Annotated in this window: 48 protein-coding genes (1 of these 48 cut by a window edge); 16 read left to right on the forward strand and 32 right to left on the reverse strand. The window is 51.4% G+C overall.

The window, feature by feature from the left end:
• The first annotated feature begins 202 nt into the window (after window positions 1–202).
• Window positions 203–388 (forward strand): hypothetical protein, encoded by a 186-nt coding sequence (locus tag MJO52_RS12220; protein WP_252081939.1) that lies wholly within the window; start codon window positions 203–205, stop codon window positions 386–388.
• Window positions 389–484: 96 nt separating this feature from the next.
• On the opposite strand, the gene MJO52_RS12225 is transcribed toward MJO52_RS12220, so the two are convergent.
• The 5 genes from MJO52_RS12225 to MJO52_RS12245 form a co-directional block, all read right to left on the reverse strand.
• Window positions 485–835, reverse strand: coding sequence for a hypothetical protein (locus MJO52_RS12225; protein ID WP_252081940.1), 351 nt, complete (start codon window positions 833–835; stop codon window positions 485–487).
• 453 nt (window positions 836–1,288) lie between these two features.
• On the reverse strand, window positions 1,289–1,714 hold the full coding sequence (locus MJO52_RS12230; protein WP_252081941.1) for a hypothetical protein: 426 nt from the start codon (window positions 1,712–1,714) through the stop codon (window positions 1,289–1,291).
• Between the two features lie 71 nt (window positions 1,715–1,785).
• Window positions 1,786–2,145, reverse strand: coding sequence for a hypothetical protein (locus MJO52_RS12235; protein ID WP_252081942.1), 360 nt, complete (start codon window positions 2,143–2,145; stop codon window positions 1,786–1,788).
• A 247-nt stretch (window positions 2,146–2,392) separates the two neighbouring features.
• Window positions 2,393–2,692 carry a hypothetical protein gene (locus tag MJO52_RS12240; RefSeq protein WP_252081943.1) on the reverse strand — a complete coding sequence of 100 codons (300 nt, stop codon included), beginning with the start codon at window positions 2,690–2,692 and terminating at the stop codon, window positions 2,393–2,395.
• Window positions 2,693–2,765: 73 nt separating this feature from the next.
• Window positions 2,766–3,101 (reverse strand): hypothetical protein, encoded by a 336-nt coding sequence (locus tag MJO52_RS12245; protein WP_252081944.1) that lies wholly within the window; start codon window positions 3,099–3,101, stop codon window positions 2,766–2,768.
• A gap of 1,103 nt (window positions 3,102–4,204) precedes the next feature.
• Here MJO52_RS12245 and MJO52_RS12250 point away from each other — a divergent pair.
• Window positions 4,205–5,185: an integron integrase gene (locus tag MJO52_RS12250; protein ID WP_252081945.1), complete on the forward strand. Its 981-nt coding sequence runs from the start codon at window positions 4,205–4,207 to the stop codon at window positions 5,183–5,185.
• Between the two features lie 80 nt (window positions 5,186–5,265).
• On the opposite strand, the gene MJO52_RS12255 is transcribed toward MJO52_RS12250, so the two are convergent.
• The 12 genes from MJO52_RS12255 to MJO52_RS12310 all read right to left on the reverse strand — a co-directional run bounded on the left by MJO52_RS12255 (window position 5,266) and on the right by MJO52_RS12310 (window position 16,799).
• Window positions 5,266–5,673 carry a GNAT family N-acetyltransferase gene (locus MJO52_RS12255; RefSeq protein ID WP_252081946.1) on the reverse strand — a complete coding sequence of 136 codons (408 nt, stop codon included), beginning with the start codon at window positions 5,671–5,673 and terminating at the stop codon, window positions 5,266–5,268.
• Between the two features lie 120 nt (window positions 5,674–5,793).
• Window positions 5,794–6,258: a thioesterase family protein gene (locus tag MJO52_RS12260; RefSeq protein ID WP_252081947.1), complete on the reverse strand. Its 465-nt coding sequence runs from the start codon at window positions 6,256–6,258 to the stop codon at window positions 5,794–5,796.
• A complete protein-coding gene (sthA, locus tag MJO52_RS12265; RefSeq protein ID WP_252081948.1) occupies window positions 6,255–7,652 on the reverse strand; it encodes a Si-specific NAD(P)(+) transhydrogenase in 1,398 nt (465 codons plus the stop codon). The genes MJO52_RS12260 and sthA overlap by 4 nt, the downstream gene beginning before the upstream one ends.
• Window positions 7,653–7,788: 136 nt before the next feature.
• Entirely contained in the window at window positions 7,789–8,031 is a 243-nt protein-coding gene (nqrM, locus tag MJO52_RS12270) for a (Na+)-NQR maturation NqrM (protein ID WP_252081949.1), read from the reverse strand.
• Window positions 8,031–9,089, reverse strand: coding sequence for an FAD:protein FMN transferase (locus MJO52_RS12275; protein ID WP_252081950.1), 1,059 nt, complete (start codon window positions 9,087–9,089; stop codon window positions 8,031–8,033). Before MJO52_RS12275 ends, nqrM begins: the two co-directional genes overlap by 1 nt.
• 14 nt (window positions 9,090–9,103) lie before the next feature.
• Window positions 9,104–10,327, reverse strand: a complete 1,224-nt coding sequence (gene nqrF / locus MJO52_RS12280; RefSeq protein WP_252081951.1) for an NADH:ubiquinone reductase (Na(+)-transporting) subunit F — start codon at window positions 10,325–10,327, stop codon at window positions 9,104–9,106.
• A 17-nt stretch (window positions 10,328–10,344) separates the two neighbouring features.
• The gene (nqrE, locus tag MJO52_RS12285) at window positions 10,345–10,953 is read right to left on the reverse strand and encodes an NADH:ubiquinone reductase (Na(+)-transporting) subunit E (protein WP_020413086.1); all 609 of its coding nucleotides are present in this window, start codon (window positions 10,951–10,953) and stop codon (window positions 10,345–10,347) included.
• A gap of 3 nt (window positions 10,954–10,956) precedes the next feature.
• The gene (locus MJO52_RS12290) at window positions 10,957–11,613 is read right to left on the reverse strand and encodes an NADH:ubiquinone reductase (Na(+)-transporting) subunit D (RefSeq protein ID WP_252081952.1); all 657 of its coding nucleotides are present in this window, start codon (window positions 11,611–11,613) and stop codon (window positions 10,957–10,959) included.
• 2 nt (window positions 11,614–11,615) lie between these two features.
• A complete protein-coding gene (locus MJO52_RS12295; RefSeq protein ID WP_252081953.1) occupies window positions 11,616–12,398 on the reverse strand; it encodes a Na(+)-translocating NADH-quinone reductase subunit C in 783 nt (260 codons plus the stop codon).
• Complete coding sequence (locus tag MJO52_RS12300; RefSeq protein ID WP_252081954.1) at window positions 12,391–13,602, reverse strand: NADH:ubiquinone reductase (Na(+)-transporting) subunit B; 1,212 nt, start codon at window positions 13,600–13,602, stop codon at window positions 12,391–12,393. Before MJO52_RS12300 ends, MJO52_RS12295 begins: the two co-directional genes overlap by 8 nt.
• 2 nt (window positions 13,603–13,604) lie before the next feature.
• Window positions 13,605–14,945, reverse strand: coding sequence for a Na(+)-translocating NADH-quinone reductase subunit A (locus tag MJO52_RS12305; protein ID WP_252081955.1), 1,341 nt, complete (start codon window positions 14,943–14,945; stop codon window positions 13,605–13,607).
• Between the two features lie 393 nt (window positions 14,946–15,338).
• Window positions 15,339–16,799, reverse strand: a complete 1,461-nt coding sequence (locus MJO52_RS12310; RefSeq protein ID WP_435583645.1) for a glyceraldehyde-3-phosphate dehydrogenase — start codon at window positions 16,797–16,799, stop codon at window positions 15,339–15,341.
• A gap of 306 nt (window positions 16,800–17,105) precedes the next feature.
• Between MJO52_RS12310 and mfd the strand changes: the two genes are divergently transcribed.
• On the forward strand, window positions 17,106–20,585 hold the full coding sequence (gene mfd / locus MJO52_RS12315; protein ID WP_252081956.1) for a transcription-repair coupling factor: 3,480 nt from the start codon (window positions 17,106–17,108) through the stop codon (window positions 20,583–20,585).
• 137 nt (window positions 20,586–20,722) lie between these two features.
• Entirely contained in the window at window positions 20,723–21,682 is a 960-nt protein-coding gene (locus MJO52_RS12320) for a CsiV family protein (protein WP_252081957.1), read from the forward strand.
• 661 nt (window positions 21,683–22,343) lie between these two features.
• Here MJO52_RS12320 and MJO52_RS12325 read toward each other — a convergent pair.
• The 5 genes from MJO52_RS12325 to MJO52_RS12345 all read right to left on the reverse strand — a co-directional run bounded on the left by MJO52_RS12325 (window position 22,344) and on the right by MJO52_RS12345 (window position 26,759).
• Complete coding sequence (locus MJO52_RS12325) at window positions 22,344–22,559, reverse strand: cold-shock protein (protein WP_020413094.1); 216 nt, start codon at window positions 22,557–22,559, stop codon at window positions 22,344–22,346.
• A 299-nt stretch (window positions 22,560–22,858) separates the two neighbouring features.
• Window positions 22,859–23,965, reverse strand: a complete 1,107-nt coding sequence (locus MJO52_RS12330; protein WP_252081958.1) for a mechanosensitive ion channel family protein — start codon at window positions 23,963–23,965, stop codon at window positions 22,859–22,861.
• 79 nt (window positions 23,966–24,044) lie between these two features.
• Window positions 24,045–25,061 carry a beta-N-acetylhexosaminidase gene (gene nagZ, locus MJO52_RS12335; RefSeq protein WP_252081959.1) on the reverse strand — a complete coding sequence of 339 codons (1,017 nt, stop codon included), beginning with the start codon at window positions 25,059–25,061 and terminating at the stop codon, window positions 24,045–24,047.
• 34 nt (window positions 25,062–25,095) lie between these two features.
• Complete coding sequence (locus tag MJO52_RS12340) at window positions 25,096–25,728, reverse strand: TetR/AcrR family transcriptional regulator (protein WP_252081960.1); 633 nt, start codon at window positions 25,726–25,728, stop codon at window positions 25,096–25,098.
• A 392-nt stretch (window positions 25,729–26,120) separates the two neighbouring features.
• Complete coding sequence (locus MJO52_RS12345; RefSeq protein WP_252081961.1) at window positions 26,121–26,759, reverse strand: TIGR00730 family Rossman fold protein; 639 nt, start codon at window positions 26,757–26,759, stop codon at window positions 26,121–26,123.
• A 164-nt stretch (window positions 26,760–26,923) separates the two neighbouring features.
• On the opposite strand from MJO52_RS12345, the gene lexA reads away from it, so the two are divergent.
• Window positions 26,924–27,529 carry a transcriptional repressor LexA gene (gene lexA, locus MJO52_RS12350; protein WP_252081962.1) on the forward strand — a complete coding sequence of 202 codons (606 nt, stop codon included), beginning with the start codon at window positions 26,924–26,926 and terminating at the stop codon, window positions 27,527–27,529.
• Window positions 27,530–27,615: 86 nt separating this feature from the next.
• Here the strand turns inward: lexA and MJO52_RS12355 are convergent, their stop codons facing one another.
• The 4 genes from MJO52_RS12355 to MJO52_RS12370 form a co-directional block, all read right to left on the reverse strand.
• On the reverse strand, window positions 27,616–27,870 hold the full coding sequence (locus tag MJO52_RS12355; protein WP_252081963.1) for a hypothetical protein: 255 nt from the start codon (window positions 27,868–27,870) through the stop codon (window positions 27,616–27,618).
• 103 nt (window positions 27,871–27,973) lie between these two features.
• The gene (locus tag MJO52_RS12360) at window positions 27,974–28,462 is read right to left on the reverse strand and encodes a DUF6586 family protein (protein WP_252081964.1); all 489 of its coding nucleotides are present in this window, start codon (window positions 28,460–28,462) and stop codon (window positions 27,974–27,976) included.
• Window positions 28,463–31,132, reverse strand: a complete 2,670-nt coding sequence (topA, locus tag MJO52_RS12365; protein ID WP_252081965.1) for a type I DNA topoisomerase — start codon at window positions 31,130–31,132, stop codon at window positions 28,463–28,465. It abuts the gene before it with no gap.
• 214 nt (window positions 31,133–31,346) lie between these two features.
• Window positions 31,347–31,871, reverse strand: coding sequence for a hypothetical protein (locus MJO52_RS12370; protein WP_252081966.1), 525 nt, complete (start codon window positions 31,869–31,871; stop codon window positions 31,347–31,349).
• Between the two features lie 146 nt (window positions 31,872–32,017).
• Here MJO52_RS12370 and MJO52_RS12375 point away from each other — a divergent pair, with 146 nt between their 5' ends.
• A complete protein-coding gene (locus MJO52_RS12375; protein WP_252081967.1) occupies window positions 32,018–32,461 on the forward strand; it encodes a universal stress protein in 444 nt (147 codons plus the stop codon).
• A 59-nt stretch (window positions 32,462–32,520) separates the two neighbouring features.
• Here MJO52_RS12375 and MJO52_RS12380 read toward each other — a convergent pair whose 3' ends face one another.
• A complete protein-coding gene (locus MJO52_RS12380; RefSeq protein WP_252081968.1) occupies window positions 32,521–34,386 on the reverse strand; it encodes an ATP-binding cassette domain-containing protein in 1,866 nt (621 codons plus the stop codon).
• A 163-nt stretch (window positions 34,387–34,549) separates the two neighbouring features.
• Between MJO52_RS12380 and MJO52_RS12385 the strand changes: the two genes are divergently transcribed.
• Window positions 34,550–36,553 carry a transglycosylase SLT domain-containing protein gene (locus MJO52_RS12385; RefSeq protein WP_252081969.1) on the forward strand — a complete coding sequence of 668 codons (2,004 nt, stop codon included), beginning with the start codon at window positions 34,550–34,552 and terminating at the stop codon, window positions 36,551–36,553.
• Window positions 36,554–36,682: 129 nt separating this feature from the next.
• On the opposite strand, the gene MJO52_RS12390 is transcribed toward MJO52_RS12385, so the two are convergent.
• Both MJO52_RS12390 and MJO52_RS12395 read right to left on the reverse strand, forming a co-directional pair.
• Complete coding sequence (locus MJO52_RS12390) at window positions 36,683–36,940, reverse strand: glutaredoxin family protein (protein WP_252081970.1); 258 nt, start codon at window positions 36,938–36,940, stop codon at window positions 36,683–36,685.
• Window positions 36,937–37,818 carry an FHA domain-containing protein gene (locus MJO52_RS12395; protein WP_252081971.1) on the reverse strand — a complete coding sequence of 294 codons (882 nt, stop codon included), beginning with the start codon at window positions 37,816–37,818 and terminating at the stop codon, window positions 36,937–36,939. The genes MJO52_RS12390 and MJO52_RS12395 overlap by 4 nt, the downstream gene beginning before the upstream one ends.
• Window positions 37,819–38,147: 329 nt before the next feature.
• On the opposite strand from MJO52_RS12395, the gene MJO52_RS12400 reads away from it, so the two are divergent.
• Window positions 38,148–39,080 (forward strand): PP2C family protein-serine/threonine phosphatase, encoded by a 933-nt coding sequence (locus MJO52_RS12400; protein ID WP_252081972.1) that lies wholly within the window; start codon window positions 38,148–38,150, stop codon window positions 39,078–39,080.
• 17 nt (window positions 39,081–39,097) lie between these two features.
• Window positions 39,098–41,443 (forward strand): bifunctional serine/threonine-protein kinase/formylglycine-generating enzyme family protein, encoded by a 2,346-nt coding sequence (locus MJO52_RS12405; RefSeq protein ID WP_252081973.1) that lies wholly within the window; start codon window positions 39,098–39,100, stop codon window positions 41,441–41,443.
• Window positions 41,444–41,644: 201 nt separating this feature from the next.
• On the opposite strand, the gene rlmKL is transcribed toward MJO52_RS12405, so the two are convergent.
• On the reverse strand, window positions 41,645–43,828 hold the full coding sequence (rlmKL, locus tag MJO52_RS12410; RefSeq protein ID WP_252085999.1) for a bifunctional 23S rRNA (guanine(2069)-N(7))-methyltransferase RlmK/23S rRNA (guanine(2445)-N(2))-methyltransferase RlmL: 2,184 nt from the start codon (window positions 43,826–43,828) through the stop codon (window positions 41,645–41,647).
• Window positions 43,829–44,266: 438 nt separating this feature from the next.
• On the opposite strand from rlmKL, the gene rmf reads away from it, so the two are divergent.
• Window positions 44,267–44,518, forward strand: a complete 252-nt coding sequence (rmf, locus tag MJO52_RS12415; RefSeq protein WP_252081974.1) for a ribosome modulation factor — start codon at window positions 44,267–44,269, stop codon at window positions 44,516–44,518.
• A 138-nt stretch (window positions 44,519–44,656) separates the two neighbouring features.
• On the opposite strand, the gene MJO52_RS12420 is transcribed toward rmf, so the two are convergent.
• Both MJO52_RS12420 and MJO52_RS12425 read right to left on the reverse strand, forming a co-directional pair.
• Window positions 44,657–45,694, reverse strand: a complete 1,038-nt coding sequence (locus tag MJO52_RS12420) for a quinone-dependent dihydroorotate dehydrogenase (protein ID WP_252081975.1) — start codon at window positions 45,692–45,694, stop codon at window positions 44,657–44,659.
• Window positions 45,695–45,824: 130 nt separating this feature from the next.
• A complete protein-coding gene (locus MJO52_RS12425; RefSeq protein ID WP_252086000.1) occupies window positions 45,825–50,741 on the reverse strand; it encodes an NAD-glutamate dehydrogenase in 4,917 nt (1,638 codons plus the stop codon).
• Between the two features lie 315 nt (window positions 50,742–51,056).
• On the opposite strand from MJO52_RS12425, the gene MJO52_RS12430 reads away from it, so the two are divergent.
• The 6 genes from MJO52_RS12430 to MJO52_RS12455 all read left to right on the forward strand — a co-directional run.
• A complete protein-coding gene (locus MJO52_RS12430; protein ID WP_252081976.1) occupies window positions 51,057–52,028 on the forward strand; it encodes an AAA family ATPase in 972 nt (323 codons plus the stop codon).
• On the forward strand, window positions 52,028–52,999 hold the full coding sequence (locus tag MJO52_RS12435; protein ID WP_252081977.1) for a DUF58 domain-containing protein: 972 nt from the start codon (window positions 52,028–52,030) through the stop codon (window positions 52,997–52,999). Before MJO52_RS12430 ends, MJO52_RS12435 begins: the two co-directional genes overlap by 1 nt.
• Window positions 53,000–53,050: 51 nt before the next feature.
• Window positions 53,051–53,647, forward strand: coding sequence for a DUF4381 domain-containing protein (locus tag MJO52_RS12440; protein WP_252081978.1), 597 nt, complete (start codon window positions 53,051–53,053; stop codon window positions 53,645–53,647).
• On the forward strand, window positions 53,640–54,677 hold the full coding sequence (locus MJO52_RS12445; protein WP_252086001.1) for a vWA domain-containing protein: 1,038 nt from the start codon (window positions 53,640–53,642) through the stop codon (window positions 54,675–54,677). Before MJO52_RS12440 ends, MJO52_RS12445 begins: the two co-directional genes overlap by 8 nt.
• On the forward strand, window positions 54,677–56,551 hold the full coding sequence (locus tag MJO52_RS12450) for a VWA domain-containing protein (protein WP_252081979.1): 1,875 nt from the start codon (window positions 54,677–54,679) through the stop codon (window positions 56,549–56,551). Before MJO52_RS12445 ends, MJO52_RS12450 begins: the two co-directional genes overlap by 1 nt.
• A gap of 64 nt (window positions 56,552–56,615) precedes the next feature.
• Window positions 56,616–57,671 carry the 5' portion of a BatD family protein gene (locus MJO52_RS12455; protein ID WP_252081980.1) on the forward strand. Its footprint extends 648 nt past the window's final position, so 1,056 of the gene's 1,704 nt are visible here — the first part of the coding sequence; the start codon lies at window positions 56,616–56,618; its stop codon lies off the right edge, out of view.

Genomic DNA, 57,671 nt, shown 5'->3' on the forward strand with positions numbered 1-57,671 from the left:
GTATTCACATAACGTTGCCAACAGGGGCAGCCGGAGCGTTTGCGTGCGAAGCGCGCCGCGTATGCTGTCCAGCCTAGCCCCACAGGGGCTGGGCGAGCCTGCTTGGCCTAGTTATGGGGCCCCATTGTATAATAAGTAACCCTGAATTATCCCATAAAATAACACGCCCACCACAACACTACTTGGGACATAGTAACGAGCGTTGTTTACCGGTAAAGCCGCCGTCAATAATGCTGAACAAACTGCTGAAACCATAGCAACACCAAACCAGTTTCCCTTTAACCCTGGTGAAACTGCCCAAAGTACATATGCCATGGGAATCAAGCTTGAAGCAAAAAGACAAACCATGAATTTCCAAAGATATATACTTAATTTTTGGTCTTTGTGAATTTGGCTCAATTTCTAGCCCTATAACGCCTCAATAACCCGCAGCGAAGCGGAGTGTAAGCTGTCGGACGCCGAAGGCGCGAAGTTCATTGATTTGTTATGTTTCTTGCTTAGTTGCTGTATCATAAGCGCGATTTATTGCCCAGCCAACCAAATGATCAATGCCAGGTGTTTGACTGATATATTTCCCAACCATTTCGATGAACTCATTTTCAGGCCACTTATGTTTTTCTAAACGTTCGACTTGGATTTTTGCCACAACCCGATGCTGAATTTCATTTAACCATTTCATGTCAGCTACTTGGTCTTCAAGGCTTAACTTCTCATCTGACCAAACTATGCGAACCGATACTGTAAGCGCATGAGCTAAGCACTCATAAAATGTTATCTTCGCAGATTTGTCTAGCTCACCGATTAGTTTTGCGTACTCACTGGCTTTAATACTCACCTCCCCTACAAAACATAACGTTGCCAGCAAGGGCAGCCGAAGCGAAGCGTAGGCTGTCCAGCCCAGTCCCCGGCTGGGCGATCTTGCCTGGCCTGGTTATAGCTGGCGCGTACTTAACGACCTACTTGCTCTTTGCCAGCCACCTGTGGCTGGCCACTGCCCGATAAATTTACTGGGAAAAGTACCATACTTTCCCCACCAATTAACTATCTGACTGGCACTCTACAATGCGGCAGCTAACTTGCAGAATTTGTTGGCTTAAAACGAAGGCACTTGAACGAAACTGAGGTACCAGTTTGCAGGAGAACTCTTTGGTGAAGTTTGTTCAGGTAGAGATTGTTACTTACAGCAACTACAAACTATCTAAAAATTGACCGCCACAATATGTGCACAGCGTTGGGCGTCCCGCGGAGGCCCGTAGGGCCGGAGCTTCACTGCCTGCGATTGTTATATTTACCCCACTCCGATGCTTGAAAGCACTGCGCTAATTAGTAGGATTGCGAGCAGTACCATTACCGCCATTGCAATAAATTGAAATGCTATGGCACTTACACCAAGGATTGCAGCTCCTCCGGCAACTCGAGTTGGCTCCTTTTGTGTAAATGAAACTACTCCTAGAATTAGCGCTATACCTCCCAGAATAGCTGTCACTATATTAATAATGGAATCAGCATCGATTTTCTTTCTATAAGTGGTTTCTACTACTTTCTTTCCGCTAAGTGCATCAATGGCCGCTTGCCTCAGTGAAGCCGCTTTCTCTGCTACTACTGTTTCCATTGTTGGTTGTGGTGAAAATGGGCCACCCCAAAAATGTACGAGAGCAAGCATGAGAGCCAAGCCACCGAAGACTACCCCCAAATTTCCAAATTTAATATTCATGGCTTGGTCCTTGCGAAATATAACGCCGGCCACAGCGGCCGCAGAGCCTGGCACGTAATTGCGAATGCAATTTAAGTGACAGGTTTTGCGGTCCGTTGCTGGCCCTTGTTCAATTCTTTATCTCGTAACTGTTCCAGAATTAGTTTTCCTTTATCTGTCCAGTCATAAATCATTTGGCTACCTCCACACCTGGAGATAAGCCTATGTTCTCTGATGTAAAAAATATACTTTGCTCCAGTTCTTACTCCTAGAGCACAGTTATGAAGACCTTCATATACATGGCCAGTTTCAGAATCGTCACCTTTGAACTGCTCAATAACTTGATACTTGATCCTAACCCGTTCTTTATCCCTTTCAGGGTCGTTTTCCAAAGAGGTTCCGACAATCTTCACATGAGCCACTTCTATAGAATCAGAGTACCACTTATCCATACCTCCTGGAACGCACTTACAAGCGAACGAGTAACTAGATACGAATAGCAGAAATATTGATATCAAATACTTCACGATCTTCCTTATAGAATTGAACGCCGCCAGCAGGGGCAGCTTACCTTGTGCGCCATTTGCGCAAAAATGGGAGCGCAGCGACCTGTGCAAAAGGTGCACAAGATAAGCTGTCCCGCGGAGGGCCACAGGCCCGGAGCTTCATTGCCTGGCATTGTTATGAATTTCCGCGATTTCAGTGGGCACCGTATTCTCCCAAGCCTGGAAAAGCCATCGTGATTACAAGGAGAGCAAACATTACTAAGGACTTTATTAAAAGCTCGACTCTTGATCTACGCCAAACTTCGGGTGAACCCTCCATGTTGCTCCACTCTCCCGGCATATCATCATCTAATGTAACCAAGTGACCGATCACAGCCCACACCGAAAGACCGCAAAGTGTATAGATGTATGCAACACCGGCGAAAATTGACAGCCCAATTACAACGACGAGAATAAATAAGCTTGATAGAAATATATTGAATTTCTCATTCACAATGAAACCTATTCATTCGGACTCATAACGCCCAAAGCAGCGAGCGGCGCAGCCGTCCGACTGCCTTTGCTTGTTAAGTTTTTGTGGCTTCATGTTTAATGTCAATTAAAGGCCTTATGTTTATATTGATAGCCTGATTAGGATTTATATCTATACGCAAGCTATCTTTATGCACTTTTATATCCTGGACGTCCATCGCAGAATATTCGTAAACTTCTCTGTCGCCTAGCCATAGTATTATGCGAACATCTTTATGATACGGATGAATAGCAACCGTTAGTTTCAGATTTTCTTGAGTTGCGGTATAAACTGAATCATCAAACAACCATAAGTCATCTAGCCCCTGCCTTTCAGGCTCCCGCTCAAAGAGACCTAGCAGTTCGTACTCTTCTGCACTTATTTCTTTCATGGTGAATACTTAACGAAAATAGATATGCGGAACCGTTAAGGAAGTTGGCGGTACCTTTGCGCAAGCAAAGGGAATGACAACTTTTAGGTTTCCGCATCATCGGGTTGTTATTTGTTGCTCGTGGCATTGTGTACAAATCCACTACAAATATCTTTCTTGCTACTGTCTACCACGATTCGGAGAGAGAAATTAGCAGCTCTAGGTTCGCGGCCTTGCTTCGAAGCGGCTGCGCCGTCCGCATCAACTTCGTTATGCGAGCGTCGCTGAAGCTTCGAAGCTTACACGAAGGTCGAACCGTTGACTATGGGCTCCCCCGCCAATACTGTTTTTTTATACAGCACCCCAATAATCATCTGCTATTCTTAACGGAACCCTCACAAAACTGGAGCGAGCGACCAATAACGAAAATAGATATGCGGAACCGTTAAGGAAGTTGGCGGTACCTTTGCGTAAGCAAAGGGAATGACAACTTTTAGGTTTCCGCATCATCGGGTTGTTATTTGTTGCTCGTGGCATTGTGTACAAATCCACTACAAATATCTTTCTTGCTACTGTCTACCAAGATTCGGAGAGAGAAATTAGCAGCTCTAGGTTCGCGGCCTTGCTTCGAAGCGGCTGCGCCGTCCGCATCAACTTCGTTATGCGAGCGTCGCTGAAGCTTCGAAGCTTACACGAAGGTCGAACCGTTGACTATGGGCTCCCCCGCCAATACTGTTTTTTTATACAGCACCTCAATAATCATCTGCTATTCTTAACGGAACCCTCACAAAACTGGAGCGAGCGACCAATAAATTTATATAGTGATCATCATGACCACTATTATCCTGATTACTATTTCAGAAGCAATCCCACGACAGCCCCCTTTGAATCACTTTAAAATCATATAGTTATACAAAAATGATACGAAGGTGCAATATGGAAAAATGGTCACTACGACCACTATTCTTAAATATACCACTTTACGTAACTCATTGTATTTAATGATTTTTTGAGCATATTTGCTAAACCTATCAAAATAACGGTCACGATGACCGAAATTTCAGCTCGCATCTGGTCATATTTTTTGCAAGACTGTATATATAACCAGAGTTGGGTGTGTTTAAATGGATGACATTCCTATACCGATCCCCAAAAGCTCCTCTCGATTTATGGATCGATTGCGAACTTTCATGCGATCAAAGTATTTGGCATACAAAACCGAGCAAACCTATTGCTATTGGATTAAAGACTTTATTCGCTTTAATCAGATGCGCCACCCAGAAGTGTTAAGCAAGGCTGAAGTGAATAACTGGCTCAGTCATTTGGCAACGAACCGATCCGTATCAATCAATACCCAGAAAACAGCTTTGAATGCAGTCGTATTTTTATACAAGCAGTTTATGGGCCTTGAACTAGGTGAGCTTAAATTTCACAGCAGCCACCGCCCCAGGCGGCTGCCGGTGGTTTTCAGCCATGTGGAGGCGACAGATATTTTGGGGCAGCTTACTGGCCCGGCAAAGCTTGCTGCATCTTTGATGTACGGTTCCGGTCTTAGGGTCATGGAAGCGGTGCGGCTTCGGGTGAAAGACATTGATTTTACAGAGCAGTGCTTATTCGTACGTGAAGCCAAAGGTGAAAGGTGGAGAAGGACCTTACTACCTAAATCTCTTATTGAACCTTTAAGGGCCCAAATTCGCTATGCCCTCTCGCTCCACCAGCAGGATCTCGTTGAAGGATATGGCGAGGTCTATCTCCCATTTGCGCTAGCCAGAAAGTTCCCAAAGGCTGCCACCAACCCCGTTTGGCAATATATATTTCCTGCTAGAGAGCGCTCTCTCGATCCTCGTAGCGATCTCATACGAAGGCATCATATTGGAGAACAACAGATAAGGCGTGCAGTTGCCAGGGCTATTTCAACCTTGGGTATACGAAAAAAAGCAAGCTGTCACACCTTCAGGCATTCATTCGCTACCAACCTATTACGATCGGGTGCAGACATTCGCAATATTCAAGAGCTTCTTGGTCACAATGATATAAGTACTACGATGATCTACACACACGTGATTGGCGTACATGAACGTGGGATTAGCAGTCCATTAGATTAGATTGAGCCCCAGGCATGGCCTCTAAAAACGGCTGTGCTTTAAGTCCTTTTCTCACTCTTTGCTAAAAGACCCGTTGCTTTTTAACAGGGTACTCTGTAGTAAATATTTTCACAGTCCATCTCAAAACCTAAAGACTGATATAATTGACGTGCGCGATTGTTTCTTTTCTCTGTTTTAAGTTCAATACGAATGGCCTGAGTTTTCTTGGCAAAATCTATCGCAACCTGGATCAGCTTTTTAGAAACGCCCCTCCCCCTATAGCGGCTTGAAACCCCTAAGTCATTTAAAATCCACAGGCGTGTAAGAGCAAGGGAAGAAAAGCTGGGATAAAGATTCACAAAACCCATTACCTCAGAACACTCGGAATCTATCGCTATAAAAAGTGTGGAAGTCTGACTGTCGATCAAGTTGCCCAGAAAAGACTCAGCTCCAATTAAGTCCGATTTATAGCCACAAAATACCCTGTATTCATCAAATAATTGAGCCACCTCAGGTACATGATGCTTTCACATCGTAATATTTTCACAATGGCCCCTTGCAATTTACAAAAGCATTTCAGCTTACCACATTAACTGCAAGCCAGTTCTTGCAGCTAATCCAAGGGGGCATCAGTAGAGAAATGTCGCAGTCCCAGTAGCAATTAATTCTTCCCGGTCATTACTCAACTCCATACGCGCAACCACGAGTTTATTGCCCGTGCGTAAAATCGAGCCTTCACAGAGAAAGTGCTCCCCCCTTCCGGGCTTTAAATAATCCACGCGCATATCTACCGTACCCAGCTTAGAAAGGCGATCGGCTTTTTCTTTCCAGTGCAGATCCCCCATGCGCTGATATGCAGCAACCATTGCGGTAAGGCCACCGACGGTATCCAGAGCGGTGGCAATTACGCCGCCGTGCAAAATATTCGTCCAGACGTTACCTATCAACTCCGGACGTTGTTGAAAACCGGCGGAAAGAGTAAGGGCCTCTAGGTCTAGGGAGCGCATTTCAAGGCCAATCTGCTGATTAAAAGGGATCTTTTCAAAAAATCCCTTTACCAACTCCTGAAATTCATGGGGAGAGGGCTCTGTCATAATCTTGCAACCCGGTTGAGACCATCCAGTGCGGCACTACGGTAGGCCTCTGCCATGGTGGGGTAATTAAATGTGGTGTTAACGAAATAATCGATGGTGTTATTTGGCGAGGGCTGCTTCATGATAGCCTGACCAATATGCACAATCTCTGCCGCTTCGGCACCAAAACAGTGAATGCCGAGAATTTCACGGGTTTCAATATGGAACAGGATCTTGAGCATGCCCACGCGCTCACCAGAGATCTGTGCGCGTGCAGTGTGTTTAAAGAGCGCACGCCCCACCTCATAGGGTACTTTGGCGGCTGTCAGTTCGGATTCTGTTTTTCCTACTGAGGAAATTTCCGGCAGGGTATAAATACCAGTGGGCGCATCCTCGATGACACGGTGCCCGCGGCCGGCAATGGCTGCTGCTACCGCCCTACCCTGGTCATAGGAGGCACTGGCAAGGCTCGGCCAACCAATAACATCGCCCACCGCAAAGATATTATCCACTTCCGTGCAGTAATGATCATCTACGCTTAACTGGCCGCGGTGATTCGCTTCGAGGCCGACATTTTCCAGGCCCAGGGAGCTGGTATTACCTGTACGACCATTGCACCAGAGCAGCGCGTCTGCATGGATACGCTTACCTGATTGCATTTCCATAATCACGCCCTGATCATTGGGGAGCACACGCGCATACTCCTCCTGGTGGCGAACGGTAACGCCCATATCTCGCAAGTGGTAACTCAAGGCATCAGAGATCTCATCATCCAGAAATTCCAACAGGCTACTGCGGGTATTGATCAAATCTACCTTGATACCAAGACCAGCGAAAATAGAAGCGTATTCACAGCCAATCACGCCGGCGCCGTAGATCATGATGGAATGCGGCGTATGCTGCATATCCAGAATCATATCGCTGTCGTAGACACGCTCGTGATCAAAGTCCACATCTGCGGGGCGATATGGACGGGAACCCGTGGCAATAATAAATTTTTTCGCGGTGACAATTTCTGTGGCACCATCGGGCAGCTGTACTTCTACACTATTCGCATCGCGGAAATTTGCCGCCCCAACGATTAGCTCAACCCGATTACGCGCATAAAAAGAGGTGTGCATTTCCACTTGATAGGAAATCACTTTATTGACCGTTTGCATCACCTGAGGAAAGGTTAGGCGGCGCGGTTCACCCAAAGCACGAAAAACACTCTGAGTGTTATAACGCATTAATTGTTTGACAGAGTGGCGCAGAGCTTTGGAGGGAATGGTGCCCTTATGGGTACAGTTACCGCCCACTACTTGGCGTTTTTCAATCACTGCGACACGCATGCCTTTTTTCGCGGCGCTCATTGCGGCGGCCTCACCAGCGGGACCAGAACCAATTACAACCAAGTCAAACTTTTGCTCTGCCATCTATAGCTCTAATTCTATTTTTCCAAAACGGAGTATGAGATTTAAGAATGCCTCACACTCAATACTAAAATCAGCACAGAAGGTGCCAATGATATAAAACAACAAGCCCGTTAATTACGGGCTTGGGAGAGATTGCTTACTTGCGCTTAGTCGCGTCGTAAGCGAGGTCTTCAGCGGCAACCTTTTGCTGACGCTTACGCTCTTGCTCTTTTTCGCATTCGTCGTCGTTGCCACCACAAATGGTGCAGTCCTGCTTCATGCCGATATTATTCAGGCCGCCACAGGAGCCTTTTAGTGGCTTATTTTGCACCATGGCGCCGAGTGCCATTCCGGCAACTACTAACAGCATGGCAATAAAAGCAAAGATAAATATTGTCATTACTCAGACCTCTCTAAGTAGGGTGCAAAGGCGCGGCTATAGCGTTCCTCGAAACCCTTATCAGTTTTTACCAGCATGAAAACAGCCAGGTTTTCACGTTCGGCCAAAGCCAACCCTTCTTCAGCCCCAAGTACATTGAGAGCGGTAGCAAGGCCATCCGCTTCAGCACAGGTATCTGCCAGCACTGTTACCGAGGCCAGCTTGTGCTGTAACGGTCGACCAGTGCGGGGGTCGATACTGTGCGCATAGCGTACTCCGTCGCGTTCATAGTAATTCCGGTAATCACCACTGGTAGCCACCGCCTTACCACTAACACCAATGGGCTGTTGAACCATCTGGCCGAACGAGTCAGGCGCTTCAATACCAATTACCCAGGTCTTACCTTTTGGATTCACACCCTGGGTACGCAGTTCACCGCCGATTTCGACCAAGTAGTTGCGAATTCCCTGCTGCTCCAGCAACAGTGCAACCCGGTCGACGCCGTGCCCCTTGGCGATAGCCGAAAGGTCAATTTCTACCGGTCTCTGGCGAGTGATCGTATCCGGTTTACGGGTCACTTTAAGTGCATCGGAGCCGACTACCTTTTGCAGGCCGGCTATCTCCGCATCGGAAGGAATTTTCTCAGGCTCTGGTTGGGGACCAAATCCCCACAAGTTAACCAATGGGCCAACAGTAACCTCGAAGGCACCCTGACTGCGTCGATAAATATCCAGGGACAGCGCCACAATATCTACCAGCGGCTCACTGACCGGGATGGCCTCACCTACAGGACCGCGGTTGAAACGCATCAACTCCGAGTCCTCGATATAGGTGGACATCTCCTGGTTGACCTGCTGCAGCTCATCGTCAATTAACGCTTGCAGCTCGCTACGCTTTAGGCTTTGCGGTACATCGACAACAGTGATGTGATAAGTGGTCCCCATGGTGCGGCCACTAAGCTGCCAGTTTTCCGCTGCAGGAGTACAGGCAGTGAAAATTACAGTTGCCCAAAGCAAAAACAGGGCCGGAAGAACGGGCCCTGTTTTTGCTTTTATCGGGGCTTTGATTGCGTTTAGCAAACTAAGCTCTCCGTTTAACCACCGAAGTCATCAAGGAGGATATTTTCATCCTCTACGCCCAAGTCTTTGAGCATGCTGATTACTGCGGCGTTCATCATGGGTGGCCCACACATGTAGTACTCACAGTCTTCCGGAGCCGGGTGGTCCTTCAGGTAGTTTTCATACACCACGTTGTGAATGAAACCGGTGTAACCCGTCCAGTTGTCCTCCGGTTGCGGATCAGACAAGGCCACATGCCACTTGAAGTTATCAAACTCAGCAGCCAGACCGTTGTAGTCATCTTCGTAGAACATCTCGCGCAGAGAACGCGCGCCGTACCAGAAGCTAATCTTGCGCTTGGAATTCAGACGCTTGAGCTGGTCGAAGATGTGTGAACGCATCGGCGCCATACCGGCACCACCACCGATAAACACCATCTCGTTGTCGGTTTCCTTGGCAAAGAACTCACCGAAGGGTCCGTACACCTTGATCTTGTCACCCGGCTTCAGGCTGAATACATAGGAAGACATCTGACCCGGCGGGATACCCTCGGTACGGGGCGGCGGAGTCGCGATACGGATGTTGAACTTAACAACACCTTTTTCTTCCGGGTAGTTAGCCATGGAGTAAGCGCGAACCACAGGCTCGGTCACCTTGGACTCCAGCTTGAAGAAGCCAAAGTGCTCCCAGTCACCGCGGTACTGGTCTTCTACTTCGAAGTCGGCAAATTTAACGTGGTGAGCTGGGGCTTCCAGCTGTACGTAACCGCCAGCACGGAAGTCAACGTTTTCGCCTTCGGGTAGACGCAAGGTCAGCTCCTTAATGAAGGTGGCAACGTTGGGGTTGGATTCCACAGTGCACTCCCACTGCTTCACTCCGAATACCTCTTCCGGCACTTCGATTTCCATGTCCTGCTTAACCGCAACCTGACAGGAAAGACGCTTGCCTTCTTTCGCATCGCGCGGGGTAAAGTGAGCCGCTTCAGTCGGCAACATATCGCCACCGCCCGCAGTCACTTTACACACACACTGCGCACAGCTGCCGCCGCCACCACAGGCGGAGGCCAGGAACAGGTTATTGGCAGCCAGGGTTTGCAGCAGCTTGCCGCCGGCTGGCACGGTGAGAGTCTTCTCACCGTTAACCAAAATGTTGACGTTGCCGGTGTTTACCAGGCGCGAGCGGGCCGCAAGGATCACCGCCACCAGCGCCAGTACGATGACGGTAAACATCGCTACGCCGAGGATAATTTCAATACTCATTCTATTGTTTTCCCCGCTTAGATATCGATGCCGCCGAAGGACATGAAGCCCAGGGACATCAGACCAACGGTTACGAAGGTGATGCCCAGACCTTTCAGGCCATCCGGAACGTCACTGTACTTCAGCTTTTCACGAATACCGGCCAGAGCGGTAATCGCCAGTGCCCAACCGAGGCCGGCACCGAAACCGTAGGCAACACTCTCACCGAACGCGTATTCGCGCTCAACCATGAACAGGGAGGCACCCATGATGGCGCAGTTCACGGTGATCAGCGGCAGGAATACACCCAGGGCGTTGTAGAGCGCTGGTACATATTTATCCAGGAACATCTCCAGGATCTGTACCAGTGCCGCAATTACGCCGATGTAGGACAGCAGGCCGAGGAAGCTCAGGTCCACGTCGGGGTAACCGGCCCAGGCCAGTGCACCGTCTTTCAGCAGGTAGGTGTAAATCAGGTTGTTCACCGGTACTGTCAGAGTCAGTACCACGATAACCGCAACACCCAGGCCAATCGCAGCTTCGATCTTCTTCGATACGGCCAGGAAGGTACACATACCGAGGAAGAAGGCCAACGCCATGTTTTCAACGAAAACGGCGCGGATAATCAAAGAAATATAATGTTCCATGGATTAGGCCTCCTGCGCTTGGGAATTAGGCGCAATCTTGAACTCGTCTTGCTCAACCTGGGCAGGCTTCCAGGCGCGGATTGCCCAGATGAACAGGCCGATCAGGAAGAATGCACTGGGCGGCAATAACAGCAGGCCGTTGGGGATATACCAGCCGCCGTTGCTCACGGTGGTCAGGATATCTACACCGAACAGTTTGCCAGCGCCGAACAGTTCACGGATTACCGCGAGACCAATCAGGATAACGCTGTAGCCCAGACCGTTACCGAGACCATCGAAGAAGCTGGGCAGCGGCGGGTTCTTCATAGCGAAGGCTTCCGCACGACCCATTACGATACAGTTGGTAATGATCAGGCCAACGAATACGGACAACTGCTTGGAGATGTCGTATGCCAATGCCTTGATCAACTGGTCCACCAGAATTACCAATGAGGCAATCACGGTCATCTGAACGATGATGCGGATGCTGTTCGGGATCTGGTTGCGGATCAGAGATACCGCAACGTTGGAACAGGCCACAACCGAGGTCAGAGCGATACACATTACCAGGGTTACCTGCAGCGAGCTGGTTACAGCCAGTGCAGAACAGATGCCCAGGATCTGCAGTGCGATCGGGTTGTTGTTAAAAATCGGCTCTAGCAGAGTCTCTTTGATTTTCATGCTTATGCCTCCCCTGCTTTCAGGTTTTTCAGGAAGGGACCATAACCTTGGTTACCCAGCCAGAAGTTCACCAGGTTACTAACGCCCTTACTGGTCAGAGTTGCACCGGACAGGCCGTCTACTTCGTGAATCGCATTCGGGCTGTTGGGGTTAACCTGGCCTTTGATCACAGCGATATCTACGTCGCCTTGCTTGTTGAAGACTTGCTTACCAACCCACTGGGCTTTCCAGTTAGGGTTGTCCACTTCGCCACCCAGTCCGGGGGTTTCCTTGTGCTCGTAGAAGCCGAGGCCCGCTACGGTGTCTAGGTTGCTCTCCAGCGCGAGGAAGCCGTACAAGGTACCCCAAAGTCCGTAGCCACGGACAGGCAGAATGATCTTGTCCAGTTGGCCGTCTTTCTCTACCAGGTAAACCTCTTTAATGTTTTCCCGACGGATAATCTTGGCGGTGTCCTCATCTGCCGGCAGTCTCTCACTGGCAGAAGGAATCTTGGAAGCAGCGCGACCGCTGCCGCCAGCCGGCGCTTCATCGGTGAACTTACCGGTGTTCAGATCAACGTATTTGATCTTCACATCGGCGAAGGCTTTCTCTACTTCCGCTTTGTTAGCGCGAGAGTCCTTCAGCAGGCCACCAGCCATCAGTACGTTGCGCTTCATGTCCAGCTCGGCATTCGCCTGCTGGGCAGGCTTCAGCATTACCGCCGCAGTGGAAACCACCACAGAGCAAACCAGGCACATTACCAGCGCGACAATCAGAGTACCGGTTACGGAATCTTTATTAGCCACGTGCCAACCTCCGTTTGATATTGGACTGCACCACAAAGTGGTCAAACAGCGGAGCGAACAGGTTAGCGAACAAGATCGCCAGCATCATGCCTTCCGGGAAGGCCGGGTTCACTACACGAATCAGGACAACCATCACCCCGATCAGGATGCCGTACCACCAGCGACCAGTGTTGGTCATAGCAGCGGAAACCGGGTCAGTGGTCATAAAGATCAGGCCGAAAGCAAAACCGCCCACCACCAGGTGCCAGTACCAGGGTACCTGGAACATCGGGTTGGTTTCGGAACCGATCATGTTGAACATAAATGCGGTGGCCATCATACCCAGCAGAGTGCCGGCTACGATGCGCCAGCTGGCGATCTTCATGCCCATCAGAATTACACCGGCAATCAGGATAGCCAGGGTAGAAGTTTCACCGATGGAACCATGTATCTTGCCGAAGAAAGCGTCGAACCAGGTTACCTGGCCAACCGCAGCATTCACGATACCGTTCTGGATACCTTCACTGGCCATGACAGACAGCGCGGTAGCGCCGGTGTAACCGTCAACCGCAGTCCAAACTGCATCGCCAGACATCGCTGCCGGATAGGCGAAGAATACGAACGCACGACCGGTAAGTGCCGGGTTGAGGAAGTTTTTGCCGGTACCACCGAACACTTCCTTACCGATCACCACACCGAAGCTGATGCCCATAGCCACCATCCACAGAGGCAGATCCGGCGGACAGGTTAAGGCAAACAGAATGGAGGTTACGAAGAAACCTTCGTTCACTTCGTGACCGCGCACAGCGGCGAACAGCACTTCCCAGATACCACCCACAATAAAGGTGACCGCATAAATCGGCAGGAAGTACATGGCTCCGTAGACAAAGTTGTCCCACAGGCTCGCAGGGTTATAGGAGGTCAGAGCACCAATAATGGCGTGACGCCAGCCGGACAGATCCGGATTGGTCATACCTTCCAGAATAGTGTTGGCCTGGAAACCGATATTCCACATACCGTAGAAGGCAGGGATCATCGCACAAGCCCACACGGTGATCATAATACGCTTCAGGTCGATACCATCGCGCACATGAGAGGTGGTCTTGGTTTTATCAGCCGGCTGGAACAAGCCTGTATCAATGGCCTCAAAGAGGGCATAGAACTTTTCGAACTTGCCGCCTTTGTGGAATTTCGGTTCGATGGAATCGAGGAATTTACGCAACATACTTACCCCTCCTTCTCAATACGGGTCAGGTTGTCCCGCAAAATGGGGCCGTATTCGTACTTGCCCGGACACACAAAGGTGCACAGCGCCAGATCTTCCTCATCCAACTCCAGAGCACCCAGTTTCTGGGCCATAGCGGTATCACCCACGATCAGGGAGCGCAGTAGCTGGGTCGGCAGTACGTCCAGCGGCATGACCTTCTCATAAGTGCCGACCGGTACCATGGCACGCTCGGAACCGTTAGTACTGGTGGTGAAGTTGAACAGTCTGTTCTTGAACAGGCGCGAAAGGTAAATCGGGAAAACGGAGAAGCGCTTGTTACCGGCACGCAGATAGTGCAGGAAAGGACGCTCACCACCCTCTTCCAGCACAGATACCTGATTATGGTAACGACCCAGGTAACCCAAAGGACCTTCAGCAGTGCTGCCGCCAAATACGGAGCCGGAAATAACGCGGTCGTTATCACCTTTCAACTCACCGGAAGTCAAAGTTTCCAGGCTGGCGCCGAGACGAGTGCGCACAAGTCGGGGCTGTTTAACTTGAGGGCCGGCCAGGGAAACAACGCGATCGGTGAACAGTTTACCGGTGGTAAACAGTTTGCCTACGGCGATCACATCCTGGTAATTAATGGTAAATACACTGCGAGAGCCGGAAACCGGGTTCAAGTAGTGGATATGGGTACCGGACAGGCCAGCCGGGTGGGGGCCGGCAAAAGCTTCGCGGCGAATATTCGCAGCGCTCGGTACGGGGATATCTGCATCAGGAGCGGTACAGACGTAAGTGGTTTCCGCCAGCTTGGAAAGAATCTCAACGCCCTGAGAGAAGGCTTTGGGATTCTCGGCAATAACCACTTCTGGGTTGGCAGCCAGAGGATTGGTGTCCATCGCATTGATAAACACCGCTTCCGGTTTAGCATCCAAAGCGGGCACGCGGCTGAACGGGCGGGTACGCAATGCGGTCCACATACCGGATTCAACCAGGTTCTCAACGACCTGTTCGCGCGTCAGACCAGATAGCTTATCTACGCTATAGCTCTGGAACTGTTCTGCTGCATCGCCGTCTATGCCAATCACAACGGATTGCAGAACACGGCGAGCACCGCGATTGATAGCAACAACACGACCGGCGGCCGGCGCGGTGTAGCGCACGCCTTCGGTTTTTTTGTCACTGAACAGTAGCTGACCAAGATTGACGCGATCCCCTACAGCCACTGCCATTGTCGGCTTCATCCCGTGATAATCGGGGCCGAGAACAGCAACGGTCTTGATCGCAGGTCCTTTGTGGATGACCTGCTCGGGCGCGCCGGATATGGGTAAGTCCAATCCCCGACGGATCTTTCTCATACGCCTATGCCTAAGTTTCTAGTTTATAAAATTGCAATAAAGCCCACCCGCCCAGGTTCAAACTGAAAAACAGTCAATCCCGGACTGGCGAGCCATACTGTGGAATTCTGTGCTGCGAGGGCTTATGCCGTTTCACCCGTAGACCGGGCGGAAGGAAGCTAACTAAAGGTTGTGCGCGCTAACTTCTCGGCGCACGGCCGCCCCGCAAAATCGCGCGCATTATAAAGATGGGGCAAAAGCTTTACCAGTCTGGAAGCGTCCAAAGTGGCACTAAGATGGGAAATTTCTACTGAAAAAACAGGGATTTGGAAAGATGTGGGCGGACGGCTGTGACTGCCGCCCCACCCTCATAGTCAGCCCAAAGAGCCGACCTGCAGACCTTAAGCTGACGCCTTAGTCTTTCTTAGGGAACAACTCGTAACGAACACCAGCCATATCTTCCAAGCAGCGAACCACTTGACAGCTATAACCGAACTCGTTGTCGTACCAGCAGTAGAGCACTGCGTTCTTACCATCCACGATAGTCGCAGTGGAATCGAATACGCAGGCAACGCGGGAGCCAACAAAATCGCTGGATACCACTTCCGGGGAGTTGGTGAAATCGATCTGCTGACGCAGTGACGAGTGCAGTGCCACATCGCGCATGTATTCGTTCAGCTCTTCCTTGGTGGTCTCTTTACCCAGATTCAGGTTCAGGATCGCCATGGAAACATTGGGGGTCGGAACACGAATTGCATTGCCGGTGAGCTTACCTTTCAGCTCTGGCAGCGCTTTGGCAACCGCCTTGGCAGCACCAGTTTCAGTCAGAACCATGTTCAGCGCTGCAGCGCGACCGCGACGCTCACCTTTGTGATAGTTGTCGATCAGGTTCTGGTCGTTGGTGTAGGCGTGTACGGTTTCTACGTGGCCGTGCTCAACACCGTAGCCGTCCATCATCGCCTTCAGGACAGGCACAATGGCGTTAGTGGTACAGGAAGCGGCAGACAGCACCTTGTCTTCCGGCTTGATATCGCTGCTGTTGATACCGTAAACGATATTCTTGATATCGCCCTTGCCCGGCGCAGTCAGAAGCACCTTGGAAGCGCCAGGGCTCTGCAGGTGCTGACTCAGGCCTTCTTCATCGCGCCATACACCGGTACTGTCAACGATAATTGCATCGTTGATACCGTGCTGGGTGTAATCCACTTCCTGCGGGGAGTTGGCGTAGATGATCTTGATTTCGTTACCGTTACAGATCAGGGAGTTGGTTTCCTCGTCTACACGGATAGTGCCCTGGAAAGCGCCGTGTACGGAGTCGCGACGCAGCAGAGAAGCGCGCTTCACCAGATCGTTGGGGGCCTTACCCTTGCGCAGTACGATAGCGCGCAGACGCAGAACGTCACCACTACCGGCCTTGTCGATCAACAGGCGGGCAACCAGACGGCCGATACGACCAAAACCGTAGATCACAACATCTTTGGATTCAGGCAGAGGCTTGCCGGCACCCGCTGCGTCGGACAGCTCTTCACGTACAAACTCATCCACAGACAAGCCGCGATCGTCGCGCATGTACTTGTTGGTCATGGTTCCCAGGTCGATATGTACGGGACCCAGCTCCATCTTGCAGATGGCTTCCAATACAGGGAAGGTTTCAAACTCGGAGAGTTCATTTTCCTCAACCTGACGCACGAAACGGTGCGCTTTCATAATGCTCAGCACTGAGCGATTAACCAGGTTGCGGCCGTACATATAAATACCGACGTTGCTCTCACGGTTGAGCTTTCCAATCATCGGGATCATGGATTCAGCCAGTGCTTCACGCTGTTTCCAGTCCTTGAAAAAGTCCGCGGGCTTCGGTCGCTTCTGAGTCACTATCGGACACCTCTGCAATGTGTTTAATAGGCAGGAAATCACGGCCCACAAACCACTCGGGGCCGCATGGCTGCGCATTATCAGTATTCACCCGCTGCTACGCAACTGCGCAAAAAAAAACCAAAAAAATGTAGTAAAACTACCTTTTTGTTGTCACAAGCCCTCACGATACGCAATCCCCCAAAAATTGCAGCCGTTTGAGATCGAAACCACAGGCACAGATATCATAGACTGCAGCCCGATCCGATCGCGGCTACAATAGCCGCCCCTGGCACTACAGCAAATGAAAGCGCGGATATTTAAGGAACGATGACCGATATACAGCCCCTGACTCCCCCCAAATTTCACAGCACCACCGACCGGCAATTCTGGGGACAACTTCACGGCGCAGCGGCCGCACTCGCCATTCTGAATGCTGCTCGCAACAGTCAATCCCCCACACTGCTGATCACTCGTGACAGCCTCGAGGCGCACCGCTTAGAGGTACAGCTGAAATTTTTTAACAAAGCGCGGAGAGATGCAGCCTCAGAGGGCGACTTTGAGATCTTTCATTTTCCAGACTGGGAAATTCTCCCCTACGATACCTTCTCCCCACACCAGGATATTATCTCGGACCGCCTGGCAACCCTCTACCGCCTGCCGCAAATGGGGAGCGGTATCGTCATAGTGCCCGTGAGCACCTTAATGCATCGCCTGCCGCCAAGTGATTACGTAGCCGGCAATGCGCTGATCCTCAATGAGGGGCAACAATTTGACATTGATATCCAGCGTCGCCTGTTAGAGCAGGCAGGCTATCACTGTGTAGATACCGTCTATGAACACGGTGAGTTTGCCGTGCGCGGCTCACTCATGGATATTTTCCCTATGGGCAGTCCACTGCCCTATCGCATCGATCTATTCGACGATGAAATTGAATCCCTGCGCACCTTTGACCCAGAAACCCAACGCACAGTGGATAAGGTGGAAACTATTCACCTGCTGCCCGCGAGAGAGTTCCCAATGCACAAGGCCGGTCTTTCCGGCTTTCTGCAGAACTGGCATGAACAATTCCAGGTAGACCCCAGTCTTGTGCCCATCTACCAGGATATCAGTGCAGGAATTGCCCCAGCGGGTATCGAATACTACCTGCCACTATTTTTCGATAACAATTGCGCGAGCCTATTCGACTACCTTCCCGAGAACAGCCAGGCTTTTATCCAAGGAAATGTGCAAGCACCTGTTGATAGCTTTTGGCGCGAGGTCAGCAACCGCTATGAGAGCCGCCGTGGCGATCTGACCCGCCCAATTCTTCAACCACGCCAGATTCTGCTGGATATCGATGAATTCAATGGCGCGCTCAAATCGATGCCAAGGGCCATCTTCTCTGCAGAGACGCTGCCCGATGCCCAGGGCAATTACAACTTTGCCACCCAAATGCCTCCAACCCTGCCGGTAGACGGCAAGGCTGAGCAGCCAATGGCCGCCCTGGAAAGTTACCTGATGGAGTACTCCGGGCGAGTGCTCTTCTGTGCCGAAAGCAGTGGGCGCCGTGAGGCATTACTGGAGCTTTTAAAAGGTATTCGCCTGAATCCCCCAACCTATGCCAGCTGGGAAGAATTCCTCCAAAGCAGTGAATCCATCGGGATCACCGTAGCGCCCCTGGATCAGGGCCTGTTACTGACTGATCCAGCCGTCAACCTGATCGCGGAACCGCAGTTATTTGGCGAGCGGGTGCTACAACAGCGCCGCCGCAAAAAAGCCAAAGATGATGCAGACAATGCAGTCAAAAACCTGGCGGAATTGCGTATCGGCGCCCCGGTAGTGCATATCGATCAAGGAGTGGGACGCTACCGCGGCCTGCAACACCTGGAAATCGATGGACAGCCTGCCGAGTTCTTGACTCTGGAATACGCCAATGAAGCCAAGCTCTATGTTCCCGTAGCCAGCCTGCACCTGATCAGCCGTTACTCCGGTGCCGATGAAGCCCTGGCTCCACTGCATAAAATGGGCAGCGAACAGTGGCAGAAAGCCAAGCGCAAAGCCGCCGAAAAAGTTCGTGATGCCGCTGCCGAACTCCTGGATATCTATGCTCGTCGTGAAGCCCGTGTCGGTCACGCTTTTGCCGACCCCAAGCTGGCTTATAGAGAATTTTCAGCCGGCTTCCCCTTCGAGGAAACACCAGACCAGCAGCAGGCCATTGAAGCCGTGATTGGCGACATGCGGTCCAAAAAGCCCATGGACCGACTGGTGTGTGGCGATGTGGGCTTTGGTAAAACCGAAGTCGCTATGCGTGCGGCCTTTGTCGCCGCCCATGCCGGCAAGCAAGTGGCCATGCTGGTACCCACCACTCTGTTAGCGCAGCAACATTTCCAGTCTTTCCAAGATCGCTTCGCCGACTGGCCCATCAATATTGAAGTGATCTCCCGCTTCCGTTCAGGCAAAGAAGTGGACAGCGTGAAAGAGAAGGTAGCCAGTGGCAAAGTGGATATCCTTGTCGGCACCCATAAACTTCTACAGAGCGACCTGGACTTTCAGAATCTCGGACTGCTGATTATCGACGAAGAACACCGCTTTGGGGTACGCCAGAAAGAGCGCCTCAAGAGCCTGCGCGCCGAAGTGGATATCCTCAACCTAACCGCCACACCGATCCCGCGCACTTTAAATATGGCAATGGCCGGCATTCGCGATCTATCAGTCATCGCCACGCCGCCGGCGCGACGCCTCTCTGTAAAAACTTTCGTGCGCGAGCGCGACGATGCACTGGTGAAGGAGGCCATACTGCGGGAGATCCTCCGTGGCGGCCAGGTGTATTTCCTGCACAATGAAGTGAAAAGCATTGAGCGTATCGCCCGAGAATTACAGGAGCTGATTCCCGAGGCCCGCATCGGTATCGGTCACGGTCAGATGCGTGAGCGCGAACTGGAGCAGGTCATGAGTGACTTTTACCACAAGCGCTTTAATGTTTTGGTGTGTACCACCATTATCGAAACCGGTATCGACGTCCCAACTGCTAACACAATACTGATCGAACGCGCAGACAAATTTGGCCTGGCCCAGCTGCACCAGCTGCGTGGTCGTGTGGGGCGATCCCACCACCAAGCCTATGCCTACTTGCTGACCCCCAACAAACGCTCAATGACTGGCGACGCGGTCAAGCGGCTGGAAGCAATCAGTGAAGCCCAGGATCTTGGGGCTGGATTCACCCTGGCCACCCACGATCTGGAAATCCGCGGCGCCGGCGAGTTACTTGGTGAGGAACAGAGCGGGCAAATCCAGAGTGTCGGCTTCAACCTGTATATGGAGATGCTCGACCGCGCGGTGAAAGCCATTCGCGAGGGGCGTACTCCCAATATCGACGACCCCCTGGAGTCCCCGGCTGTAGATGTCAATCTGCGGGTACCGGCGCTGATTCCAGAGGACTACTTGCCGGATGTCCATGGCCGCCTAATGATGTACAAACGTATCGCCAATGCCGTTGATCGCCAACAACTGAAGGAGTTACAGGTGGAGATGATCGACCGCTTTGGTCTACTGCCAGAACCGGTCAAACACCTGTTCCGCACCACCGAAATAAAACTGAAGGCCGATAAAATGGGCATTCGCAAATTGGAAGCCTCCGCCGCTCGAGGCCGCATCGAGTTTGCCGAAAATACCCAAGTAGACCCCCTCACCCTGGTGAAATTGGTGCAAACACAGCCGGGACGCTACCAGCTGGCCGGCGCCAACCAGCTGAACTTCAGCCTTGATGAAGAGGGCGCCGACCGCAAGCTACAGGAAATAAGCGAAGTGCTGGAGCGCTTAGCCCAGTGATAGTATCCGGCAGCTAGTGACCTGATCGATCGACAGGGGGGCCACCCCCTGCCACAATCCCGGCCTATATAGCTGGCCGCGAAATACTCACCCTGCTCTGACGATAGACAGGACAGATGGAAGAAAGTGGTAACCCAATGACCATAAAAAAGATAGTGCACCTCTGCTCTTCACTTGCCCTGGCACTCTCCGCCACGGCCTCACAGGCGGCGAACTACGCCGGCAATACTTTCGAAATCGAGATGATCGTGTTCGAACGCCCCCAAGGTATGGCACAAACCAATGAAACCTGGCCTGCGGAGCCGAGCCTCACCTACCCTGCTCGCTGGGTGGACTTTGACACCCCTGCACCCCGGGAGGAAAAAGCAGAATCCCCTGTCGCAACCGCATTCCCTGAATCCACAGAGCTCCCCCAAGAAGATACAGCATTGGACGAGGAGCCTGTCAGCTTTGCAGTCAGCGAGTTCGGCGATCACAATACTGACCAAGCTCCCCCCCTCCGCTTACTCCTCTCCCCCGTAGACACCAAGCTGGATACTAAGGCGGCAGCTCTAGTGAGAGGCGGGGATCGCATTTTATTCCACAAAGCTTGGCACCAAGTTTTGGAGCAAAAACACAAGTCACCAGCAATCCTGATTGATGGTGGCGAAACCTTTTCAGGACACAGCCAACTGGAAGGGTCTGTTACCCTGAGCGTCTCACGCTATTTGCACCTGAGCACAAACCTTTGGCTCAATGATTTCTCTGCTCCCGCATCTGCGGAGGGTATCCGCCTGCCTCATCGACCCAAGACTGCCCCAGCACCCTCCGAGGAGACAATTTCTTTCTCTGCCACGAATGAAGGGTTTATTGCTTCCAATCCGGATAGGTATAACCTCTCAAACGCAGCAGGAGACCGGGAGCCCATAACCCTAGATGCCCCGACTGAGCAACCGGTATATGTGATGCGGGCCGCTCATTTACAACATGAGCGCCGTATGCGAAGCGGCCAACTACACTATATTGACCACCCGGCTTTTGGTATTTTGATTGAAATTCGCACTGTGGCTGAAAGCAACGAAGAAGTCACAGAAGAAACCACCCCAGTTACCTTATAAACAGCCAATTAATACTCTTTTAAATACCCCCTTCAAAGGGGGTATTCCATATGCAACAGTATATTTAACCAAACAAATTACACTTTCCTAAATCTATAAAAGCCGAATCGAATCCGGCATAACAGATAACACAACCAAACCAATTTGACTGCAATTTATAAAATAAAATTTTACAAAGGCAGCAACTTAACGATATCCGGCAAGAAACTAGCACAAAGACACGGAAGGCGAAGAGAAAAACTCACCCCATTATTACAACACCCTCACCCAAGTGAAAATCACTAGAAAAGCAAAATAGCCAAATAAAATAAAAAAGCTCAATAAAGAAGCAGCAATAAAAATTTTTAAATTTATTCCGTCAGACAGAACTGAAACCCTGACTCCTAACATTAAATTGGTTTCAAGATTATTAAAGCTTCACAAATAGCCTGGAGTGCTTTCAGAAATTAAAGGCGCAGGTAATTAATACATTTCAAAATATAACGAAACTCGTGGAACGGGTCATATATGTATGCAGACCGCCATAAGATACATATTGAACCAAGCGAATGAAGAAATAGAAAAGCGAGCTGAAAAGCCCGCTTTGGAGGCGCTGGCAGAGCTAGCGGCTGGCACCGCAAACTCTACGCGACAACAGTTCTTTCAACGAGTGATCCGAAAATCACTCACAGGGAACAACATCTTCCGCCAGCAGTCCTTTGTCACCTTGTTGCATTTCGAACTCAACCGCCTGCCCCTCGTTAAGGGTTTTATAACCCTCTCCGCGAATGCTGCGATAGTGAACAAAAATATCTTCAGTTCCTTCTCCACAGGTGATGAAGCCATAACCCCGTGCGTTATTAAACCACTTCACTGTACCTGTAACGCGATCACTCATTGAGAAAACCTCATTATTGTTATTGCGCCTACCTCTATTACCTCACTGCTCAATTCGGCAAGAGGGGCAAACGCCACCCCATTGTTAACAAACTGCTCCATGCAGAATGCTATCTTGCTTCACCCTATTGAGAGTAACCCAAAGGGCGTAACCTGATTCTTAGATAAAACAGCGCCAGTGTCTAGGTTTCTATGTGAAATAAATACTACGTTTTTACCAATAGGCGTAATTAACCGTCAAAACCCCAATTAAGCGCGATATTTAAACTAAACATTTGTACCTTATCGCACTCCCAATACTCAACTGTCTAACGCGGCTTCTCTCGCTAATGAAGGAATATCGGCAATATGTACCGTCGAGGTCGGAAATGCACAAGACGCACCATGGCGCTCAATTATATTGAGTACATTCAACAAAACATCCTGTTTGATTTCATGGTATCTCACCCACTCTGTCGTTCTGGTAAAGGTGTATATAAAGAAATCAAGGGATGAGGCTGCAAAACTATTAAAATTAACAATAAGAGTTCGGTTGGCATCTATTTCCGGGTGATGCTGTAACATTTTCTTAACATCTGCCACTATCTGCGCCATTAAATGGCCATCTTCATAACGAACCCCAATAGTTTCAAAGATCCTGCGATTGAGCATTCGCGAAGGGTTCTCGACAGAAATCTGCGTGAAGACACTATTGGGCACATAAACCGGGCGCATATCAAAGGTGCGTATGCGAGTCAGGCGCCAGCCAATATCTTCTACAGTCCCCTCAATCTCCTTGTCCGGGGAGCGTATCCAATCGCCAACCGCAAAGGGGCGATCTAAGTAAATCATCAGCCCACCAAAGAAATTCGCCAGCAAGTCTTTAGCGGCAAAGCCTACCGCCAACCCCCCAATGCCACCAAAGGCCAAAACGCCGCTGACGCTATAGCCAAGGAACTGCATAATCACTATACCCGCAGTGATAGCGATCGAAGCCCGCACGAGCTTGCCGATGGCTCTAACCGTGGTGGCATCCATCGGTTTGCCAATATAGCGGGGATTGCAAAGGTTACGCTCCGCGCTGTGCGAGAAGCGCCAAGCGAACCAGGAGAGGACCAAAATAAGGCCTATCTCGCGGGCAGGCTCTGCCAGGGAGAAAATCTCTGCACCCGTCGCCTGACCCGCACGCTGGGCGGCCACCGTGAGCCCCAACAGCCAGATTAATACTTGTCCAGGAGGGGAGAGAGCCCCTACCAGCGCATCATCCCAGGGATTGACGGTCTTCTCAGCCCTGGCAGCCAGTTTTTGCACAAAGCGGCCGAAAATCCAGGCCGCCAGTGCGGAAGCTAATACAATAAGAAAAACAGAGATTATCCAAACCCGGTTATCACCCAGCCAGGACAACAGCACACTCTCTACGGACTCCACAATTCCCCCTCCGCTTATAAAACCGGCTCCAGCCGCCCATAGGTTCTTGGAGCAAGCTGCGGAAACCGGTATTTCTCAACTACTGCATTATTGAAGCTAACCAGCTGCGAGTTCTATGCCAGCGCTCACTTTTTTCGAGTTCCGCCCAAGAGGTGATTGAGGGTCTACCCCGCATGGCTTTTAGACGCTCACTCGATTCCGCTGCGGGAATAAAGTTCTGCAGCCCAGCGAGAGACTCCAAAGCCCCTGCACGGTTATTGCAGACTACGCCCATATCACAACCCGCTTCCAGAGCAGCGCGGATTCTCTCCCCATAACCACCGGCAGCTCCCGCCCCCTCCATGGACAGATCATCACTGAAGATAACCCCATGAAAACCCAGCCGTCCTCGCAAAATATCCTGTAGCCAGTAACGGGAGAAACCCACCGGCTGGCTGTCTATATTGACGAAGCGAATGTGAGCGGGCATCACCGCATCCAGTTCATCGGCCCCTATGCAGTCAATAAAGGGCAAGGCATCGCTGGCCAGCACCTGCTCCAGGGAGCGCTCATCTTGAGGAAGCTCCACATGGCTGTCTTCAAGCACGTGCCCGTGTCCTGGAAAGTGCTTGCCGGTTGTAGCCATACCGGCCTCACGCATCCCTTGAATAAATGGCCTTGCAATAGCCGTCAGGTGATGGGGGTCGGGACAAAAACTGCGATCTCCAATAACTCGGCTGTGGCTGTCATCGGCATCCAATACAGGGGCGAAACTGAAATCCATCCCTACAGCCAATAACTCAGAGGCGAGCAACCAACCCACATCCTGCAACTGTACTGCTGAAGCCTGGGCGGACAGCTTTTGCATGGAAGGCAAACGCGTGAACCCCTCTCGAAAACGCTGTACTCGCCCACCCTCCTGATCAACAGCCAGCAGTATCTCTGGGCGCACAGATCGAATATCGGCAATCAGAGCTTGAATCTGATCGCGATCGCGATAATTGCGCGCAAAGAAAATCAAACCACCCACGAGCGGGTGGCGCAAAAGCTCACAATCCTCATCAGTGAGCTTCTGCCCTTCGATATCGATCATCACCGGTCCGAGTGATGCAGGCATATTCAGTTCCTCTAAGATTCACCAGCTGCGCAGTTTAACCGGACTCCACCTTTAGCATTGCCGAAGCGGCCGGCACAAGGCGCTCCAAAGTTTCCGGCAGGCTGCTCTGAGCACCAAAATCCTCTCTCAGGATAGCCTCTATGGCATCGTAGCTCGACAAGGTGAAAATAGTGGCCCCTAACATAAAATACAGGCGCCAGTAGAAAGTCACGGGATCAACCCCCGGTAAGGCCTCGGCCAATAGGCCTGCGAAGCGTCGGTAACTATCACCGTAACGAGACACTATAAAACGGCGTAAGTGCCCCTGAAACTGTGTATAAGCCAGTCCCAGCAGGCGCATAAAGCGCTGAGCATCCAGCCCAAGTTGGCCCAGACTGCCCAACCCAACTCGGTATAGGCTCTCCAACAACCCTTCAACCTTAAGTGGCTGGCCAGAAGCTATGCGTCGATCCAACTCTGCTTCCAGCGCATCGGTAAATGGTGTTAGGAAACGCTCAAAGACCGCCTGGATCAACTCTTTCTTAGAACCAAAGTGGTAATTGACCGCCGCCAGATTGACTCCGGCAGTACTCGTAATAGTCCTAAGGGATGTCTCGGTAAAGCCGCGCTCGGCAAAGAGCGCTTCGGCAGCATCCAAGATGCGGTTAACGGTATCCATCTGACTCATAGATATCAAACCACCATTTAAAACAGCTGTTTAATTTCGGCCAGAGTAGCACACTCCCAGCTCGCTGGCGGCTTATTGCACATACAGAAAGAACGGTTGTAGGGGGAAGTCCGACCTGGCGAATCCCCATAGGCGAAATTGGTTTGGTAAGTTGGCAGGATAAGATGTAATTACCGAAGCGACTGACCACTACCCTTCCCATAGGCCTTAGTGCATTCCACTGCGCGGGAAGAAAGATAGAGGTGCTAACTACTATTTAGGGACGAGGCACAGCCGTAGGCTTTGTATTTGGTCTCTACTTCCTGTATTCCTGTTTTTTCTGCCTCCCCTACTCCTCGCCCTATCCGATTGTTAATTAATAAAGAAAGTAACCTAGATATCTCGAAAACTCTTTAATCCCTGGCTCGCATATATTTCATAATCAAATCTGCAGCCTCTTCTACTGCATCCACCACATGAAACAGGTCTAGGTCAGCAGAGTCGATACAATTCCGTTCCAATACCGTATCTACCAGCCAATCGTACAGCCCTCCCCAATAACGCTTGCCCACCAAAACTATTGGGAATCGCCGTACTTTTTGAGTTTGTACTAATGTCAGCGCCTCAAATAATTCGTCCAGCGTGCCGTAGCCCCCGGGTAAACCCACAAAGCCCACGGCATGCTTCACAAACATAAATTTACGCACAAAGAAATAGCGAAAATTCAAACTGATATCTTGGTAAGGATTGGCTGCCTGCTCAAAAGGCAGCTCGATATTTAATCCGATTGAAGTACCAGGCTGCTCAAAAGCCCCACGATTACACGCCTCCATCAGACCCGGCCCGCCACCGGTCATCACAGGTATCCCCTCTGCTGCTAAAAGCTCCCCAAGCTTCACCCCTTGCTGATACTCCTGGCTATCTTCAGTGAAACGCGCACCGCCAAAAACTGTTACCGCCCCGTTAAGCGCAACCAAACGCTCAATTCCATCAACCAACTCAGATTGAATGCGCAGAACTCTCCAGGCTTCAGCCATTTTCGCATCAAGCATTATTATTCTCCCTTGCTGTCAGTTCTTTCAACTATTCGTTTCATTCCTTGTTTTCTTAAACAATGTAGCAGCTGGACTGCAGGCAGGTGCTCAGTTTGCGAGATCCTTAAATCTGTATATAATCCCAGCAACTGTATAAAAATACAGAAACGCTAGGTAAATCTATGACCAATCTCACCGCACGCCAGACTCAAGTATTAGAGCTGATAAAAGCCTACCTGGACGACACAGGTTACCCTCCCACCCGCGCAGAAATCGCCCAAGAGCTGGGCTTTCGCTCGCCCAACGCTGCAGAGGAACACCTCAAAGCACTGGCACGAAAAGGAGCCATTGAGATGGTTGCCGGTGCCTCCCGAGGTATTCGAATTCCCGACCACCAATCGGGACTTCCCATCGTGGGGCGTGTCGCCGCAGGCAACCCTATTCTGGCAGCCGAGCATATTGAGGATTATTGCGACCTGCCCGCCAGTTTCTTCCACCCACCGGCAGATTATTTATTGCGGGTACACGGCATGAGTATGCGAAATGCCGGCATTCTCGATGGGGACCTTCTGGCAGTACAGAAGACCGAGCAAATCAGAAACGGGCAGATTGTGGTTGCGCGGATTGATGATGAAGTAACCGTTAAACGCTTCCGCCGCAAAGGTAATCAGGCAACGGTACAACTCCTACCTGAAAACGAAGACTTTGATACCATCCAAGTAGATATGCGGGATAAGAACTTTGTGATCGAAGGATTAGCCGTAGGCGTTATTCGCCAAACTCCATGAGACTAAAAGATTTACCGCCAATCAAAAACAACAACAGCGGCTTCTAGCCGCTGTTGTTCCACTTAATTTTTCGCCTTTACCATAGATTAGTGAATCGTATGGTTAACCGGCATCGACTCTTCCTCTTCAAAGTAACCTGGCTCCAGGTCATCGAGATTTTGCACAGCTTCTATACCCGCCTCTAACATGGCCCGGGCTACTGCTACCTTGTGCTTTCGCAAAAATTGGAGACTCTCGGCTGAGAAACGAATACTCACCAGAGGGTCCTCCTCATGGCCGGCACGGCGCAGAGCCACATCGCCATTGGCCAACTCGATAATCTCATAAGTTTCGGAGGACATTTGCTTTCCCTTCACTGCACATCAGTTTGCGCCCAGTGTACCACAGGCAATTTAGAAGTTTCAGTGGGCGCAAAAAGATGAATAGAAAGGTAGCGGAGCCCTCTTAGCACTCCTCGAGATTGGCACGCTGTCTAAGTATCAGCTCACTGAGAGCTTTGTGCCATTTAAGCAGCGCTTCGAAAGAAAGCTCAATTGGTACTGTTCCGGCGATATTGTGGGTCGGAATAAGGTTGCCAGCTTGCCCCTTTTCCTCCGCTAATGTAGGCAGCCTCAGGAGCTGGTTCCACGCGCGTAATAATTCGCTAAGCCAACTCTCTGGCTCTGAGAGCAATAACTGCAGTTCACTTACTTCAAGGCTCGCTCTCCCCTGGCTGTGCAGGCTATCTAAAATAACCTGTACAGACTCTGGTTCAAAACTCAATTGCAGCTGATGTGACAGTTCAGCCAGGAAAGCCTGATAGGCTTTCCACAGCTGCAACAAAGCACCTTCTTCCAGGGCCATTCGCTGAATAGAAGAATCATAACTACTTGTGGCCAGCAGCTGGCTCTTACGCAATGCCGAAGTGACTAGGCCGGTATAGGGATTACTCATTTACTTTTTTGCCGCCGCTTTCTTAGCTGCCGGCTTTTTCTTGGCCGCCGCTTCGACTTTCCAGGCGCCATCCCGATAAAAAGCCTTCCAACCCGTGGCCTTTCCGTCCTCCTCGGACTGAACATACTGCTCTTGGGTCTTACGACTGAAGCGAACTACGGTATCGCGCCCCTGATCATCCTGTGAGGGGGCCGAGAACAAGAAGCTGTACTTAGGGTCAATCTCACTCTGGTGAGGCAGTAGCTCTTTTATCAGCGGGGCACGGGTCTCACGGTTTTTCGGAAACTGGCTGGCGGCAAGGAATAATCCGGAGGCACCATCGCGGAGAATGTAATGATCCTCAACCTTCAGGCAAGCCAACTCCGGCATAGGAACCGGATCCATTTTGGGTGGCGCCGGCTGGCCATTTTTCAACAGCTTGCGGGTGTTCTTACAGGCTTCGTTAGTACAACCAAAGTATTTACCAAAACGGCCTGACTTCAGCTGCATGTCGCTACCGCACTTGTCACACTCAATAATCGGACCGTCGTAGCCCTTAATTTTGAACGTGCCCTGCTCTACCTCGTAACCATTACAGTCCGGGTTATTACCGCAGATATGTAGCTTTCTCTGCTCATCGAGCAGATAACTATCCATCGCCGTGCCGCACTTGGGACACCGGCGCTTCTCCCGCAACTGGCGGGTTTCGGCATCTTCGTCCTTATCCGCGTCCACAGCCTCATCGCCAGAGACGAGATTCATCGTGTTGGTGCAGCGCTCCTTAGGAGGAAGCGCGTAACCGGAGCAGCCAAGGAATACACCGGTAGAGCCTGTGCGGATCTGCATATGGCGACCACACTTACTGCACTCGATATCGGTATCTGTCGGCGTGTTGCGCCGCATACCCGCATCACTGGACTGAGCTTTTTCCAACCGCGAGGAGAAATCCTGATAAAACTCGTCGAGTAACTGCTTCCAACCTTTATCGCCATCGGCAACCGCATCCAGAGACTCCTCCAGGCTTGCGGTAAAACCGTAGTCCATCAGATTTTTAAAACTTTCGCTGAGACGGTCGGTGACAATATCACCCATTTTTTCCGCGTAGAAACGGCGGTTCTCAAGCCGCACATAGCCCCGATCCTGAATTGTGGAAATAATAGAGGCATAGGTTGAGGGCCGGCCGATACCACGCTTTTCCAGCTCTTTCACCAGAGCGGCTTCGCTAAAACGAGCCGGAGGCTTGGTGAAATGTTGTTTCGGGTCCAGCTGCTGCAGAGACAGCTTATCGCCAACCTGAACATCAGGCAGCAGCAGATCTTCATCTTTCTTGCCCGCAGGAGGGGCAACTTTGAGAAAGCCATCAAAACGAATCACCCGGCCGCGAGCACGCAACTCAAAGTCACCGGCACTCACCACAATTGAGGTGGAAGTGTATTTTGCCGGGGTCATCTGGCAGGCGACAAACTGCTGCCAAATCAGATTGTAGAGCCGCTCCGCATCCCTCTCCACACCTGAGAGCATATTGGGGGCAACACGTACATCGGAGGGACGAATTGCCTCGTGAGCCTCTTGCGCTCCCTCCTTGCTGCTATAACTAACCGGCTTTTCTGGCAGATACTTATCGCCAAAATTCTCTCCGATATACTGCCGGGCCGACTCAACCGCCTCTTTACTTAGATTGGTCGAATCGGTACGCATGTATGTAATATGGCCGGCTTCGTAGAGGCGCTGCGCAAGGGTCATGGTTTTCTTGACACTGAAACCGAGGCGATTACTAGCCGCCTGTTGTAGTGTCGAAGTAATAAAGGGAGCACCAGGCTTGGAACTGGTAGGCTTATCGTCACGGCCGCTAACAACAAACTCACTACCCTGAAGCAATTTCACCGCGCTATTCGCATCAGCTTCATTGGTGGGGCGGAAAGTTTCACCAGCTTGTTTTTTAACCTCTAGCCGCAGCTTGTTCGCTTTGCTGGTAGCGGTGTCAGCGAAAAGCGTCCAATACTCCTCAGGAATGAAAGCGCGGATCTCACGTTCGCGCTCTACCACGAGACGAACTGCCACTGACTGCACCCGGCCAGCAGAGAGTCCTCGGGCAACTTTCTCCCACAATAGTGGGGAGACCATATAGCCAACAATACGATCGAGGAATCGGCGAGCCTGCTGGGCATGAACCCGATTGATATTCAGGCGGCCGGGATCTTTAAACGCCTCCTGGATCGCGGACTTAGTGATTTCATTAAAAACCACTCGGCGATAGCGTTCGTCATTACCGCCAATTGCTTCCCGCAAGTGCCAGGCGATCGCCTCTCCCTCGCGGTCCAAATCCGTTGCCAGATAAATGTGATCGGCATTCTCAGCCAGCTTTTGCAACTCGCTGACTACTTTTTCCTTGCCTGGCAAAATTTCGTAGTGAGCCTGCCAGCTATTATCCGGGTCGATCCCCATGCGCTTGATCAGCTGAGCACGATTTTTCTTGCGCTTGTAAGCCTCTTTCGCCTCAGGGGAAAGCTTACGAGTCTCTGCCGCACGCCTTGCCCGTTCTTTTGCGTCAACGGGCTGTTTGTTGCCGCCACCGGTTGGCAAATCGCGAATATGACCGACGCTGGACTTAACAACAAAGTCCTTGCCGAGATATTTATTGATGGTTTTCGCTTTGGCCGGTGATTCGACGATGACCAGTGATTTACCCATAAGCCTTTGATTTCAAATGAAAAATTTACTGCTATCCGAAGCATTTCAGGCCCTTCAATCGGGCCTGCGCTGCGCGAATATATAAGCCTCAGTCAAGGCGCGGTCAAGCAAAGCTGACAACTTTTAGTGCTTATTCGCCAAATTTCACCCCCAGAAAAGGGTAAAATTGTGACAATTTTCCCTATTTGAGCAGCCCACTAAAATGCCTGTCGCCCTAGTCTTCTGGGAGCTTAATGGGACTGATCTTGCGTACAGATTCTTCTATAAGAGGGGTGTACTCCGCCAAACTCTCAGACAGCTGCGAAAAAGCTTTGACCCCACCGTTTTCCTGCCATTGCACGCCCAATCCGACATCGGTTGCGATAATCGCACAGCAATCCGCCGGCAAGCTATCCAGCAACTGGTGCAATTGCTGCCATGCTGCCTGGGGGGCTCTCACACTGTTGCCCCAGTCCCAACTACCGGCAAAATTCATTTCATGCGTAATCCGCTGGCGCTGCAGCTTCCAACCAATCTGTAGACGCTTTCTATCCTTCCACCGATAGTAATAAACCGCTGCGGTCCCCTCCCCCAAAGCTTCAGGTAAGGCTTGAATTTGCACGGTAATGCCTGCCCTGGCGGCACGGCCACGCAAATCAGCCAGACGGCTGTCGCGCTGATTGGGCTTCAGCCACATCACTGGCCCCAGCACCAGGGCAATAGCAAAGCCAATTATGATTACCGGTAGCCATTCGGACATAAAAGTTCCTTATGATGGTTTTAAAAACGGCCTATTCTGCGGCGCCATATATGATCCATGTCAAACAGTTTTTTTTGCGATAGACTGAAAATAGCTGTCGTATGAGGCCCCACTGGGCAAATAGAAAAGACAGGAGCTAATGGAAAATGGCGAAATATGAACGAATATTGGTGGGCCTGGACCTCTCGGAAGAATCCTCACAAGTGCTGGAAAAAGCGGCCTCTCTCGCTGAAGCTTTCAATGCCGAAATCAGCTTGATGCATGCCATTGAGCCGCTGACATTTGCCTACGGTGGGGATATCCCCATGGATTTATCAGAGGTACAGGATCAGCTACAGAGACAGGCCAAGGAACAGCTCCACAAAGCCGCTCTACCGCTGAATATCCCCGCTGAACGACAGCATGTAATTTTGGGCCAACCATCCACCGAGATACATCGCCTAGCCAAAGATCTAGAGGTCGATCTTATTGTTATCGGTAGCCATGGACGCCATGGCCTGGCTCTTCTGCTGGGCTCAACCTCTAACGGGGTTCTTCACGGCGCCAAGTGCGATGTTTTAGCTGTCAGGGTATATGTGGACGAAGAATAAGCCCCCTCTTTCGGCGAGAGAAGTGGTGCCATGCACCCCTTCTCTCCAATACTCAAACCTTACTCTTCGCCCCCCTCCAACTCCGACCATCGATCAAAAGCGGTCTCTAATTGAGTTTGTTTCTCCGCCAGTAAATTGAGCCGGTTTTGCACCTGGGCTTGCTCCTGTTGATAAAAAGAAGGGTCTGCTACTTCAGCCTCTATAGCGCCAATTTCAACTTCAAGCTGTTCGATCAAGGCTGGTAAGCCATCCAGTTCACGTTGCAGCTTATAGCTGAGCTTCTTTTTCTTAACCTGAGGCTTGTCCGCTTCGACCGGCTTCGCTTTCACCTTGCCTTCGGGGACTTTTTCCTCTTTTGACTCCTGTTCAAAGCTACCTCCCTGGCGAATGAAGTCCGCATAACCACCCACATACTCTCGGATACGACCATCTCCCTCGAAGGCCAGACAGGAATCCACAACATTATCGAGAAATGCACGGTCGTGACTGACTAATAACACTGTGCCTGTGAATTCCAGAAGTAACTTTTCAAGCAGCTCCAGGGTTTCTACATCCAAGTCATTGGTCGGCTCATCGAGCACCAGAATATTGGCTGGCTGACTGAATAATTTCGCCAGAAGAGCCCTATTGCGCTCACCACCACTCAACGCACCTACCTTGGTCCGCGCTTTCAAACCACTAAAGAGGAAATCGGATAAATAGGACATGATATGGCGGCTTTTACCGCCAATGGTGACAGAGTCGCGCCCTCCACCAACATTATCCAACACGGTAAGTTCTGGATTTAATTGGTCCCTGCGCTGGTCAAAATAGGCTACCTGCTGCTTTGTACCCAAACGCACCTGACCGGACTGAGGCTGAAGATCCCCGAGCAACACTCGAATTAAGGTGCTTTTACCAACCCCATTAGGACCAATCAATCCCACCTTATCACCGCGCATTAAGGTAAATGAAAGGTCGCGAATCAGGGGGGACTCATTGGGGTAGGCAAAGGTAACGTTGCTAAGCTCAGCCACCAGTTTACCGGATATTTCTCCACTATCGAGAGACATCCTTGCAATGCCCTGTTGAGTTCGACGCGCCTCTCTCTGGCGCCTTAGTCCCTGCAAGGCCCGTACCCGCCCTTCATTACGGGTGCGTCGCGCCTTGATACCCTGGCGAATCCAGGCTTCCTCCTGGGCTAGCTTTTTGTCGAATAGCGCTTCGTTCCTGGCCTCTTCTTCTAAAAGTTTCTCTTTTTCTTCCTGGTAACGCCCAAACTTACAACGAAAAACCCGTAGGTATCCACGATCCAAATCCCAGACTGTACTGGCCAGCCGCTGCGCCAAAGCACGATCGTGGCTGACGAACAATAACGCGCCTCTAAAAGTATCGAGGAACCCTTCCAACCACTCCACAGCGGCAATATCCAAATGGTTGGTGGGCTCATCGAGAATAAGCAAATCGGGCTCTGTAACCAGTGCGCGCGCGAGAGCTGCACGGCGCTGCCAACCTCCAGAGAGATCAGCCACGAATTCATCGGGACTCAAGCCGAGGCGGTCGAGCACACTATCGACTCTAGGCAGGAGATCCCAGCCGTGCTCCGCTTCAATTTTGGCCTGTAGCTCGGCCGATGGGTCCTCCCGATAACCAGCCAATACCCCCCCTATAGGGCCCAGACCCTCGGCAACATATCGGTAGACAGAGTCGAGACAGCCTGCGGGCAACTCCTGCTCAAGGGTTGCCATAACCATCCCACTCGCGCGCACAATCTCCCCAGCATCTGGGTCCACCTGCCCCGCAATTAAACGCAACAGGCTGGACTTACCCTCTCCATTGCGGCCAACAAGGCAAATACGATCGCCCCGCTCAATTTTTGCACTGACGTTTTCAGCAAGTACCTGGGTCCCGTAACGCAGACAGACCCCATCCAATAGAAGCAACATAATTAGGCACTACAATTAACAGACCCGGTTAACATTCTCGCTAGTTAGTTGAATGAAACGAAAATTGATACTTCGGGTCCTGTGAAAAATTCGCTATTTTACGCTTTTTTGCCAAGCCGTCTCATAAACTTGCGCGACCAGACTCAACTTCGGGGTTACTGTCATGTCAGTTAGCACAAGTCGACTCTTCCAGTTTATTGCCCCTTTAATGGTCTGGATCTGCCTCAGCGCCCAGGCAGAGCCACAAGCATCATCGAAGGAGTTGTCTCAGCAAAACAAGCCAACCACAGGTATATCCAACCAGCGCCAGCTATTACAACAAGCCAGGATAGCGATTAAATACGGCAATAAAAAACAGTTAAAGCAATTGAAAGCCAAGTTAGCGAATTACCCTCTAGTGCCCTATCTCGACTACTGGGCAATCGGAAAAAAATTACGCCAATTACCTCTAAAAGATATTGATCGCTTTCTCGCTGAGAACCAGGGAACAGCGGTGGGTGACTGGATGCGTATTAGGTTACTCAGAGAGCTGGGGCAACAGAGACAATTTCAGACCTACCTAAAATACTTTCAACCTGAGAAACACAAGCGCGCGGCACTGCGTTGCTATTATGCCGACGCACTATTTCGCCATGGCAGCAAAGACAATGCCGATCAAGTAACCACCGAGCTCTGGCTGGTTGGGCACTCACAAGTAGAGGAGTGTGACCCAGTTTTTGCCCGCTGGAAGCGCAATGGCGGCCTAACCCAGGAAAAGATTTGGTCCCGCCATTTACTCGCCCTAGAAGAGGATAACCTAGAACTCGCTTCCTATATCGCCAGGAAAATGGACAAACCCTTCCAACAAAGAGCAGCCCTGCTACGGGAGGTACACAAATCACCCAAGCTTCTTCTCAATTACCCTCGCTTCTTACAGTCACCGGAGCATCACAGGGAAATTATTCTGCATGGATTGCATCGATTAGCTAGGGAAGATGCAGCCGTCGCTGAACAGGCATGGCAGCGCTATAGTGCCAGCCTCCTGTTTAACGATAAGGAGCAAGCCAATATGCTCCGCCATCTGGCTCGGCAATTTGCGCGTCAAGACGATACCCAGGGACTGCTACAACTGACCAAGAATCACACAATGGATGATGGATATTCCATTGAATGGCTGGCGCGACAATCCCTTCGAGAGCTCGACTGGGAGCAGGTTGCCTTTTGGATTGATCGCCTGCCACTCGAACGGCAACAGCGAGATCGCTGGCTCTACTGGAAAGCCCGCTCACTGGAAGAACTTTATGGCAAGGCACAGTCTGGCGCAGCCTCCCTTCTCTATCGAAAAGCTGCACGGGAACGCAGTTACTACGGCTTCCTTGCTGCCGATACCCTCGGACAAAATTACAGCTTTGTAGATCGTCCCGCACCAATCACGCCAATTCAAGTGCAGCAGATGGCCCAGCACACCGGCTTACAAAGGGCACGTGAATTGCAGGCTATTGGTGAACTATTCCATGCTCGGCGTGAGTGGAGCTACGCTACTCGGGAAATGGATCACGAGGAGCTATTAGCCGCGGGCAAAGTGGCAAGCGCATGGGGTTGGTATCACAAATCCATTCAGTCTGTTCTTGCGGCAGACTACCTGGATGATCTGGAACTCCGCTTCCCCCTGGCCTTTGCCGATATTGTAGAAAGTGTAAGTGAGCAGGTTGGACGGCAGAGCACGCCTCTAGAGCCCTATATGATTTACGCAGTTGCCCGCCAGGAAAGCCACTTCAGCCACGACGCCAAATCACGGTCTGGCGCATTGGGCCTAATGCAATTGCTACCCTCTACCGCACGCGCAACGGCAAAGCGCGCCGGTGTACGCTATCGGCGCAGCTGGGATCTACTAAGCCCCAAAACTAATATTGCCCTTGGCAGCTTTTACCTGAGCACCCTGTTAAATCGATTCGATAACAATCGCTTCCTCGCCGCTGCCGCTTACAATGCGGGACCAACTCGGGTTGCCAAGTGGTTAAAGGAGACTCGTCAGCGTCTGCCACACGATGTCTGGATCGAGACGATTCCCTATAGTGAAACAAGGAATTATGTACAGAATGTACTCGCTTATACGGTAATTTATGCCTATCGAAGCGGCACCAAGCTACAACTTCTCAAGGCGCATGAGGCAGGGAATAAACTTTAAGGTGTCTCAGAATAACCTTACAAACCTCTGCCCTAACTTTGATACCGTTTGATAGGAATAGAGCCCCCCTTGGGAACCCGAGTCACTGGGGCTTAAGGTGGGAGTTATCTCCCAATAAATGACGGGCGCCTAACCAATTCGTTTGGCCAACCAAGCTTGCAGCTGCGATTGCTGAAAGGGCCATGCATAAGTGTCTTCAGGATCACCGAGCCCCACCACGGGTATCAAAAGACTAAAGCGCTCGAATAAATTGTCATCATCGGCAATATCTACCTCCCTTAAACGCAACCCAAACTGCTCGAGCAGGGGCCATATTTCCAGCTTGGCCTTTTCGCACAGGCTGCATCCAAGGGTGGTATAGAGCAGCAATTCACGGGGCGAACTCATGAGAACACTCCCAGGTTATTAACCCAAAAATATCCGGCAGCACCGGAAACCAATAACAGAGTCAAGCCCAAGGCTTTTATAGGGATACGTGGCTGAAGTTTTTCCTCCTGGGGCTCAGCCATACTTGGGCTCTCTTCCCGCAGCCCGGCGATAGAAGCCGAGAAGGATCTCTGAGTGACATCTTCAGCTGTCACTTCACCTGAGCCAATTTTTGGAGACTTCATAAGATGTGAAGAGATTGCAGGGCGCACTGCTGTGCGATCAAGATCATCCGCAGGGCCCACAACAGAAAAACTCAACGAATCAAACCGCAGTTCATCGCCTCTTCGCACACGGCTTTCCGTGATCCGTCGACCATTGACGAATGTCCCGTTGGCCGAGCCGAGATCAATTGCGAACAGCAACCCTTCACGCACCTCCAACCTTGCATGGCGACGTGAAAGGTGTGACAAGGAAAAAGTGATATCGCACTCCTCGGAGCGCCCCACCACCGCGCCACCCTTCACAGGAAACACTTTCCCCGCTATCGCCTTGTGATTTGCCCGTAGCGCCCAGGCGGTATTTTTCGACTTGCTCGAATTAAGCTTTGCTACTTTGGGGTCAATAATTTGTAGTGTTCGAGTACCGATTGTTATCTGATCGTTCAGCTTGATTCGACAGGCTGATGCCATCGGCTTCCCATTAACCAGTACATGGGAGTCTCCAGAAACATTCCCCAGGGTAAGCTGCCCCCCCTTAATCGCGATCTTTAGATGTAACTTCGCAATCGAGTCATCCGGTATACACAGATCACAACCCTGATCTCGCCCCACCGTTACACCGGGGGCCACCAACCAAACACTCTGGCCAGAATCGTTTACATCACAAAGTTTTAGCATTGATCACGCTCCTCAGCCCTAAGGAGACTGAATATAGGGCAGCCTAAATAAAGGGACTGTCCCAATTAACAGTAAAACCTGAAAAAAATTTGCAGATTGAAGATAAAACCGAGTTTAACACGGGCAATATCATTAGCGTGTGATTGGGTTTGCAGCTTACAATGGCGCAAAGGTCTAATATCCGGCTCAGGCAGGGATGACCAATTCAGCTGCCATTGGTGTCGTTGGGTAAAGTACACTTGCAGCACCACAAGGAAAAGACGGATCTTTGCCGAATCGGCTATCACCGTCAGTAACGATGAGAAACCATAACAGGTAGTTGCACGCCAGTGAGTGAAGCCAAAGTTCGCGAGGTATCGCGGCACAGCGAAGTAGTTCAACACACCCCAAGTGCTACACGTAGCGCTGGCGCCACTCATCCCGGCTACCGGCGAGAGCAGAATGAAGATGCCTATTGGGCTGATGAGGAAAAAGGCATTTGGGTTGTCGCCGATGGTTTGGGCGGACACCACGCCGGCGAGATTGCCAGTCAGACCGTAGTAGAAGAAATCCAACAGTGCGCGTCAACTGACCGCCACTATGAACGCGCCCTACAAAGGGCCCACGCCCTACTGCTTGGTGATGAGCACAGCACTGCCAATATGGGCTCAACCGCAGTAGTGCTCGCCGAGGAAGGCGATTACTATCACATCTATTGGGTTGGAGATAGCCGAGCTTACCTCTGGACACCGGGCGACAAAAACGGCGAACTCAGCCAACTGACAAGTGATCACTCCTATGTTCAGATGCTGATGGATTCTGGTGCCATCAACTCAGAGGAAGCCGCAACCCATCCAAATCGCCACGTTATTACCCGATGTATCGGCGGTAGTACCAACCCCAAGCTCGAAGTTGACCGGGTATCTCATCGCTGGAGCTCAGGACAAAAACTTCTACTTTGCAGCGATGGACTCAGTTCCGAAGTACCCAATGAAAAAATAAACCGGATCATCGCTGAAAACCCCAATAACCACCAAATAGTTGAGCTTCTCATAAACGCAGCCCTTGATGCCGGTGGCAAGGACAATATCACCGTTCAAATTATCGAAGCACCAGCTATCGCCCCTCCCCCAAGCTTTTCGCAAGAATCTCACAGCAGAACTGCACAAAACGAAACTAATGGTGACAGCCAAAGTAATAGAAGCTGGCGACCACTTCTGGTCTTGCTTGCTGCTTGCGGAGCAATTGCTGCACTGGCAGGCGGAATATTCCAGCTATTTTAACGAGGCCATAGCACACCATGGAGCTCGTAAAGAGTGGCAATTCTTCGCTACAAATCCCCGGCTATCGCATCCTCCGCAAAATTAACCAGGGTGGCATGTCCACGGTATACCTAGCCATTCAGCGCAGTGTCGGCCGCCAAGTGGCCCTCAAGGTAATGTCGCCGGTTCTCAATGCCGACCCAATTTTCAGTGAGCGATTTCAACGGGAAGCCAACATTGTCGGACAGCTCTCCCATCCAAATATCGTTGGTATCCATGATATTGGACGCTACCGCAGCCTTAACTATATCGCCATGGACTATATGGCTGGGGGCTCTGTTTCTGAAAGACTCGCCAAAGGGCCATTGGAGCCACTGGAAGCCCTCAATGTTGTACGCCAAATCGCCATGGCCTTGGACCACTCCCACAGCAAGGGGTATGTGCACAGGGACCTAAAACCAGAAAATATACTGTTTCGGGAGGATGGCTCTGCCGTATTGAGTGATTTTGGCGTGGCGCGCGCTGTTGCACATACCACAAGAATGACCAATAGCGGCATGGTGGTAGGCACACCACACTATATGAGCCCCGAGCAGGCCAGAGGTAATGCTATTGACGGCCGGGCCGATCTCTACAGCCTAGGTGTTGTCTTTTATGAAATGCTCACTGGTGCTGTCCCCTACCAAGCAGAGGAAGCGGTGGCTATTGCCATCAAGCACCTGACCGACCCCATCCCCAAGTTACCTGCTCGGCACGCGCTATACCAGCCGATCATTGATCGCGCCCTGGCCAAAGAGCCGGCCAAACGATTTCAACGGGGCTTGGATGTCGCAGATGCAACCGATCAGATAGTTACAACCCTAGCCGGCAAGCCCAGCCAGCAAATCAGCCAGTTAAACAACGCCTCTGTCGGTGTTTCCAGTCTAGCCCGTGCACTTTTTCTCACTCTTTTAAGCAGCCTCCGGGATCGCTTTATTAAAGGCTGGCAGGTGAGACTGGAAAACCCCCAGCAAGTGGACTCCGTACGCAAAGATCAGGATACCCTGGTGCGTTTACGACAGCTGGTCAGTGAACCAACAAAGCACAGGCGCCCATGGGCACTAACCGCCATCACCGCCATTACGCTACTCTTTGGCTGGAGCGTTCATAGCACTTTCAGTGGTAAGGAAACTTGGCTTAGCCAGATCACTTTTTCCGACAGCGCAAGACGCCATACCTCCGATACTACGCCCAGCACGCCCAGCGCCGATCGCTCTGAAGAAGTACAAGTCAGAGATGTAGAGAAGCCTCCAGTTAAAGATCTGGTACAGACACAAGGGCAGGAGATCTCTCAAGGTGATTCCGTAAACAACCAATCCCCGGAAAATTCACTATCGGGCAATCTACCCACCCAAAACTCGGCTGTGCTTTCACAGGAGGAGCCAAACTCAGTACCAAAGTTTGCATTTACGGTCAAAACTGAGCCCGAAGATGCCCGCGTGCGTATTATGAATATAAGTCCGCGCTATGCACCGGGTATTCAACTAGAGCCCGGGCGATACGATGTAGAGGTCAGCAAACCCGGCTATGACCGCTATCGTAATTGGATCATTATTGAGGATCAGAACCACCAGCTTTCGGTAAAGCTACAAAAAGCCTATTTTGCCGGAAAGAAAATACGCTCCAAGCTCTCCTCCGGCGGTCAGGGCCCTCAGATGATCGTAGTAGGCTCGGGAGAATTTATGATGGGCAGCAATAAGCGCAGTAATAGCCGCCCCGAGCACCAAGTAAAAATTCCCAAACCGTTTGCCATTTCAACTCAAGAAATCACTTTTGAGGATTATGACCGCTTTGCTCTCGCCACAGGCATTAATCAACCCAGTGACTCAGGCTGGGGCCGAGGGAGGCGACCGGTCACCAATATTACCTGGTGGGATGCACAAAAATATGTTGAGTGGCTTTCAAAGCAAACGGGGCAAAAATATCGTTTACCCAGCGAGGCCGAGTGGGAATATGCAGCCCGCGCAGGAACTGACCAAACTTTCTGGTGGAAAAGCAGCGATGCAAGGGGAAAAGCCAATTGCAGGCGCGGATGTGACAGTGAATTTAACAGCCTCTTTATCACGAAAACCGGACCGGTAGCGAATTACCAAGCCAACCCTTTTGGACTATACGATACGGCCGGCAATGCGGCAGAGTGGGTGCAAGACTGTTACCAACCCGGTTATGATAAAAACCACAACACATCTGCACCACTGAAAATCAAAAACTGTCAGTTACGCAGCGTTCGCGGTGGCTCAATGCGGGACCCATCTAGCAGAATTGGGGCAGATTATCGCAAGGGCCTCAATGAAAATAGTCGTGCAAAGGATGTAGGAATGCGGATTGTTATGGAACTTTATTGACCAACCCCAGGCTACTTTCGAAGCAAAAAATAACCCTGATTTTCATTGAGCCTCTGCCAATGGCTTTTGATTTACACCAGCTAAATAGTGATACAGAAATTCTTTATAATCTAACCCAATGACTGCCAGCAGCGGCAACACTTCCCTGTGCCGCATTAACTCACCGCATCATTCAGACCCTAGGCTAGCAGCCAACTCCCACTACTTAGCCCGAACTTCCCAAACGTTGTGGATTTTAGGGTTGCGTTGAAAATCCTTATCCAACAACTGTAAAGGCTGCACAGCAAAGGCATCTGTAATCGCCACATCCATTTTAAAACTGCGCAAATTATTGGAAAAAATCAGAGTGCCCCCCGGGGCCAATAATGCCATGCATTGGCTGATCAGCTTGGCGTGGTCGCGCTGAATATCCAGCACTCCGCGCATTTTGGCCGAATTGGAAAAGCTCGGGGGATCGAGGAAGATCAGGTCGTAATGGCCTTTGCGATTTTGTTGGGCCGATGCCAACCACTGCAGGCAATCAGCTTCCACCAGCTGGTGCTTATAAGGATCCATACCATTTGCACGGAAGTTTCGCGCAGCCCAGGATTGATAGGTTTTGGACATATCCACACTGGTACTTTGTACGCTGCCACCCAAAGCAGCTTGTACAGTGGCTGTTGCGGTATAGCAAAACAGGTTGAGAAATTTCTTCCCAGAGGATATCTCGCGCAGGTGCTTTCTCACCGGGCGATGATCTAGGAACAGCCCTGTATCCAAGTAGCGCCATAAATCCACTTCCAGCTCAGCGCCGTACTCCTGCACCTGCAAGCTAGCCCTTTCGTCAACCTGTTTTTGATACTGGCCAGCACCCTTTTGGCCACCTTTATGGCTGTGGCGGCGACGCTCCTTGATACTAATTTTCCCTCTAGGCAGCTCCAATACGGATTGCACGGCTCTCAACAGATCCCTTAACCGATTGCGCGCCTTACCCTCATCAATACTGGCCGGCGGGCGGTACTCCTGGAGGTGAGCGTAGAGCTCCCCTTCTAAGGTGCGATATAAATCTACTGCAGCGGCGTACTCCGGTAAGTCAGCATCGTAGAGCCTATAACAGTCAATGCCGTTTCTGGATGCCCACTTGCCTGTTGTGCGCAAATTTTTGCGCAATCGATTGGCCACCATTTCAGCTTCTGGGGAAAGCTTGCGTTCCTTGAGTGCGCTCTCAGCCTGCCCCCCCTGTTCGCGCACCTGAAACAACAACAACTGACTGGGGATTGAGCCGTTATACAACTGGTAGTGCTTGTGAGAGCGTAGCCCGGTGGAATATCCCAACTCAGGGTTGCCGGTAAAAATTCCCACCTGCCAACCGGGAAACTCCGCCTTTAACTGCTTACCCAACTCGGCGTAGGTTTCTCGCAGAGCCTCCTGCTCACCAAGGCGTTCACCATAGGGGGGGTTGGTCAATACCAAACCAGTATTGATCTCCCGATGACTCGGAACCTTGAATGCGGCGACCGGCCGGCAACTCACCCGCACTTGGCGCTCCAATCCCGCCCTATCAATATTGGCTTCGGCAGCAAATAGCACCCTAGCATCGGCATCATAACCGCGAATTTCCGGCAAAGGCTTCCCCAAACCGGCAACGCGACGCTGCAGAGCCTCTTCACGAAGCTCATTCCAAATGTCGCTCTGATGGTTGAGCCAGCGCTCAAAACCAAAACTCTCACGGAAGAGACCCGGAGCAATATCAGCAGCCATCATGGCCGCTTCAATCAAAATAGTGCCCGAACCACACATTGGATCCAGCAGAGCCCCGCCCTCAGCCGCAATCTGCGGCCAACGAGCGCGCAATAATAGGGCTGCAGCCAGGTTTTCCTTGAGGGGGGCAGCACCGATATGCGTTCGGTAGCCCCTTTTATGCAAGCTATCCCCACTGAGATCTATGGCAATATCCAGCCTGTCCCGCTGCAGTCGCAAAGCCACAGTCAGGTCGGGATTGTGCTTATCAATACTCGGTCTCGCCCCGGTTTTATCACGCAAGCGATCAACGATGGCATCTTTTGTTTTTTGGGCTCCGAACTGACTATTACGGATTTCCCGATTTGTCCCCGAAAACTGCAACCACAGTTTGCCCGAAGGGCCAATATGCTCCTCCCACGGCTGTGCAGCCACCGCCCGGTAGAGGTCTTCAGCATCACCGATGCGAACCTGATCGAGTTGCAGCAAAATCCGGTTTGCCAGGCGACTCCACAGACAGCAACGATAAGCAAGCTTCAAGGAGCCTGCAAAATGTATGGCCGCAGGCTGCTCCCGAAGGACCTTAGCCCCCAGAGACCCAAGCTCTACAGCAAGTAAGCTTTCCAATCCTTTCGGACATGTCGCAGTAAACTTAAATTCTTCTATACGTGAGTCGATCAAAACTTTTACTCGATAACCCCTAGCATCAGGGGGATAAATATGGCGCCCCTTGGCGCAAATTAGATTTTCAAGAGCCTGGTTGACATACCCAGAGGTCAGTATTCCCCTCTACAGGCCAGATTTTCTGGCGCGATTATCCCACTTTGTAGCAGCGGAGCCTATGTAGTCGGGATATCTTGCTAGTGTCTACACAGTCACCCCGACTTTTAAATGCTTCTCTGTAGATATCTTGAGAGCGACACCCAACCATTTTCCGATTTTGCTGTCTCCACCATATTCTTGCTATGTGGGAAGCGATAGGAGTCACACAACTGCCCGCGCAAAAGTTTCGCTAAGCTTTAATTGTCGATGCAACAAAACCGTAATAAGCATCCAACGGACTGCGCCGCAGTTCGTAAATCTACAAGCAGAGGTGCCGTATAGATGAAACGCCAAAAACGCAATCACGCCGAAAGGGCTTTCTACAAAGGGTATTTGGCAGCCCTGAACAATAAGTCTATAGATAGCTGTCCCTTTGTCGAAAATGACCCACACCAGGAGTGGGTAAACGGCTGGCGTGAAGGGCGGGAAGATTACTGGAATGGCTTTGACAGGACTACCAAGGCGCAAAAACTGGAAATCTATGGCGCCATTTCCACCGATATTCAATATCCAGACGGCTGGAGTACTATTTAGCCTGCGGGAAAGGTGCAGGCTCACCTGCACCTTTTACACGACCACCACCAGGCTGCACCTGCATCCCTCTGAACCCGTTCGACGTAAAGATGAATTCAACATCTCAATCTAGTTTAATCGGACCAGGCAATACTGGCGCTATTCACCAGCTGAGCGACGACGCTCCATAGCTATAGACTCCACCGCTTCGCGAACAAGCTGCGGTCCCCGGTATATAAACCCGGTATAAACCTGTACGGCAGTTGCCCCTGCGCGAATTTTTTCTGCTGCACTGTCACCGTCGAAGATACCCCCAACACCAATAATAGGGATCTGCTTGTCCAGAGCCTTCGACAGCTGCGCAATAACCTCAGTGGAGCGGTGCTGCAGAGGCTTACCGCTCAGCCCACCCTGCTCGTTACCATGGGGCAGATTAGCCACAGATGACTTATCAATGGTGGTATTAGTGGCAATGACGCCATCAATACCGTATTCGCACAGAGCCTCGGCGATCTGCTCTATGGCATCCCTTTCCATATCTGGCGCGATTTTTACCGCAACGGGCACGTAGCGATCGCTCTTTTGGGCCAGTTCCGCCTGCTTCTCCTTGATACTTCCCAGCAGCCTGTTGAGGCTCTCACCAAACTGCAGGTCCCGCAGCCCCTTGGTGTTCGGCGAAGAAACATTGGCGGTGATGTAATCCGCATAGGGATACACCTTTTCCATACAGAGCCGGTAATCATCCGCCGCCTTTTCTACCGGAGTGTCGAAGTTTTTACCAACATTGATTCCCAAAACACCCTTGTAACGGCGGTGCTTCACTCTGTCGATTAAGTAGTCAACACCCTGGTTGTTAAACCCCATACGGTTGATAATGGCACCCGCCTCTTCCACACGGAACAGTCGTGGCAACGGGTTACCCGGCTGTGGGCGTGGGGTCACGGTGCCAACTTCAACAAAACCGAAACCCAAAGCACCCAAACCGTTAAAAGCCTGGGCATTCTTATCCAGTCCTGCAGCCAGACCAACAGGGTTAGGTAGGGTCAACCCCATCAGCTCTACCGGGTCGTGAGCGACTGCCTGTTTGAAAAAAGACATCAGGCCAAGGCGCTCAACGGCACCAATTGCATCCAGAGAGAGGTGGTGAGCCCGCTCGGGATCGAGCGCAAACAGAGCTTTACGCAGAGTTGAATACATACCTTTCCTTACGTGGGGACTGAACCCGTCCGCCAGGAGTCAACGAACGGAGATAGAATTTCATTGCCACCCGTGAAATAGCGCCGAGGAGAACTAACCTCCTAGCGCAATTTCCCGAACTCACTTCGGCCTACTCAGCCAGGGTTTCGCGGTCTGCAGTTGCATGGGCAAGGTACATCAACTCGCGCAGCGCTACTGTAAACATCGCAAAATCACCGACGGCAGCTGCCTTCAGCTCGGCAATCATGTTGTGCCAACGCTGAATAGCCGGCGCCATAATAGCGCCCCAGCGCAACATTGCACTATCTACTTCCAATTTCTCCACAGTGGCAAGGCGCAGGATATTCACTGCCAGGGTGGCGAGCTGGCTGTCTAAGTCATCCATACTCGTTTCGCGAGCCTGGGCTTGCCAGAAGCTGTCCACCGGTAGATCGACAATCAAATTGCCAAACCAGTGTAGGTTCAACTCGTCAGAGAGACTGAAATAGACTTTGGCCACCTCTTCTACAGGACGGTCACTGGCATAAGCAGATTCGGAAATGCCCAGTGCCGAATAAAGGTAGGTCGGGGATGCTGATAGCAGGGCAATCTCCTCTGGCAGCCCCGCCTCCAATAATTTTTGATAGCGCTGTTCCCACTCACCCAGCGGGGCACCACTCAGGACTTTTGGCAAGGCCTTGATCACTCTCTGCACCTGTGACTGGAACAGTGCGCAGTTCTGCCCCGGCTCCAGATCACTGCGACGATTGCGCAGGAACCAGCGGGTGGCACGGCGGACCCGACCGATCATGGAGTTGAGCAACTCGGTCTGCAGCTCGGCCGGTACTTTGTAGTCCAATTCAGCCAGTTGCTGCTGGAATTCCACCATCTTATAAACATCGCGGGCACTGATATAAGCCGCAGCGACATCATTGACATCTGCGCCTGTTGCCGTGCTGATGCGGTTGTAGAAGGTGATTCCCATGCTGTTCACCATTTCGTTGGCCACCTGGGTGGAAACGATCTGGCGCAGTAGGGGGTGCTCGTAAACCTGGCCCTTATAACGCTCCACCAATGCCGAAGGAAAAGCGGATTCCGCGGCTTCACGCACCCGGGGGTTATCCGTGATTTCCGCCTCTTGAAGCTCCTCTTTTAACTTCACCTTCACATAAGAAATCAAAACGGAAAGTTCCGGCCGGGTCAGGGTCTGCCCCTTATGTACCCGATCGGAAATCTGCTCGTTATCGGGGATAAACTCCAGAGCCCGATTCAGTCGACCGTCATCTTCCAGGGTATTAATAGTGCGGCGGTATTCGTCAAGGCGTTTGGAAACCTGGTATTCCGCCACACTCAATGCACGAGTTTGATCATAGTTATTGTGCAGCACCAGATCACTCACGGAGTCTGTCATACCATGCAGCAGCTCATTGCGCTGCTTCTCGGTCAAGTCACCGTTGGCAACAACTTTATCGAGGAGAATCTTGATATTCACCTCATGGTCGGAACAGTCCACTCCTGCCGCGTTATCGATAAAGTCGGTGTTACAGCGGCCGCCATTGAGGGCAAATTCGATACGTCCTTGTTGGGTCATACCAAGGTTGCCACCCTCACCAAAAACTTTGGCACGCAACTCAGCACCATTAACCCGCAGATGGTCGTTGGATTTGTCACCCACCTCACTGTCAGATTCAGTCCCGGCTTTTACATAAGTACCAATGCCACCATTCCAGATTAAATCAACCGGCGCACGCAGCAGTGCGCTGATTAATTCGTTTGGCGTGAGTCGGTCTTCTTTGATATCGAAGGCTTCTTTCATTTCAGGTGTGATGCTAATTGCCTTCACCCGGCGCTCAAAAACACCGCCCCCTTTGGAAATGAGAGTGCGATCGTAATCCCTCCAGCTGGAGCGAGGCAGCTCAAACAGGCGCTTGCGTTCTTCAAAGCTAGCCGCTGCATCAGGGCTTGGGTCGATAAAAATATGCATGTGGTTGAAGGCAGCCTTCAACTGAATATGCTCAGATAGCAACATACCGTTGCCAAAGACATCCCCACCCATGTCGCCAATACCGATGACAGAGAAGTCCTCTTTCTGAACATCCACCCCCATCTCGCGGAAGTGCCTCTGTACAGATACCCAGGCACCGCGCGCGGTGATTCCCATCTTCTTGTGGTCGTAACCCTGACTACCACCTGAGGCAAAGGCATCCCCCAGCCAAAAACCGTAGTCCTCAGCAATACCATTGGCGATATCGGAAAAAGTCGCAGTTCCCTTATCTGCAGCCACTACCAGATAGGGGTCATCCTCATCCCTGCGCACCACTTGCTTAGGCGCTACTATCTCACCATTTTTCAGATTGTCGGTGATATCTAGTAAACCGCGAATAAAGGTTTTGTAACAGGAAATACCCTCTTCCAGCATGGCTTCACGACTGCCATCCACCGGAGGACGCCGCACAACGAAACCGCCCTTGGCTCCACTGGGGACAATAACGGCATTTTTTACAGCCTGGGCCTTCACCAACCCCAACACCTCGGTGCGGAAATCTTCTAAACGATCGGACCAACGCAAGCCGCCACGGGCTACCTTACTACCGCGCAGGTGAACACCTTCCACTCTGGGGGAGTAAACGAAGATTTCAAATTCCGGGCGAGGTTCGGGAATACCGGGAATATCCCGCGGGCTGAATTTAATAGAGATGTAGTCTTTAGGCTGTCCGTCAGCACCCGCCTGGAAGAAGTTGGTCCGCAAAGTAGCCAAGATCAATTCGAGATAACGACGCAGCACCAAGTCTTCGTTGAGATTTTCAACAGCATCCAAACCGTCATGAATCTTAGCGATTAATCGCTCAACTCGTGTTTGCTCCTGCTTGCCACTGCTAAGACGCGGGTCAAACAATGCGCGGAACAAAGCCACTAGGTTGCGGGTAATTTCAACTTGATTGGCCAAAGTCGCAGCAATAAAGCTCTGGCTAGCGCTAGATTTTGTTTGTTTCAAATAGCGGGCGTAGGCACGCAACATAGAAACCTCTCGCCAATTCAGGCGAGCCGCCAGCACCAGGCGGTTAAAAGCATCACTTTCCGCAGTGTGATTCCAAATAGCAGCGAACGCATCCTGGAACAGCCCGCGCGATGCTTGGGCATCAACTTTTGTTGGAAGGCCAAACTCCAGGTGGAACTCATGCATCCATACATCACTACTGCCACAAGGACGAATGGTGTATGGGAACTCCCCCATAACCCTAAGACCGAGATTTTCTAATACTGGGATCACATCGGAGAGGGTTAAGCCGCTACCCCAGTTAAACACCTTAAAGCGCAAGCTGCCCTGGGCCGCACCTACCGGCTGGTAGAAACTCATGGCCACCCGGTTGTTTTCGTTGAGATTCTGGATTGCTGCCACATCCTGTACAGCGATACGCGGCTCAAAATCCTCACGGTAACCAGCGGGAAAGGCACGACCAAAGATACGGAAAAGTCGGTTACCCTCTTCCTCTCCACTGCTTTCAACTAAGGATCTTTGAAAAACGTCTTCCCAGGAACGGGTAATATCCACAATCTGCGCCTCCAACAGCGCTACATCTATATCGACAGGTTCATCGGGCGAGATGCGGAATACAAAATGCACACGCGCGAGAATGGATTCAGAAAAATAAGTCGTAAAGTCTGATTCTTTGGCTTTAATTGCCTTGGAAATATGGGAGCAGATCAATTCACGTACGTTACTGTTGAATTGATCTCTAGGCACATACACAGTGGCCGTAACAAATTTTCCAAAAAGGTCTCTACGCATAAACAGGCGAACATGAGCACGCTCATTTAAACTGAGCACTCCCATCACCACTTTAAACAGGTCCTGACTACTACTTTGGAACAATTCATCGCGGGGGAAGGTATCCAAAATACGGCGCAACGCCTTGCCATCGTGGCCATAACCGGAAAGGCCACTGGACTCGATAATGGAAGCCATCTTACGTCGGATAATTGGGATTTTGGCAGGACTCTCTGTGTACACTGGCGAGGTGTATAGCCCCATAAATGCCGACTCTCCAATTACCTCACCCTCGGCGTTGTAGCGTTTGATCATCACATAATCTGAGTAGGCGCTGCGATGCACACGGGATTTCACTGAGGATTTGGCAAAAGTCAGATAGTTGGGGCCCTGGTAAAAGCGCTGCTTACCCTCGCTAAAGGCGGCTTCGAGCATTGGTGCTGCAGACTCTTCCAGTTTTTTGAAAATACCCAGGCGGCGATCTTCCACCTCACTAAGAATTTTCTTGTCATCAACCTGACTGAACTCGTATTCCCGGTAGCCAAGGAAGGTAAAGTTACCATCGCGCATCCACTGCAGAAACGCACAGGCCTCGAGAAGATTGGTGTCGTCCTCCGAAACCCCAGCTTTCAGCTGCCCTTCCATACCCCCACAGGTCTCGAGCATCGGCGCATAATCATCCACTACCAGCTCTACATCACCTAGAACATCTTTCAGCGCCGCACTGAGTTCCGAGGCAAACTTGGCGGAAGTGTCATGGTTGACCTCAATATAAATGAGGGCCTCACTGACCAGCTTCGATCCCTTGGCGGGCTTATGATCCTTGGCCGTAACATGGTCGAAAGATAGATTTGGAATTTCATCCCGTGGAGGCAGTAGGTGTTTTAATTTGCCACTGGCACTGCGCTCTAGTTTTAACACCGTACTCTTAATGGAATGAATAACCGTGTTTCTCTGGTTGACCTCCATACGCACCGAGTCCACCAGGAAAGGCATATCTCGCACCAACAGCCCAATTACAGTGTGCGAGCATTCCCAGCCATCGTCTTCCAGGCGTGGATTGAAGATCCGTACCTTCGGCAGGCCGTCAGAACGTTGTTGGATAAAGTTCCACCAGGTGTAGATACAACCGTAGATATCTACCAGGCGTCGGCCCTGCAGGTCTTCCAGCGGGTACTGGTGCAGGAACTGCTGCGCAAAAGCCACTACTGGTTCTGCATCAGATGCCAACTTGTCGCGAATCAGCTCACAAATCTGTGCTACCAATTCTTCACGGCTTTCGGTAATCACCGTCGCCATATTCACGGGGAACCTCCCAATCTCATTTTTGTCACATCGAATCCAATGACTGTAGATCCGAAAAGATCGTCATCTCATCCCTGAAGTGCTGCAGGGACGAGTCCTAAAAATTAAACTTTCACGTAACCTTGTAAGTGGCACTGGTGCCACCGAAAAAATGTCGCCTAAAAAGTGGGCTTGGGCGCGGTGGTTGCCTCTTCCTCTGGTGCCGTTAAAATCAACAGGCCCCACCGCTTTGGCGGCGACTATATATAAAAGATGGTAGATAGCCACCCGAATGAATAGGGCGGGTACATTTGTAGAAGAAGAGACGCTATGGAAGCAAACCGGAATAACAGAGATCACATCATCGCACTGGGCGACTGGCTTAAAGAGCAGATCATAGGCCAGGAAACGCTGGTTAATCGCATTCTTATCGCTCTGCTTGCCGATGGACACCTGCTTGTCGAGGGGGCGCCAGGCCTGGCCAAAACCAAGGCGATTAAAACACTGGGCGAAGCTATTGAGGGTGACTTCCATCGAGTTCAATTCACGCCAGACTTACTGCCGGCTGATATTACCGGTACCGACATTTACCGGCCGGAAACCGGAGAGTTCCATTTTCAACCGGGACCAGTATTTCACAACTTGATCCTGGCGGATGAGATAAACCGCGCGCCGGCCAAAGTACAGTCGGCGCTGCTTGAGGCTATGGCTGAGCGACAAATTAGTGTGGGTCGAAAAACCTATCCGCTGCCGCAATTATTTTTAGTGATGGCCACTCAAAACCCCATTGAACAAGAGGGGACTTATCCTCTGCCCGAGGCTCAACTGGATAGGTTCCTCATGCAAGTGAATCTTGCCTATCCCGATGCCGAGGCGGAAGCAAAAATCCTGCGCCTGGCCAGATCCGAGGCCACCCTTGGCGAAAATCGCCCTACCGAAATCATTAGTCAGGAGACCATTTTTCAGGCTCGCAACCAGATTCTGGAAATGCAGATGGTCGAAGCCGTGGAAACCTATACTGTCCAACTTGTCATTGCTACGCGCGAGCCGGCGAAGTATGACAGCGAGCTGGCATCATGGCTAGATTTTGGTGCAAGCCCAAGGGCAACAATTGCACTCGACCGCTGCGCCCGTGCACGCGCATGGTTAGATGGCCGCGATTTTGTAACGCCCGATGATGTCATGGATGTAGCCCCGGATATTTTACGCCATCGCTTGCTACTCAGCTTTGAAGCCGAAGCCGCAGGTATCACTACCGACCAGGTTATTCATCGCCTGCTGCAACAGGTACCGGCTATCTGATGCACACAGCAACACCTCCTTCAGATTTGGACCTGCGCGGCGCCTATCCGGAAGTCAACTCACTCGTACAAATGCGCTATGTCGCACGTCAGCTACAACTCTTTAAACCGCGCCTGGTACGTAGCGACCAGGCTGGTGGCCTTCTTACCCGCTACCGTGGGCGAGGTATGAATTTCGAAGAGGTACGAGATTACCAGGCCGGCGATGATGTGCGCTCAATTGATTGGCGTGTTACCGCCCGCACCGGCACTACCCACACCAAGTTGTATCAAGAGGAGCGGGAGAGACCCATTGTTATCCTGCTCGATTTGCGCTCACCGATGTTTTTTGGCAGCCATCGCGCCTTCAAATCTGTAGCAGCGAGCGGTATTGCCGCAGCGCTGGGCTGGGCTGGGCTGCAACATAGCGATCGCATTGGTGCCCTGCTCTTCTCGGATAACGACATCGATACAGTGCGCCCGAAACGCAGCCACCATGCCGTATTAGCGATGATTCACAGCGCGGTGGACAGAGCATCTAAATTACAGAGCCCTATCGCCGAAAATGGCAGCCAATCCATGCAGACTCTGCTGGAGGAAGCCCGCCGTATCGCTCGCCCCGGCAGTGCACTTTTTCTTATAAGTGATTGCCATGACCTCAATCAGGATTGCTCACAATCATTATATTTGCTGTCGAGACATGCGGATTTACAGGTACTGCGAATCACCGATCCGCTGGAACAGCATTTACCCGATCAGTCCCTGACAATTTCTGATGGCCGCCAGCGCACATTTTTGTACGCAGGCAACCGCCCCCTGCGTGAACATTTTGCAGAGAAGCAGGCCCAGGCCCGCGCCGATGTTGAACAATTATGCCGGAGGCACCGACTTCCGCTTTTGGATTTTGACAATACAAAACCCATTGTTGGGGAATTAATGTCTTTTTACGGTTCACGCCAGCAAAACGGTTGGCATAAAAATAAAAGGCAGTAGCCGTGAGCGATAGACAGCACTCTATATTTTCGCCAAGCAGGCTTTATGTAATTGGAGCGATTAGCGCTACCAACAAAGTCATTCCAACGGAGGGGCAACTATGCTGAGAAAGCAGCAACTACAGCCCCCTCGCCTGAGGCCCAGGAATTACTGGCACAACTATACGATATCCAGGAACCAGCACCAGTAAGCTGGTGGCCACCTGCCCCTGGCTGGTGGCTCCTAGCCCTATTAATCATGTTATCTCTGCTGGGAATTGCCCTATGGATCAGACATCAGCACAAACAAACTAAGCGCAACCGCTACAAGGTTAAAGCGGTTAATTTATTGAATACGGTAGATATAAGCCGACCTGAGGCCACCGGGGAGATCAACGAAATTCTTAAGCGTGTTGCCGTGACCACTTATGGCAGAACCCGCTGTGGCAACCTCACCGGTAGTGCATGGTTAAGTTTTTTAGAACAGAGCGCTTCTCTGAAGTGTCCTGATGAGGCACGGACAGCATTGCTCGAGCAACTTTATCGCGGCACTTCCAAGCAAGAAAGCAGCCAGGCTTTTCAACAATACGCTATTCAGTGGGTCCTGCAGCATCAACTGTCGATGCAGGAACCTGAAAAACAAGTTAGTGAGGAACATGCCGGTGTTTGAGTTTGCCTGGCCCTGGGTTTTCCTGCTCACCCCACTGCCGCTAATCGCGCGGTGGCTAATGCCCCGCTCAAAGCCATTGAGCAGTGCCTTAAAAGTACCCTTTTACTCTGAACTCTCCCAACGCAGCGGTGGGGAGCAAAGCAACTATCTCAATTTATTATTACTCACACTGATTTGGTTACTGCTGATCAGCGCTGCCGCGCGGCCTCGCTGGTATGGGGAGCCGATCTCCCAAGCCAGCAGCGCAAGGGATCTATTGGTTGCCGTAGACATATCCGGCAGTATGGAGACCCCCGATATGCTCCTTGGCGGGCGCCCGGCAATGCGTATTAATGCGGTCAAACAGGTAGTGGGAGACTTTGTCGAGCGACGCCAAGGCGACCGACTGGGCCTAGTGCTATTCGGCACCCGCGCCTACCTTCAAGCACCACTAACCTACGACCGGGAAACTGTAGGGACCCTATTGCGCGAAGCGCAAATCGGATTCGCCGGCCAGGGTACCGCTATAGGGGATGCTATAGGCCTCTCTGTTAAGCGCCTAACCCAGCGTCCAGCCGAGCAGCGCGTGCTAATCCTGCTCACCGACGGCGCCAATACTGCCGGCGAAGTCTCCCCACTGAAAGCCGCCGAACTTGCACAGCAAGCGGGCATTACGGTTTACACCATCGGTGTGGGTGCCGAAGAAATGGTTCAACCGGGCTTATTGGGCAGCCGCTACGGCAGCCGCAGAATTAACCCCTCCAGGGATCTCGACAGCAAGACCCTGCAGGCGATTGCCGATACAACGGGGGGGCGCTATTTCCGCGCTCATAACCCCCAGGAACTGGCAGAAATCTATTCGGAATTGGATGAACTGGAACCTGTGGAGCAGGAAGCAGAAAGCTACCGCCCACTGAGGTCCCTATTTGTATGGCCGCTTGGAGTAGCCCTACTCCTGTCTTCTATTTGGGCAGTGGCTCCTCTCACCACTAATTTCAGATATTCCGGCAACGGCAATAAACAAACCACTACCAACGGAGGCCAGGCATAGTGAGCATACCTGAGCTACTCCAATCGTTTCATTTTCTCCGCCCCTACTGGCTATGGCTATTAATCCCCGCAGCACTCATTTGCTGGGGCTTGGGCAAAATCGTTCTAAACAATGCCCAGCTACAAAAGGTGATTGATGCAGATCTTTTACCGCACCTCTTAATGCGCGGCGGTGCCAAGCGCCCCTGGTTATTCGGGCTGATCTTTGCATTACTCGCCGCCATGATTATCGCTATGGCGGGGCCCACCTGGAGAAAATTGCCGACACCGGTTTACAGCAATCAAGATGCCCTGGTGATTTTATTGGATCTGTCCCCCTCTATGATGGCGACAGATCTCGTCCCCAACCGTCTCACCCGTGCAAGATTGAAAATTCTGGACATTCTTCGTGAGCGCAAAGATGGCCTGACCGCCCTGGTAGCCTATGCCGGCGAAGCCCATGTGGTCACACCACTGACAGAAGATACTGCCACTATCGCCAACCTGGTCCCCGCATTATCGCCTGCCATTATGCCGGTACCGGGAAGCAATATTGAGATGGCCGTATCGACCGGCATTCGCCTACTCAGGGATGGCTCTGCGGGACGCGGGCAACTGCTCGCAGTCACAGACGACATTGAGCCTGCAGCAGCGGATATCGTCGCAAAATCCCTGGCCGAAGCTGGAGTTGAACTCAATATCCTCGCTGTCGGCAGTGGCGAGGGCAGCCCAATCCCCCGCGGCAATAGCGGCGGCTTCGTCACAGATAGTAATGGCGCAATTGTGATTGCCAATTTTGACCCACGGGAACTGCGTAAGCTGGCTAGAGGCAGCGGCGGCCGTTACGCCAAGATCACCGTCAACGACGCCGACATAGAACACCTGTTGCCGCAAAGCGAAACCCCCGAGCAGGCCGAATTGACCGAGCGAGAATTCGACCAATGGCGCGATGAAGGCCCCTTTTTGATTTTACTCCTCCTGCCCTTTGTCGCCCTACTGTTTCGCCGTGGCACTCTCGCCTGCACCCTGCCCCTCGCCCTATGCTTGGGCCTACCGAGTGAAGGTCAGGCTTTTGAATGGAAAGACCTCTGGCAACGTAAAGATCAGCAGGGACAGGAATTACTCAACAAAGGGGAGTCTGCCGAGGCCGCCGAAACTTTCCGCAACCCGGAATGGCGGGGCACGGCAAATTATCGCGCCGGTGATTATGCCGCTGCTGAGCAGGACTTTGCCCAATTAAATGATGCGCAAGGCCTATACAACCTGGGCAATAGTCTAGTGCAACAGGGCGACTATGAGCGCGCCATTGAAGCCTATGACCAGGCCCTGGCCCAAGCCCCGCAATTCTCCGATGCGCAACACAATCGGGAAATTGCAGAGAAACTCAAGGAGCTTCAAGAGCGCCAGCAACAACAAGACCAACAGCAATCTGGTGATCAACAAGAACAACATGATAAGCAGGACCAACAACAGGAGCAGCAGGCCGGCAACCAACAGCAAAATCAACAGCAACAACAGGAGAGTCAACAGCAGCCCTCCTCTGACGAGCCTCAGCCCTCCGAGCAGCAATCCGGTCAAGAGCAGGAACAATCAGACCAACAGCAACCTGCAAATGCTGAACAACAGAAAAATGAACAGGAGCAGCAGTCTCAGCAAGGCCAACAGGGTGAAGAAGAGCAAAAAGAACAGCAAGGGAAGCCCCAACCCGCTGGCGCCGAAGAGCGACAATTAGACCCAGAAACCCAGCAGGCTCTTGACCAATGGCTGCGCCAAATTCCCGATGACCCCGCCGGCTTAATGCGGGAAAAATTCAAATACGAAAGCCTGCAAAGACGGCGTGCCTATCGCAGTGGCGAGTGGGAGCCCCCTGAAAACGGCGCTACCCAGAGGTGGTAGATAGATGCCCACAATGCACAACATTATTTTCGGCTTTAGATGTGACCAACCTTCAGGAAGGCTTATGGATAGCTTTTTTAGAAAACATAAAATTACTCGGCCACTAAACCTTACAGGACTTCATTGCCTGCTATTTTTTCTTGCTCTCTTTTGCCTGCCCGCAAGCAGTTGGGGCAGCGACCTCAATGCCAGCGTGGACCGCAATAAAATTGGTATTGATGAGACCCTGAATCTGCGCGTGCGCTACTCCGGTGATGAGAATGGCGGCCAACCCGATTTCGAATTACTTGAGCAGGATTTCGATATTCTATCCCGTCAGCAGTCCAACCAATATCGGGTAATTAATGGTCGTGCGGAAAGCTTCGTCGAATGGACGCTCACACTGGCACCAAAGCGGGAAGGAGAGCTGTTTATTCCCTCTCTGCACTATAAAGGACAAGTTTCTGATGCAATCCCCATAAAAGTCAGCGAAGCCGGTAGTGCGCCCGACGGTGCCGATCGCAAAGCCTTTCTGGAGATAGAATTAGATAAAGATAAAGTCTACGTACAAGAACAGCTACTTGTTAAGGTTCGCCTATACACAACAATCGGCCTGCACGATATCGCCACCGAACCTTTACAAGTAGCGGGCGCCCATGTAGAAAAAGTCGATGAACAGCGTTATGAGCGTAAGCTCGGAGGTGTCAGCCATGCGGTATATGAACTCACATATGCCGTTTTTCCCGATAGCTCTGGCCAGCTCTCTATCCCGGCAATGACTTATGTTGCGGTTGCCGGTCGCCGAGATCCTTTCTCACTGTTCAATCGCAACAGTCAGAGATTACGATTGCGCTCCCAGGCAAAAACTATTGAGGTCCTTCCCAAGCCTGACAGCTATAGCGGTGCCCACTGGCTGCCCGCTGCAAGCCTCGGAATCGTACAAAGCTGGAGCCAAAATCCGGATACCTTCACTGTCGGCGAGCCCATAACCCGTATTCTTACCATACGGGCAGAGGGTCTGCGCGCAGCCCAGCTTCCACCTCTCCCCAAGTTGGATATTGAAGGCCTTAAAACCTACCCAGATCAACCACAACAAGAAGATCAGATAGGCCCAAATGGAGTAACAGGTAGCCGCATAGAA

It is taken from the genome of Microbulbifer variabilis, assembly GCF_023716485.1.
In the GTDB taxonomy this organism is placed as follows: domain Bacteria; phylum Pseudomonadota; class Gammaproteobacteria; order Pseudomonadales; family Cellvibrionaceae; genus Microbulbifer; species Microbulbifer variabilis_B.

Coding starts and splice junctions, on each gene's coding strand:
- MJO52_RS12230 (WP_252081941.1), bottom strand. CDS start 1,714: ATGAATATTAAATTTGGAAATTTGGGGGTAGTCTTCGGTGGCTTGGCT.
- MJO52_RS12235 (WP_252081942.1), bottom strand. CDS start 2,145: ATGGATAAGTGGTACTCTGATTCTATAGAAGTGGCTCATGTGAAGATT.
- MJO52_RS12245 (WP_252081944.1), bottom strand. CDS start 3,101: ATGAAAGAAATAAGTGCAGAAGAGTACGAACTGCTAGGTCTCTTTGAG.
- MJO52_RS12250 (WP_252081945.1), top strand. CDS start 4,205: ATGGATGACATTCCTATACCGATCCCCAAAAGCTCCTCTCGATTTATG.
- MJO52_RS12260 (WP_252081947.1), bottom strand. CDS start 6,258: ATGACAGAGCCCTCTCCCCATGAATTTCAGGAGTTGGTAAAGGGATTT.
- sthA (WP_252081948.1), bottom strand. CDS start 7,652: ATGGCAGAGCAAAAGTTTGACTTGGTTGTAATTGGTTCTGGTCCCGCT.
- nqrM (WP_252081949.1), bottom strand. CDS start 8,031: ATGACAATATTTATCTTTGCTTTTATTGCCATGCTGTTAGTAGTTGCC.
- nqrF (WP_252081951.1), bottom strand. CDS start 10,327: ATGAGTATTGAAATTATCCTCGGCGTAGCGATGTTTACCGTCATCGTA.
- nqrE (WP_020413086.1), bottom strand. CDS start 10,953: ATGGAACATTATATTTCTTTGATTATCCGCGCCGTTTTCGTTGAAAAC.
- MJO52_RS12290 (WP_252081952.1), bottom strand. CDS start 11,613: ATGAAAATCAAAGAGACTCTGCTAGAGCCGATTTTTAACAACAACCCG.
- MJO52_RS12300 (WP_252081954.1), bottom strand. CDS start 13,602: ATGTTGCGTAAATTCCTCGATTCCATCGAACCGAAATTCCACAAAGGC.
- MJO52_RS12305 (WP_252081955.1), bottom strand. CDS start 14,945: ATGAGAAAGATCCGTCGGGGATTGGACTTACCCATATCCGGCGCGCCC.
- mfd (WP_252081956.1), top strand. CDS start 17,106: ATGACCGATATACAGCCCCTGACTCCCCCCAAATTTCACAGCACCACC.
- MJO52_RS12320 (WP_252081957.1), top strand. CDS start 20,723: ATGACCATAAAAAAGATAGTGCACCTCTGCTCTTCACTTGCCCTGGCA.
- MJO52_RS12325 (WP_020413094.1), bottom strand. CDS start 22,559: ATGAGTGATCGCGTTACAGGTACAGTGAAGTGGTTTAATAACGCACGG.
- nagZ (WP_252081959.1), bottom strand. CDS start 25,061: ATGCCTGCATCACTCGGACCGGTGATGATCGATATCGAAGGGCAGAAG.
- MJO52_RS12340 (WP_252081960.1), bottom strand. CDS start 25,728: ATGAGTCAGATGGATACCGTTAACCGCATCTTGGATGCTGCCGAAGCG.
- MJO52_RS12345 (WP_252081961.1), bottom strand. CDS start 26,759: ATGCTTGATGCGAAAATGGCTGAAGCCTGGAGAGTTCTGCGCATTCAA.
- lexA (WP_252081962.1), top strand. CDS start 26,924: ATGACCAATCTCACCGCACGCCAGACTCAAGTATTAGAGCTGATAAAA.
- MJO52_RS12355 (WP_252081963.1), bottom strand. CDS start 27,870: ATGTCCTCCGAAACTTATGAGATTATCGAGTTGGCCAATGGCGATGTG.
- MJO52_RS12360 (WP_252081964.1), bottom strand. CDS start 28,462: ATGAGTAATCCCTATACCGGCCTAGTCACTTCGGCATTGCGTAAGAGC.
- topA (WP_252081965.1), bottom strand. CDS start 31,132: ATGGGTAAATCACTGGTCATCGTCGAATCACCGGCCAAAGCGAAAACC.
- MJO52_RS12370 (WP_252081966.1), bottom strand. CDS start 31,871: ATGTCCGAATGGCTACCGGTAATCATAATTGGCTTTGCTATTGCCCTG.
- MJO52_RS12375 (WP_252081967.1), top strand. CDS start 32,018: ATGGCGAAATATGAACGAATATTGGTGGGCCTGGACCTCTCGGAAGAA.
- MJO52_RS12380 (WP_252081968.1), bottom strand. CDS start 34,386: ATGTTGCTTCTATTGGATGGGGTCTGTCTGCGTTACGGGACCCAGGTA.
- MJO52_RS12385 (WP_252081969.1), top strand. CDS start 34,550: ATGTCAGTTAGCACAAGTCGACTCTTCCAGTTTATTGCCCCTTTAATG.
- MJO52_RS12390 (WP_252081970.1), bottom strand. CDS start 36,940: ATGAGTTCGCCCCGTGAATTGCTGCTCTATACCACCCTTGGATGCAGC.
- MJO52_RS12395 (WP_252081971.1), bottom strand. CDS start 37,818: ATGCTAAAACTTTGTGATGTAAACGATTCTGGCCAGAGTGTTTGGTTG.
- MJO52_RS12405 (WP_252081973.1), top strand. CDS start 39,098: ATGGAGCTCGTAAAGAGTGGCAATTCTTCGCTACAAATCCCCGGCTAT.
- rmf (WP_252081974.1), top strand. CDS start 44,267: ATGAAACGCCAAAAACGCAATCACGCCGAAAGGGCTTTCTACAAAGGG.
- MJO52_RS12420 (WP_252081975.1), bottom strand. CDS start 45,694: ATGTATTCAACTCTGCGTAAAGCTCTGTTTGCGCTCGATCCCGAGCGG.
- MJO52_RS12425 (WP_252086000.1), bottom strand. CDS start 50,741: ATGGCGACGGTGATTACCGAAAGCCGTGAAGAATTGGTAGCACAGATT.
- MJO52_RS12430 (WP_252081976.1), top strand. CDS start 51,057: ATGGAAGCAAACCGGAATAACAGAGATCACATCATCGCACTGGGCGAC.
- MJO52_RS12435 (WP_252081977.1), top strand. CDS start 52,028: ATGCACACAGCAACACCTCCTTCAGATTTGGACCTGCGCGGCGCCTAT.